We start from the raw sequence: 57,311 nt of genomic DNA on the forward strand, positions 1-57,311 counted from the left end.
CCTGCATCGAGATGCGTCCCCCGTTGACGCCTTCGTCCCAGATCACCGCCATGCGATCCTCGATCCCGGCGGTGCCGTTGGGGATCTTGGTGAAGTCGTCCTTGCCCATCGCCTTCTGCTCGGCGCAGAAGCAGCAATGGTCGGTGGCGGTGGTCTGCAGGTTGCCGGACTGCAGACCGGTCCACAGCGCGTCCTGGTGCTCCTTGCTGCGAAACGGCGGGCTCATCACGTGGCCGGCGGCCCTGGCCCAGTCCTTGTCGCGATACACGCTGTCGTCGATCATCAGGTGCCCGGCGAGCGCTTCGCCGTAGACCGGCTGGCCCTGGCGGCGGGCGTAGGTGATCTCGTCGAGGGCGTCGCGGCACGACACGTGGACCACGTAGATCGGCGTGCCCAGCGTGCCGGCGATACGAATCGCGCGGCTGGCGGCCTCGCCCTCGACCTGGGGCGGGCGCGACAGCGGGTGCGCCTCGGGGCCGGTGAGGCCCTGGGCGAGCAGCTTCTGCTGCATGTGATAGACCAGCTCGCCGTTCTCGGCATGCACGGTGGGCACCGCACCGAGCTCCAGGCAGCGGGTGAAGCTGGCCACCAGAATGTCGTCGGTGGCCATGATGGCGTTCTTGTAGGCCATGAAGTGCTTGAAGCTGTTGACGCCGTGCTCGCGCACCAGCGTTCCCATGTCCTCGTGCACGCTGTCGTCCCACCAGGTCACCGCGACGTGGAAGGCGTAGTCGCCGGCGGCCTTCTCGGCCCAGTCGCGCCAGGTCTCGAAGGCTTCCATCAGCGGCTGGCCGGGGCTGGGGATCACGAAGTCGATGATCGTGGTGGTGCCGCCGGCGAGCCCGGCGGCGGTGCCGGTGTAGAAGTCCTCGCTGGCCACGGTGCCCATGAACGGCAGTTGCATGTGGGTGTGCGGATCGATGCCGCCGGGCATCACGTACTGACCGTCGGCGTCGATCACCTCGGCGTCGGCCGGGGCCTCCAGATCGGGGCCGACGGCGGCGATCTTGCCGTCCACGCAGAGCACGTCGGCGCGGTAGGTGGCGTCATGGGTGACGACGGTGCCGCCACGGATCAGGATGGTCATGATTTCAAACCTCTTGGACTTGTTGTCTTGTCGGGTCGCTGAACCGATGCATCATTTATCCGAGGTCTAGCCAGAAACGCGACGAGCGAAGCCAAGACAAGGCGAACAAAGTCGAAAGGGCGACCGGGCTGGCGCTCCAGTTCACTGGTGTAAATGAGCACCTTGAGACTTTGTTCAACGCCGTATTGGCAAGCGCAGTCCGTTTCCGGCAGACCGATTATTCGCCGTCGGTTAGCCGTGTATACGTCTCGGGCCGGCGATCGCGGAAGAACTGCCAGGTGTTGCGAATCTCGCGGACCATCGCCAGGTCGACTTCGTGAATCAGTAGCTCGTCTTCGCTGGCGCTGGCCTTGGCCTCGATCTGGCCGCGCGGATTGGCGATGTAGGAGTTGCCGTAGAATTCGCCGATATTCCAGGGCGCTTCGGTGCCGACGCGGTTGATGGCGGCTATGTAGCAGCCGTTGGCGGCGGCCGAGGCGGGCTGTTCGAGCTCCCACAGGTATTGCGACAGGCCGGCGACGGTGGCCGAGGGATTGAAGATGATCTCGGCGCCGTTGAGCGCCAGGGCGCGCCAGCCTTCGGGGAAATGGCGGTCGTAGCAGATGTACACGCCGATCTTGCCGTAGGCGGTGTCGAAGACCGGCCAATTCGACTGGCCCGGCTTGAAGAAGTACTTCTCCCAGAAGCCGGCAACCTGGGGAATGTGGGTCTTGTGGTACTTGCCGAGATAGCTGCCGTCGGCATCGAATACCGCCGCGGTGTTGTAGTAGATGCCGGTGACCGTCTCCTCGTAGATCGGCACGATGATCACCATGCGATGCTTGGCGGCGAGCTTCTGCATCATCTGGCAGGTGGGCCCCTCGGGAACCTTCTCGGCGGCGGCGTACCATTTCTTGTCCTGGCTGGGACAGAAGTAGGGCTGATTGAACACTTCCTGAAAGCACAATACCTGAACGCCGGCTTCGGCGGCCTGCTCGATATAGGGCAGGTGGGCCTCGTTCATTGCGTCGCGAATGGCGGCCGGCTCAAGCTCGGTATCGGTCTTCAGGCCCATCTGAATCAAGCCGATCTTCACCTTTTGCATCGCTCAATCCTCATCGTCTGACATGTGTTGTTGTTGGAGCACACGGTGATCGTCGATTCATCACCTTGTCGTTATAAAACCTGACTGTCGAGTCAGGAATAAGAGAAAGCTAGTCGCTTACGTGGAAATCTTGCAAGTGTTTTTTAAACCGAACAAGCGGTTGCGTTGAATCTGTAACTCTCTAATTTGCAAAGATTTCCTCATTATGTGGCGGTGGGCGCACCGTGACGGAGAATGTCTTGTTTTTCTTTTTTTAATTTTAAAAACAGATGGTTATGCAGTTATTAGAGGGCTGTCGACGCGCTTTTAAACGCGGTTATGCACCATTGTGGAAATTGTCTAGAGTGACAGATGGCTGGGATCTCGTGACATGAAAAGCCCTGGGGGCGATGGCTTGCATGACCCTCAATAAACATGACTAGCCGGACAGGTTTTTTGAGTTTATAAAAAACAACGACTTGTCCGCCGTGGCTGAAAGGCCGGGCTCGCTTTCAACGACGCTTAGCCCTCAAACTGATCGTTCGGGCACGTTTCTTGCGAGATGTGAGAGGGACCAGCCAGGCAGCAAGGTCGACAAGTAACGTACAAGTCCCCTCGACGGGGAGAATTGGCAGCCGCATGAGGAGACAACAACAATGACGGCAGAAACATCACGCGCGATAAAGCGTGGCGAACTCGTCGAACTCGAAGTCGGCGACGACGTTCGCGAGAGTTCGCGCTTCAACGAAGACATCGCCCCGACCCGGCTCGAGGAGCGCACCTGGTCGCGCTGGAACGTCGCCGCCCTGTGGGTCGGCCTGTCGATCTGCGTGCCGACCTATACCCTGGGCGGTATTCTGACCGCCTACTTCGGCCTGTCGGTGAGCGAGGCGCTGATCACCATCCTGGTCGCCAATATCGTGATCCTGGTGCCGCTGACCCTGAACGCCTATCCGGGCACCAAGTTCGGCATCCCGTTTCCAGTGGTATTGCGCTCGTCGTTCGGTATTCGCGGCTCCAACGTGCCCTGCCTGATCAGGGCGCTGGTCGGGTGCGGCTGGTTCGGCATTCAGACGATGTTCGGCGGGCTGGCGATTCATCTGTTGCTGGCGGCGGTCTTTCCCCCGTGGCGAGCGCTGGACGGGCTCGGCGAGGTGATCGGGTTCTTCCTGTTCGGCGCCATGAATCTGTATGTGGTGATCCGCGGCGCCGAATCGATCAAGTGGCTGGAGACGCTCTCGGCGCCGCTGTTGCTGGCCGTTGCCGTGGGGCTGATGATCTGGGCCCTGCCGCACGTGTCGATGACCGAACTGTTGAGCCAGCCGCCGTCACGTCCCGAGGGCGAGCCGGTGTACGGCTACTTTTTCGCCGGGCTGACCGCCATGGTGGGTTTCTGGGCCACGCTGTCGCTCAACATTCCCGATTTCAGCCGCTTCGCCAAGAGCCAGAAGGACCAGATCGTCGGTCAGATCATCGGCCTGCCCTTGACCATGTTCTTCTTCGCCTCGCTGGGGGTGGTGATGACCGCGGCATCGGCGTCGCTGGTGGGTGAGACGGTCTCCGACCCGGTCAGCCTGATCGGGCGCATCGACAGCCCCTTCTGGGTGGTCATCGCGATGTTCTTCATCATCGTCGCGACGATCTCCACCAACACCGCCGGCAACATCGTCTCGCCCACCAACGACTTTCAGAACATCGCACCCAAGCTGATCAATCAGACCCGCGGTACGCTGATGACCGGCCTGGTCGGGGTGCTGCTGATGGGTTACGACCTGCTGCAGAAGGCCGGCGTGATCGTCTCCGACGTGACCCTCGAAAGCCTCTATTCAAACTGGCTGCTGGGCTATTCGAGCCTGCTGGGGCCGATCGCCGGGATCATGATCGTCGATTACTTCCTGATCAAGCGCCAGCAACTCGACGTCGCCAGCCTGTACAAGGATGGCGCCGCGTATCCGGCCTACAACCCGGCGGGTTTCATCGCCTTCTTCGTGCCGGTGGCGCTGACCGTCTTCTCGCTGACGACGGGGACCTGGACCTGGTTCTACGACTACGGCTGGTTCACCGGCTCGGCGCTGGGAGCGGTCGTCTACTACGTCGCCAGCCAGATGCTCGTCAAGCCGGTGACGGCTCCAGCTCCGGCGCCCGCCCCGGCGGCCGAGAAAGCCAACGGCTGAGCGTCGAGCGGTCGCCTTGAGTGAAGCCATGAGCCCGGCCCTGTGCCGGGCTCATGCTTTTCTGCATTCATGGACGGTTAGATGTCGACGCTGCGCGGTCCGTCGCGGGGGATGTCGAGCATTGCCAGCATGGCGCGGGCCGCCGCCGAAAGCGGATGGCGGCGGCGCATGATGACGCCCAGCTCGCGGGGGATATCGGGTTCGACGAGTTGACGATGCATGATGCCTTCACCGGCGATCTGCCGAAAGCTCAACGAGGGCAGCACGCTGACCCCGACCCCGGCTGCCACCATACGGCCGACGGTGGCGATCTGGCTGGCTTCACAGATGATGTCCAGGCGTTCGCCGACCCTGGTCATGACGGCATCGATATCCTGACGCGAACTCGAGCGCCGGTTGATGCCGATGAATGGATAGGCGGCCATCTGACGCCAGGTCACGACCCGCTGTTCGAGCAGCGGGTGCCCCAGAGGGCATACAGCCACATAGCGATCGACCAGCAGGGGTTCGTAGATCAGATCGTCGGCGTTGAGCGGCGCAACGGAAAATCCCATGTCCGCACGGCCCTCGCGAACGAGCTGATTGACCTCATCGGCAAGCACGTCGTGCAGGCTCAGGTTGATATGCGGGTACTCGGCGCGAAAGCCGGCAATGACGCCCGGCAACAAGCCTGCCGCCAGGGTCGGTAACGCCGCCAGCGTGACCTTGCCGCGTTCCTTGAGAAAGCGTCCATTGAGATCCTCGAAAGCCTCCGCCCAATCCTCCAGCAAGCGTATCGCCACGGGCAGGAAGGACGCGCCCTCGGGCGTCAGCGTCAACTGCCGGGTGGCGCGGGCGAACAACGGTCCTCCGACCGTTTCCTCCAGCTTGCGGATGGCGATACTCAAGGCGGGTTGCGAGAGATGAATGCGCTCGCTGGCTTCGGCGAGACTGCGCGATTGGGCGACGGCGACGAAAGCCTTGAGTTGCTTGATGCTGGGATTCATTTATTTAATTTAACGAATACGAAAAAATATTCAATGTACAAAACAAAACCGCGAGGCGAACCTGCCAATGAGCGGTGCCCGGCAGAGGCGCCCCTATCAACAACAAGGGCCCATGCGGCCACGGAGCCAACCATGAAAACGCTACTCACCGCCGCAGCGGCCAGCCTGGCCATGCTTGCATTCAGTTCCGTCAGTCACGCCGAGCAACGTCTGCTGATCGGCTCGACGTCAAGTTCATCGAGCCATTACAGCTATTTCGTGGCCGTCAATCAGATCATCAACGATCAGGTCGAGGGAGTCAGTTCCTCGGTGGCCGAAACCGGGGCCACGGTCGACAACTTGCGCCGGCTGAGCCGCGATCAGGTCGATCTGGGTCTGGTGACGACCAATAGCGGCTACCAAGCCTACCAGGGGCTGGGCGAATTCGAGGGACGAGCCGTCGATAGCCGGCTGCTGTGGGTCTATACCGTGGCCCCCCAGAACGTGGTGTTGCGCGAGGACGCCGGGGTCAGCAAGCTCGCCGGTCTAGACGGTGTGCGTCTCAACCCGGGGATCACCGGTTCGGCGACCGAGGCCACCACCGAAGCGGTCATGCAGGCGCTGGGCATCGAGCCCGACTACGTTCGAGGATCGACCAGCGATGTAGTCAGCGCCATCAAGGACGGCCGCATCGCCGGCTACGTCAAGTCCGGCGTCGGCGATCGCCTCGATGGATCGACCATGGACATCGCGACCTTCACGCCGATCACCGTACTCGGGCTGAACGACGCTCAGGCGGCGACGCTACGCGAACGGATGCCCGATGTGGCTGTCGTCGACGTGCCGGCCGGTGCCGCCGAGGGCGTCCCCGCCTACACGACCTGGGCATTCGGCGTGGCGGTGAATGCAACCCCCAAACTCGACGAGGAAACCGCCTACCAGATCGTCAAGGCGGTGATGGAAAACCCCGGACCGCAGGCCAATGCCTTCTCCGCGATCAAGGGCGCCGACATGGCGCAGATGACCCTGAAGGTGGGCAGCGTGCCGCTGCATGCCGGTGCGGCCCGCTACTATCGTGAGCAGGGGCTTGAGATTCCCGATGCCCTGAAGCCGGTCGAGTGAGCAGCGAGATGCAACTCGATGTGCGCCATTGGCTGACCACGGCCCTGGCCCTGGCATTGGGTGGACTGATTCTCTACACCTCGGCGGTGGGGCCCTTTGCCAGCCTGGTCCAGCGCGGGCTTTTTCTCGCCCTGGTGGTGCTGCTGGGATTGACGCTCTATCCGCTGGCGGCAGGCACCCGCTGGCGTCCCCTGGGCGTGGTCATCGATCTGGCGCTGGCCGTCGAGGTCAGCGTGGCATGCGGTTACGTCGTCCTCAATCATCAGCGGATCCTGACCGAGCTGCCCTGGGCCACACCCTGGGACATGGCTATGCTCGGCGTACTGCTGATCGCCATCCTTGATCTGTCGCGTCGCGCGATCGGGGCGATCTTCCCACTGCTGGTGCTGGTCGGGTTGGCGTATGCCTTCTTCGGCTCGCTGATACCCGGCGCGCTGGGGCATCGCGGCTTCGGCCTGGCCTTCGTCACCGAAACGCTCTATCTCGGCGATCTGGGCGTCTGGGGCATGCTGGTCGGCGTGGCGGCGACGACGATCGCTGCCTTCGTGCTGTTCGGCTGTCTGCTGTTGCACACCGGCGGCGGTCAGGCTTTCATGGACCTGGCCCTGCGCATCAGCGGGCGCTCGCCGGGCGGGGCGGCCAAGGTGGCCACGGTCGCCTCGGGACTGTTCGGCATGGTCAGCGGCAGCGCGGTGGCCAACGTCGCGACCACCGGCAATTTCACCATCCCCATGATGAAGCGGCTGTCCTACCCGGCGCCCTTCGCCGCCGGGGTCGAGGCCGTGGCTTCGACGGGCGGCCAGGTGGCGCCGCCGATCCTCGGCGCGGCGGCTTTCATCATGGCCGAGATCCTCGGCGAGAGTTACGTGCGTATTGCGCTGGCCGCGCTGTTGCCGGCGATCCTGTTCTATCTGGGCGTGTTCCTGACCATCCATCTGGTGGCGAGACGCCGTCAATTGCGGGTCGTTCCGGAAGACGAACTGCCGGCCTGGCGGGATGTCCTGCGCCCCGGCCGGCTGGTGCCGGTACTCGCTGCGCTCGGCGGGCTTTTCTACGGGGTGCTCAGTGGCCGCTCGATCCAGACGGCGGCCTTCTTCGGGATCCTGATGACCGTGGTCAGTTATACCGGCTTCGCATTGGCCGGCGGCGCCGGGCTGCGCGACGTCGCGGCCAAGCTGCTCGCGGGCTTGATCGACGCGGGCAAGGGCATGGTGATCATCGGCGCGCTGCTGGCCGGGGCGCAGATACTGGTGGCGATGATCGGCTTGACCGGGATCGGCGTGACCCTGGCCGGATTGATCGTCGACCTGGGCGGTCAATCGCTGTTTCTGGTGGCGCTCATCGTCGGCGGCGTGTGCTTGATTCTCGGCATGGGGATCCCCACCACGGCGGCCTATGTGCTGGTCGCGTCGGTGCTGGCGCCGGCGCTGACCGAGATCGGCGTCGAGCCGCTGATTGCTCACCTGTTCGTCTTCTACTTCGCGACGCTGTCGGTGATCACGCCGCCGGTGTGTGTCGCGGTCTTCGTCGGCGCGGGGATCGCCCAGACCAATTGGCTGCCGGCGGCCGGCGAGGCCATGCGCCTGGCCGCGGCGATCTACGTGATCCCTTTCCTGCTGTTGATCTATCCCTCGCTGGCCGGCTTCGGAGGGTGGCTCGACATCCTGTTGGCGGCGGTTCAGGGCACGGTCTTCGTGATCGCCTTCGCCACCCTGATGGCGCGCACCGCGCTGACCGGAAGCCGGGCGCTTGACGTCCTGGCGTTGCTGGTCGTCGTTGCCCTGGCCTTGACTCCGGGTTGGGCGAGCACGCTGGCATCAGTGCTGGCGCTTGGCGTTCTCTACGCGCGCCAGCGTAGTCGCCGGCCGCTATCGGACGACACGCTGGGTGCGGTGGGTGAGCCGCCCGGGGAGCGGCGGCCATGAGCTTCCTACTGGGTAGCGGAGCCGGGTTTTCCGGCGATCGTACCGATGCGGCGACGCCCGTGGTCGCGGAGCTGATCCGGCGCGGACAGCCTGCCGCGCTGATCTTCGAGACGCTGGGAGAGCGCACGCTGGCGGCCGCCCATCGGGCGATGCGCGAGGATCCACAGGCCGGCTTCGAACCATTGCTCGAGGAGTTGCTGGAGCCGGTCCTGGCCGACTGCCAGCGCCACGGAATCGCCATTCTCGGCAACTTCGGTGCCGCCAATGTCGCTGGCGCCTGCCGTGTGGTCGGGGAGCTGGCCGCGCATCAGGGCTGCGATGGGCTGCGCATCGGCCGGGTTCATGGCGACGACGTACGCGACCGGCTCGAGTCCCTCGACCTCGAACCCTGGGAAGCCGAGACGCGCACGCTGCCGACGGGCGAGTCGCTGATTTCGGCGAATGTCTACCTGGGCGCGGCGGCACTGGTGCAGGCGCTCGAGCAGGGCGCCGATGTGGTGGTGACCGGCCGAGTCGCCGATCCGGCGCTGTTTCTGGCGCCTCTGGTTCGCCACCATGGCTGGGCATGGGACGATTGGGATCGGCTCGCCGCGGGGATGATGGCCGGTCACCTGGGGGAATGCGGGGCGCAGGTGAGCGGCGGCTACTTCGCCGACCCGGGGCTCAAGGAGGTCGCCGAACTGGCGACCCTTGGCTATCCGATCATCGAGGTCGAGGCGGATGGCCGGCTGGTCATCACCAAGCCGGCCGGTACCGGCGGCTGCATCGATGCGCGCACCGTCAAGGAACAACTGCTCTACGAAGTGCACGATCCGGCGCACTACCTGACGCCCGACGTGGTCGTCGATCTGACCCATGTCGTGATCAACGAACTGGGGCGGGACCGGGTCGAGGTCCTCGGCATCCGGGGCAAGCCGGCACCGGCCCGGCTCAAGACCACGGTGTGCTACGACGGCGGATGGCAGGGCGAAGCCGAGATTTCCTACGCGGGGCCCAACGCGCTGGCCCGGGCGCGTCTGGCGGTGTCGGTGTTGCAGGAACGGCTGCGCTTCAGGGCACCCGCCGAGCTGCGCACGCGACTGGACATCATCGGTCACACGAGTGTCTTCGACGACGATTCGGGCCATCTGCGCCGCCAGTGCCGGCCCACCGACCCGGCAGGCGACTATAGAGTGCGGCTGGCCTGCGAACATGCCGAGCGGCGCTGGGTCGAACGCGCCACCCAGGAGCTGTTGGCCTTGTACTGCGCCGGTCCCGCCGGCGGCGGCGGGGTCCGACGGCACTTTCAGCGCCGCGTGCACACCGCGTCGTTCCTGGTCAGGCGCGACGATGTCACGGCCCGCGCCTCGCTCTACGAGGATGCCACCCATGAGTGACACCGCACTCGACGCAGCGCACGACGGGGGCGGTGGCGTCACCGTCACGCTGCACCAGCTCGCCCACTCCCGCGCCGGCGACAAGGGCGATCGTCTCAATCTATCGCTTTTCGCCTACGATCCTCGTCATTATGCGACATTGCTCGAACAGATCACCGAGCCGCGGGTATTGGCGCTATTCGCTTACCGTGGCGCGAGTCGGGTGCGGCGCTATCCGATGCCGGGGTTGGCCGGCATGAACCTGGTGATCGACGACGTACTTCAGGGCGGCGTCAACGGCGCGCTCAATCTCGACGGGCATGGCAAGACGCTGTCTTTCCTGCTGCTGGGGCTGACCGTCACGTTGCCACGACCCTTGTTGCCGGAGCGGTTGCTGGTGAAATGATCCCATGCGCAGGAACGAACGCCGTCCGCAGGGGCGGCGTGCTTCGTCTGAGTTGGCCGGAGTTCAGCGAAGCGACAGGGCCGCAGTGGCGGTCTCGCCGGACGCAGTGCGGTAGGCGTCGTCTTCCTCGGCGAGCACCTGCGGCGAGAAGCGCACCAGGAAGGTGAAGAAGGATGCCAGCATCACCGCCATGCCCAGGTACAGAAGGCCCTGCTGGTAGCTCAGCGATTCGGCGCGAAACAGAAAGCCGGCGGCGACGGCTCCGGCATTGCCGCCGGCGCCGACGATGCCCGCTACCGCGCCCAGGGCGTTGCGGTTGACGAAGGGCACCACGCCGAAGGTGGCACCCTCGGCCATCTGCACGAACAGGCTGAACACCAGCATGATGCCGATGGCCACGGCGAGTACCTGCATCTGGGCGAAGAACATTAGCGCGATGGCCTCGCAGAACATGGCGATGAACAGCCAGCGCACCCGGCCCTTGAGGCCGCCGTGGCGGGCGAAGAGATCCGAGAACACGCCGCCCAGGGTGCGCGCGAACAGGTTCATCAGGCCGAACAGCCCGGCGATCAGGCCGGCGGTGGCCAGGTCGAGTTCGAAATTGTCGAAGAAGTAGATGGCGGCGATGTTATTGATGGTCAGCTCGACGCCGAAGCAGGCGGCGTAGACCACGAACAGCGCCCAGACTCGAACGTCCCGGGCGGCCGCGCCGAAGGTGCTGCGCATGCTGTATTCCTTCTCGGCACGCGGCAGTTCGCCGCGCTCACGCAACTCGTCGAAGTTGCCGTCCGGCGCATCCTGGGTCAGGCAGTAGTACGCGATGCCGGTCAGGAACAGCACGATCCCCGGAACCACCATCGCCAGGCGCCAACCCAGCGTGGCTTCCACGCCCAGCATCAGGATGCCGGCGAATATCAGCGGCATGAGGATCTGTGTGGTGCCGCCGCCCAGGTTGCCCCAGCCGGCGGTGGTGGCGTTGGCGGTACCCACCACGTTGGGACCGAACATCACCGAGGTGTGATATTGGGTGATGACGAACGAGGCGCCGATCGCGCCGATCGCCAGGCGCGCCAGGAAGAAGCTTTCGAAGCTGTCGGCGAAGCCGATCATCATCACCGGCAGCGAGCCCAGGCACAAAAGCCAGGTATAGGCCTTGCGCGGGCCGATCTTGTCGCAGAGCACGCCGATCGCCAGACGCACGATGACGGTGATCGCTACCGAGGCAATGATGGTGTTGCCGATCTGGGTCTTGGTCAGGCCAAGATCGTCGCGCACCACTGCCATCAACGGGGCGATGCCGAACCAGCCGAAGAAGCAGATATGGAAGGCGAACCACGAAAGGTGGAAAGCCCGCATTTGCGGACTCTTGAAGCTGAACAGACGAATCCTGTTGGCTTTGTTGCGAATGTCCATAAGTCGGTCGGTCCTCATCGAGTCGTGTCGAACGCGGGATGGATCTTCGTCATTGAAGGTCCGGGGCCGACGCACTCGTACTCGCGGGGTCAAGCCTGGTCCACGTCGGTCTGCCAGGAATAAAGCATCAGCCGTGCCAATCTCCAGCGATGCTTCTCTTTCAGTCATTTGCGAACCATTTGATGGCTGTCGCGCGGCTTCGCTCGATCCTCGAAGCGCTGCTTTGGCGCATCCGGCGAGGCGGTTGCGCTATGAAAAGACGTCTTGGCAGATAACGTGCAGGTGGCGGGGAAGAGGACTTCGGCGCTTTGAACGCGGGAACTGGATGGTGGTGGAAACGAAGACGCCCCGCGATGCGGGGCGTCTTCATCAACAGTATGGCCTTTCCATCAACTGTCGTCGGGGTTTCTCTTGCTCGGCGTCGAGGCGCGAGCCAGCTGAGCGTCGCCGCTGGTTTCGAGCTTGGCCAGCAGTTGCTGGGACTGTTGCTTGAAGGCCGCCAGAGCCTGCCCGGACAGACTCTGGTTCTCGGGTAACTTGACGCGCATCGCATCCACGGCACGGTTGTTGACCATCACCTCGTAATGCAGGCTCGGCCCGGTGGCGTTTCCGGTGCTGCCGGAAAGGGCAATTTTCTCGCCCATCTTGACGCGGTCCCCTTCCGAGACGTAACGCTTGGAAAGGTGCATGTAACGCGTCTTGTAGCCGTTGTCGTGACGGATGACCATGTAATAGCCGGCGCCATTGGCCTGGTAAGCAGACTTGATGACGCGCCCGGCGCCAGCCGATTCGATGGGCGTGCCGGTAGGCACGGCGAAATCCGTGCCGCGATGCGGCGTGATGCGTCCGGTGACGGGATGTTTGCGGCGCAAGTTGTACGATGAGCTGACCCGGTAGTTGCCGTCGAAAGGATAGCGATTGAACGCCGGGTCCAGGCTTCGCCCGTCGGGGGTGTAGAAGCGATCGTCCTTCGGATTGCGAACGACTGTCAGCTCGGTCCGCGCGCCTTCGTATCTAGCCGCCAGAATGCGCGAGTCCAGTGCCTTGCCCTCAATCATGTCCGCTTCGACCAGCACCTGGAAACGATCGCCGCGGCGTGTATCGCGACGAAAATCAATCTTCTTGGCCAATAGGTTGCTGAGCTCTGCCACCTCGCTGGAGGACAGCCCGGTGGCACTTGCCGAACCGGCAAAGCTGCCACTGACCGTTCCGGCAAACAGCCGCTGGGTAGCTTCGCCGGCCTTATCGATATTGGCGACCTCAAACGTGTGCTGCTCGGCATCGCGCTCGATGAGGTAGCCCGAACGGGCATCCTTCATCACGCGCAGGGCCAGCAGTTGACCTTCTTCATCGAGCTGAAAGTCGATGTTGTCGCCGGCACGCCAGTTGGTCAGCGGCTTGTCGTCCGGTAGCGCATCCAGCAGGCGCAGCACTTCGCTGTACTCCAGGCCGAAGGTACGCTCGGCCATGACTGCGAAGGTGTCGCCCTGTTGAACGGTATAGGTTTCCCACTGCGGGACGAAGTCTTCCTTGGCGACGATCTCGTTCTCGAGTTCGATTTTGCCGTCATCGAGAATCAGCGAGTCCGAAGAGAGAAATTCGTGGGAAGCGCCGCTGTCGAGTTCGCCCTCGATTGCGTCAGCGTCGAACAGTTGTCGCGCAATCTTGAGTGTCTGAATGTCGAGGGCGGCGTCATTTTCCTCGCTACCGGGCTGCGTGGCCGGAGCCGGCTGGGCGGGGGCGTTGGCCACTGCCGCAGGCGTCTGCGGCTGAAGTACCGTGAGATCGGCAGAAGCGTTGGGCTCTCGGGCTTCGGCGGTCTCGATGAAATTCAGGTCGACGATTTCCTGAGTCGTCAGGGCGACCAGGGGAATATCCCGACCGATCAGGCTGGAACTGGATGGTTGGAGATTTTTGGAAACAGCCTGATCGAGCGCCTGGGTATTGACTACCGAGGTCGGGGCGGCGATAGCAAGATTGACTGGCTTATTCATGCCGTTAGTAACATCGGTTTCGTTCAGAGCGGCCAAAATCTTGTACGTGCCCAGCACAGTAACCATGGTGGCGACGGGTAGCAGCAGCAACTTGTGCGTGCGGGGCAGCGAATGGAAAATTCGCAACATCATAAAGGGCCTAGGTGCATGTAAATGGAGGAAAAAACCCATGCACCATAACGCATGACTCATAGCATGCCTAGCCTGTGTGAATGTACAGGCTTTAAACCCTTGGCCAACGGCTACTCTTTACCAACAATTAGTTACCATGGTGCTACATGGCTCGTCCTTCAACTCTTTCCTTGCAAAGGACAGCGCGCCGCTTCGGAGGCGATGCAAACGTTGTCACGAATTGGATAGGGCATTACTGACGAGTCGGCACTCACTGGGCCAGCGTGCCGTCGCGATAGTCGCGTAATGCCTGGTCGAGTTCCTCGCGCTGATTCATCACGAAAGGGCCATAATGCGCGATCGGCTCGCCATGTGGATGGCCAGCCAATAGCAATACCTGCGCGCCTGAATGGCTGGACAATGTCAGCGTTTCGCCCGCATTCAGGCTGGCCAGTCGCTGCGCGGAAACCGTCTGGCCGGCTATCTGCAATTCGCCTTCGAAGACATACGCCAGCAGCGTCGGTGCATCCTGTTCCAAGGTTAGCGTCGCTCCCCCCTCGAGGCGAACATGGGCGATTCCGGCCTGCCCGGCCAGGGCATCCAGGGGCCCGTCGACAGCTTGAGTCGCGCTTGCCCAGTGTCCGCCCAGGGCGATCAGCTCGCTGCCTTCCTCTTCGAGGTGCGGCATCTCCTCGCGCTTGATATCACGATAGGTAGCCGGACTGAGCTTGTCACGCGCAGCCAGGTTGATCCATAGCTGGAAGGCATGGAGCCCGGCATGATCGGTCAGCGGCATTTCCGAGTGGATGATGCCGCGGCCGGTATGCATCCATTGGGCATCGCCGCTGCCAATGGAGCTACTGTGGCCTAGATGGTCTTCGTGCATCAGCCCGCCATGCACGACGTAGGTCAATGTCTGGATGCCGCGGTGCGGATGCGGCGGGAACCCGCCGATGTATTCATCGGGTTGCTCCGAACCCAGTTCGTCTAACATTAGAAAGGGGTCAAGCCCGCCGCCGAAATCGTGGACGCGGGAAATCTTGACACCATCGCCGTCCTGGCTGGGGTGGCTGGCAATAACACGGTTGATTGTGCGCTGCGGCATCGTCTTTACCTCGCGATAACGGAATGATTGTATTGTAGGACGACTTTTTCGAAGAATAAGCGCATAGTTTTGCTTGCTTCGTTCGAGGAAAACGAAATGTCACGAGTGACCCTGGCTCAATGGCAGATGCTTGCAGCGGTCGTCGATCACGGCGGCTTTGCCCGTGCGGCGGAGGCGATTCACAAGAGCCCCTCGACGCTCAATCACGCCGTGCACAAGCTCGAAGCGCAGCTTGGGGTGTCGATTCTCGAGCCGATCGGACGCCAGGTGCGGCTCACCGATGCGGGCGAGATGCTGTTGCGCCGGGCGCGCCAGTTGATCGAGAACGCCGCGGCACTGGAAGAGGTCGCCGAGAGCATGGCGGCGGGGTTGGAAGCGGAAGTGTCGCTGGCGATCGATCAGATATTCCCGCCCGATGCGCTGGCCGAAGCGCTTCAGCAGTTTTCCCGCAACTATCCGCACGTACGCGTCCAGTTGCACGAAACGGTGCTCAACGGCGGGGTCGAAATGCTCTACGACAAGCGTGCCGATCTGGTGATCTCGGGGCTCGCCGCTCAGGGCTTCCTCGGTGAGCCCCTGGTAACCCTGCGCTTTATCGCCGTTGCCCACCCCGCTCATCCGTTACATGCGCTGGCGCGTACCCTCGACCTGCGCGATCTGATTCAGCATCGCCAACTGGTGGTGCGCGATTCGGCCTTGCGCCAGTCGATGGATGCCGGCTGGTTGAAGGCCGAGCAGCGCTGGACGGTCAGCCATCTGGCGACTTCGCTGGACATGCTCGAGCGTGGGCTGGGGTTTGCCTGGCTGCCCGAAACGCGCATACGGGAAGCGCTGACCGCTCGACGCCTGAAGCCGTTGCCATTGGCGGCAGGCGGTACCCGCGAGGTGCCCATGCAATTGATCTTCCAGGATCGCGACCGGGCCGGGCCGGCGACCCACGCCATGGCCCAGGCGCTTCATGCGGCCGTCAACACCTGCTGTCCCATCGATGACGATTCGTTTTATTCGAAAGAAAATGCGGAAAAATTGCAGAGTAGCGTCGAATGAATCGGTCTAAGCTGGCGTGAATCGCTTACTGCATTCAAGGAGACGACGATGGGCTTGTTGATCGAAGGCCAATGGCACGACCAGTGGTATGACACCGAGAAGCACGGCGGCGAGTTCGTGCGTGAATCGGCCCAACTGCGCAAATGGCTGACCGGCGACGGCGCACCGGGACCGCAAGGGCAGGATGCGCTGCCGGCCGAAGCGGATCGCTACCATCTGTATGTCTCGCTGGCCTGTCCCTGGGCGCACCGCACCCTGATCATGCGCAAGCTGAAGGGCCTGGAGCGGCTGATCGGCGTGTCGCATACCAGTCCGCTGATGCTCGACCAGGGCTGGAGTTATCATGTCGGCGAGGGCTCGAGCGGCGATCCGCTCAATGGCGTGGACTACCACCATCAGCTCTACACCATGACGCAACACGACTATACCGGTCGGGTCACGGTGCCGGCGCTGTGGGACAAGCTTGGCAAACGTCTCGTCAATAACGAATCCGCCGATCTGGTGCGTATCTTCAACGACGCCTTCGACGCTATCACCGGCAACCGGCTGGACTTCTATCCGACCGAGCTGCGCGAGACCATCGAAGCGGTCAATGCCGACGTCTACGATCACATCAATAACGGCGTCTACAAGGCCGGGTTCGCCACCGAGCAGAATGTCTACGAGAAGCACGTCACGGCGCTGTTCGAGGCGCTCGATCGCATGGAAGCGCGGCTTGACGAGCAGCGTTACCTGGCCGGTGAATGGCTGACCGAAGCGGATATTCGGCTATTTACCACGCTGGTGCGTTTCGATCCCGTCTATCACGGGCATTTCAAGTGCAATCTGCGGCGCATTACCGACTATCCCAATCTCGCGAACTACCTGCGCGAACTGTACCAGTGGCCGGGTATCAAGGAGACCGTCGACTTCGATCATATCAAGCGCCACTACTATGGCAGCCATGCCACCATCAATCCCACCGGCATCGTGCCCAAGGGTCCGATCCTCGACCTCGAGCGGCCGCACGACCGCGAGCGCCTAACGGGGCAGGGGATCCGCGAGAAAGCATAATCCAGGCTCGGATGTAAGCGGTGAAGACTAGATATAAGTTTGTTGGGGAACGTGTTCCCGACAGCCTGTTGCCGGCTTCAATCGCGAATGAATTCGCTCCCAGTGCGCCCGTGAAGGCGTGCACACAACTCGGTGGAAGTCCGAGTCGGGGTAAGCCATGGCCCCGTAGTCGAAGGTAACTGCGTCGCCGCGAGGCGGGGTGGAGAGCAACCGGAGGCGAACTGGCGGTCCGTAGGATGACGAACTCGATTCGGCCGGGTCAGGTGGCGAGCTTGCTGGGAGACAGCGAAGCCTGAAACGCACCCGTCGCGCTGGGGTGGCGGCTAAAGCGACGGCGGGACCTGCCAGGTGGTTGGAGGCGGAACGTCAGGAAGGGTGCACGAGATAAGCGGGGAGTCCTGGTCACCGAGGTGACGGCGGCCAGGGGTCAGAGCCTTCATAGTACCGGCGTGCGGATCACGCCTTGGCCACGGCTCATCCCGGCGAAAGCAGGGATCTAGAGATGCGGGAGTGCTAACTCTGCCTACCGCCAAGACGCCGTACAGGAGGCGCAGAGAACAGAACCTGTGCCGAGGGAAGGGAGGCAGGAAGATGGATGCGAGAGACGACCAGAGATGAGCGAACGCAACAGCACAGCATCGATAGTGTCCCCCCGTGGGACTAAGCAAGGTGCGTCATCACCCGCCGCTATGGCGGGGGGTGACCGCTCAATCTGGACGGACCGCATGTTGGCGGCGCTGGATAACGGCGTCAAAGGACGTAAATGGTTCAGCCTGATCGACAAGGTACACCGCTCGTCGACCCTAGCGAGTGCCTGGCTACAGGTCTACCGCAACCAGGGTGCAGCGGGGGTCGATCGGCAAAGCGTGTCACGCTTCGCCGCGCAGTCCGGACGCCACCTTGAGGAGCTCCAGGCCGACCTGGCGGCGGGGCGGTACCGCCCACAGGCGGTGCGGCGGATCGAGATCCCCAAGGGCGGCGGCAAGACACGCCCGTTGGGTATCCCTACCGTCAAGGACCGCATCGTTCAGGCGGCGCTCAAGCGTGTCATCGAACCGATTCTCGAGCACGAGTTCCTGCCGATGAGCTATGGCTTCCGACCAGGAAGAGGCTGCAAGGACGCCTTGCGGGCCGTCGATGATGGCCTCAAGGCCGGCATGACCTGGGGGGTCGACGCCGACCTGCAGGGTTACTTCGACAGCATCCCGCATGACCGCCTCATGAGCCGTGTTGAGGAACGGCTCAGCGATGGTCGGTTGTTGTCACTGCTGCGTGCCTGGCTGACGCAGGACATCGTTAGCGAGATGAACTGCTGGAGCCCCACCGCGGGAGCGCCGCAAGGAGCGATCATCAGCCCCTTGCTGGCGAATCTCTACCTGCACCCGCTGGACCAGGAGATGACCCAGCGCGGCTATCGCATGGTGCGGTATGCCGACGACTTTGTCATCCTCTGTTACAGCGAGCAGGAGGCCCGGCAGGCCCTGGCCCACGTGCAGGACTGGGTGATGACGAATGGCCTGACCCTGCACCCCGACAAGCCCCATATCGGTGACTGTCGACAACGCGGCGAGGGCTTCGACTTCCTGGGCTACCGCTTCGAGGCGGGAAAGCGCTGGGTACGTAGGAAGAGTCTCAGAGCCTTCAAGGACAAGGTGAGAAGCAAGACGCGGCGGACGGAAGGTAAGAGTCTGCGGCAGATCATCGCCTCACTCAATCCTCTGCTAAGAGGCTGGTTCGGCTACCTCCGACACGCCTATCGGACAACGTTCCGGCCGTTGGATGGCTTCATCCGCCGACGGCTTCGCGCCATCCTGCGCAAGCAGGAGAAACGCCCTGGGCGTGGCAACACCGGAACAGACACGCGACGTTGGCCCAATAGGTTCTTCGCCGCTGCCGGGCTTTTCACCCTAGCCGAAGCCTGGCAGCAAGCGAGCCAATCACGATGTTGAAACTATCGACTGGAGAGCCGTGTGCGGGAGAACCGCACGCACGGTTCGGAGGGCGGGGAGGCGAAGCCTTCCCGACCCCTATCAAGGACAAACTAACTGGCAGGGGGCTGTGGGAGGGAGCTTGTTCGCGATAGGGGCAGCCGAAACCGATCGGGAACAAGTTCCCTCCCCCAAAACCCTAGGTCTCGGCTTGGGTGGGCCATCATCGAAATGGGGTCCCCTGCCACGGCTGGCGGTTCAGTCGGTTGAGAGAGCGATGGGTTGCTTGCGGCGTTGCCGGTCGAGCGCCCAGCGCACATGTTCGCGCACCAGATCGGAGGGGTAGGCGAGCCGCGCCTGAAGGGCGGCTTCGACGGCCCGGCTCCAGGGGGCGTTGCCCAACCCCACGGCGAGATTGCGCAGCCAGCGTTCGTAGCCGATGCGGCGGATCGCGCTGCCCTGGGTCTTGGCGAGGAACTCCCCTTCGCTCCAGGCGAACAGGGCCAGCAGCTCGGCGCGGTCGAGATCGTGGCGCGGGGCGAAGTCCTCTTCGGCGCTGGCCCGGGTGAAGCGCGTGTACGGACAGACCAGCTGGCAGTCGTCGCAGCCGTAGACCCGGTTGCCCATCGCCTCGCGATACTCCTCGGGTATGCTGCCGTGCAGCTCGATGGTCAGGTAGGAGATGCAGCGCCGCGCATCGATCACCTTGTCGTCGACGATCGCCCCGGTGGGACAGGCGGTCTGGCAAGCCGCGCAGGAACCGCAGTGCTCGCTCTCGAACGGCGCGTCCACCGGCAGCGGCAGGTCGGTGTAGAGTTCGCCGAGGAAGAACAGCGAGCCGGCCTGGGGGTTGAGCAGCATCGAGTTCTTGCCGAACCAGCCGAGCCCGGCCTTCTGGGCCAGGGCGCGCTCCATGACCGGCGCGGAGTCGACGAAGGTGCGATAACCGTAGGCGCCGCCCGCGTCCTCGATGCGTTTGGCGAGGCTCGCCAGGCGCTTGCGAATCAGCTTGTGATAATCGCGGCCCAGCGCATAGCGCGACACATAGGCGCGCCGCGGTTGGCCGAGTACCTTGGTGGTCTCGACCTCCGGCGGCAGGTAATCCATGCGCACGCTGATCACCCGCAGGGTGCCGGGGATCAGCTCCGCGGGTCGGGTGCGCCGAGTGCCATGCCTGGCCATGTAGTCCATCTCGCCGTGGTGGCCGGCTGCCAGCCAGCGCTGGAGATAGCGCTCGTGGTTGCCCAGCTCGGTGTCGGTGATGCCGACCTGCTGGAAGCCCAGTTCGCGGCCCCATTGCTTGATGCGCTCGGCCAGCTCGGGGTAGTCGGGTTGTGCGCGTTCGCCAGAAATCATCGATTCACGTCGGTCGAGGGGCAATGCGAGCTACTGCGAAGAACCATCATGCAAGGTAGGCTGTCGTTTCAACAACGCCCAGCCAATGTCGGGCCAATACTGAGAAGAGAAGGACGTAGCCTACACTATTCACCCGTTCATGGTCATAGCGGAGGGCGCGCATGTCGAGCCATTCCAGTCATTCCAGCCATCCCCGTAAGCCGGGTGACGCGACACCGCATCCGCTTTACCTGGCCGCCCAGGTCCGTGAAATCGATAGCCGCGAAATCGCCGCCGCCCAGCCCGGTGACAAGGAGCGCGGCGACGCGCCGGGCTTCGCGTTGATGCAGCGCGCGGCGATGGCCGCCTATCGGCAGCTGCGCGAATGCTGGCCCGAGGCGCGCCGACTCAGCGTGCTGTGCGGCTCGGGCAACAACGCCGGCGACGGCTACGTGCTTGCCGCACTGGCCGTCAACGACGGACTCGAGGTGCAGCTCCTCGCGCTGCGCGACCCCGCCGCGCTCACGGGCGAGGCGGCACGCGGCGTCGAGATGGCGCGTGGGGCCGGGCTCGTCGTGCAACCATGGGCGGAGGATGCCGCGCTCACCGGCGAGGTGGTCGTCGATGCCTTGTTGGGAACTGGCCTGGGCGGCGAGGTCCGCGAACCCTACGCCATGGCGATCGGCACGATCAATGCAAGCGAGCGGCCGGTACTGGCGCTGGACATCCCCTCGGGGCTGGCCGCCGACAGCGGCGCGGTGCTGGGCGTGGCGGTGCGCGCCACGCTGACCGTGACGTTCATCGCCGACAAGTTCGGCCTGCACACCGGCCAGGCCGCGGATTATGTCGGCGCGCTGGCGTTCTGCCCGCTCGGCGTCGACAGTGGCGAACATGCGGATATCGCGCCGGTCGCCGAGCTGCTCGATGCGAGCCTGATCGCCACGGCATTGCCGCCGCGCGCCCGGGCCAGTCACAAGGGCGATTTCGGTCACGTGCTGGTGATCGGCGGGGCGCCGGGGCTGGGCGGCGCGGCACTGCTCGCCAGTCAGGCGGCGGCGCGGCTGGGGGCCGGCAAGGTCAGCCTGGCCACCGCGCCCGAGCACGTCGGCGCGAGCCTGATTCGCACCCCCGAGGTCATGGCCCGCGGGGTGCGCGGGGTGAGTGACGCCACACCGATGCTCGAGGCGGCGGAGGTGATCGTGATCGGTCCCGGGCTGGGGCGCGATGCCTGGGGGCAAGGCTTGATGCAGGCGGCGCTGGACAGCGGCAAGCCGTTGGTGATCGACGCCGACGGTCTCAACCTGCTGGTCGAGCGCTGGCCCGAGTTGCATCGCGACGACTGGCTGCTGACGCCGCACCCCGGCGAGGCGGCGCACCTTTTAGGCATCAGCGGCAGCGAAGTCCAGGCCGACCGGTTGGCGGCAAGTCGCGCGCTTAAGGCGCGGCGCGGCGGCACGCATGTACTCAAGGGTGCGGGGAGCCTGATCGCCGGCCCGCAGGGCATCGGGGTGTGCCCTTACGGCAATCCGGGCATGGCCAGCGGCGGCATGGGCGACGTGCTTTCCGGCATTCTCGGCGCGCTCGTCGCCCAGGGCCTGACACTCGAGTCCGCGGCGCGGGTGGGTACGCTGCTGCACGCCTGCGCCGCCGATCAGGCGGCGAGCGTGTACGGCGAGCGTGGCCTGCTGGCGGGCGATCTGGCATGCTATGCGCGAATTTTGGCGAATGGCCGACCGACGACGCGACGATGATGATTTGCTTATCCGACGAAGCCGCCCAGGTGGCGTTCGGCGATGCCCTGGGCCGGGCGCTGGCCGGACGCGGCGTCGTGCATCTGACCGGCGAGCTGGGCGCCGGCAAGACCACCCTGGCGCGCGGCATTCTGCGGGCCTACGGCCACCGCGGCGCGGTCAAGAGCCCGACCTACACGCTGGTCGAGCCGTATCGACTGGCCGGCCTGCAGATCAACCATTTCGACCTTTACCGGCTGGGCGATCCCGAAGAGCTGGAGTTCATCGGCGCCCGCGATCTGTTCGGCAGCGATTCGCTCAATCTGATCGAGTGGCCGAGCCGCGGCGCCGGCTGGCTACCCATGCCCGACCTGGTGATTTCCCTGAGCGTTTCGGGGCCGGGTCGTCAGGCCCATCTCAAGGCGGAGACCGCCTATGGCGAGGCCGTCATCGAGCGATTGTCGGTCCCGTCCGTCGATTAAGGATACACGCTAGACCATGACTTTCTGGATTTGGCAGAGCCTCCGGGCTCGTTGCACGGGCCTTCGTCGCGGGCTGGTCGCCGTGCTGTGCGGCGTCGCGATGACCGTCGCCGCGACACCGACACGGGCCAACGAAGTCGACAACGTGCGGTTGTGGGCGGCACCCGATCGTGTGCGGCTGGTCTTCGACATGGCCAGCGCGCCACAGGCCAACATCTTTTCCCTCGACGACCCGCGACGCCTGGTGATCGATCTCGCCGACAGCCAGCTCGAGGCCGACGTTGCCTCGATCGATCTCGAGGGCAGCGCGATCAGCCGGATTCGCAGCGGTACTCGTAACGGTGACGATCTGCGTGTGGTGCTCGATCTCAAGCGCCAGGTAGTGCCGCGACATTTCACCCTGGCGCCCAACGACCAGTACGGAAACCGGCTGGTGGTCGATCTGAAGTACCCCGGCGAGAGCGCCGTGGAGGATCCCATCGACCCCATCGAGGCGAAGATCCGCGAGCAGGAGATCGCCGCCCAGCGCGCTCAGGCCGAGGCGCGTGTCAACGGTCAGCCCGCGGCGACTGTCGAAGCGGTGACGGCCGCCAAGTCGCATCCCAAGCGCGATATCATCATTGCCGTGGATGCCGGCCACGGGGGCGAGGACCCGGGTGCCAGCGGCCCACGCGGCACCCAGGAGAAGGCGGTAGTGCTGGCGATCGCCCGCAAGCTCAAGTCGCAGATCGATGCCACGCCCGGTTACAAGGCGGTGCTGACCCGCGATGGCGACTACTATGTGGGGCTGCGTCAGCGCACCCTGCTGGCACGCGACCAGAAGGCCGACTTCTTCGTCTCGATCCACGCCGATGCCTTCAAGAGTCCACGGCCGACCGGCAGCTCGGTATACGCACTGTCGCAGAGCGGCGCGACCTCGGAGACCGCCAAGTGGCTGGCGGCCTCCGAGAACCGTTCGGACCTGATCGGCGGCGTCGACGGCAGCCTGAACCTGGCCAACAAGGACGAGACGCTGCGCGGTGTGCTGCTCGACCTGACCATGACCGCCACACTCAACGATTCGTTGGCGGCGGGCGGCCAGGTGCTCGACCAGCTCGACAAGATCAACAGCCTGCACAAGTCGCGGGTCGAACAGGCCGGTTTCGTGGTGCTCAAGTCGCCGGACATACCGTCGCTGCTGATCGAGACGGGGTTCATCTCGAATCCCGGGGAGGAGCGCCGCTTGCGCGACCCAAGCTATCAGGGCCAGCTTGCCCGGGCGATCTTCAAGGGGATCGACGCGCACTTTCAACAGAGTCCGCCACCCAGCAGCCTGATCGCCTGGCAGCGCGACCAGGGGCGGGGTGGGCAGGCCAATCAGTACCGCATTCAGCCGGGCGACACCCTGTCGGAGATTGCCTCCCGGAATCAGGTGTCGCTGAGCACACTGCGCGAGGTCAATGAGCTCGAGAGCGACTCGATTCGCGTCGGCCAGGTCTTGCGCATTCCGCGCGGTTAATCTTCGGTAGTCGCCATGAACCAGACACGACGCATCCAGATTCTCGACCCGCGACTGGCCAACCAGATCGCCGCCGGCGAAGTGGTCGAGCGCCCCTCGTCGGTGCTCAAGGAACTGGTCGAGAACGCCATCGACGCCGGCAGCCGGCGCATCGAGATCGACCTGGAGAACGGCGGCACGCGATTGATCAAGGTGCGCGACGACGGCCACGGAATCGACGAGGCCGATCTGCCGCTGGCGCTGTCGCGCCATGCCACCAGCAAGATCGTCTCGCTGGAGGAGCTCGAAGGCGTGACCAGCCTGGGTTTTCGTGGCGAGGCGCTGGCCTCGATCAGCTCGGTGTCGCGGCTCGAACTGGCCTCCAATACCGCCGACGACCCGGCGGGTGGCTGGCGGGTGGTCGCCGAGGGCCGGCAGATGGAGCCGCGGGTCGCGCCGGTTCCCCATCCGCGCGGTACCTCGGTGACGGTGCGCGATCTGTTCTTCAATACCCCGGCGCGGCGCAAGTTCCTGCGCACCGAAAAGACCGAATTCGCTCATGCCGAAGAAGCCTTCCGGCGTCTGGCCCTGTCGCGCTACAACATCGGTTGGGTGCTGCGCCACAACCAGAAGACCGTGCACCAGTTGCGTCCGGCAGACGACAACGCGGCCAGCGAACGGCGTATCGCCGCGTTGCTGGGCGCCAAGTTCCTCGACAACGCGCTGCATATCGATCTCGAGGTCACCGGCATGCGTCTGTGGGGCTGGGTGGGCTTGCCGACTCACGCCCGCGCCCAGGCCGACCAGCAGTATTTCTTCGTCAACGGCCGGGTGGTGCGCGATCGGCTGATCGCCCATGCCGTTCGCCAGGCCTATCGCGACGTGCTGTTCCACGGTCGTCATCCGGTGTTCGTGCTGTACCTGGATGTCGACCCGCTGGTGGTCGACGTCAATGTGCATCCCACCAAGCACGAGGTGCGCTTTCGCGACGGCCGGCTGGTGCATGATTTCCTGTTTTCCAGCCTGCATCGGGCGCTCGGCGAGGTCCGCCCCCGGGATGGCTCGGCGGCGCCGGCGGGCGGGCCCTCGACACAGCCGCGCGACAGCCAGCCCGCCGGGGCGAACGACACCGTCGCCGAACCGCGTTGGCAACAGCAGCCCATGGCGCTGCGCTCGGCTTCCGGCGGCGAACACGCAGGACGCCCCGGCGCTTCGCGGGTGCGCGAATTCATGGCCGGTTATCAGGCGCTGCATCCCGAACACGAGGCCAGTCTGCTGACGCCCCAGCTCGAGACCGCCCCGGGCGGAACGGCGGCGGAAACCGCCTTCGCCGAGCGCCGCCGCCGCTCGCCCGAGCGGGTCGCATTGGCCGACGACGACCCGACCCAGGCACCGCCGCTGGGCTATGCGGTGGCCCAGTTGCACGGCGTGTACATTCTTTCCCAGACGGCGCGGGGGTTGGTGCTGGTCGACATGCATGCCGCCCACGAGCGAATCGTCTACGAACGCATGAAGACCCAGGTGCATGGCGGGGCGCTCGACGCCCAGCCGCTGCTGGTGCCGGTGTCGCTGGCGGTCAGCGCCAACGCCGTGGAGGCCGCCGAGGCCTGCCGCGAGGCGTTTGCCCGGCTCGGCGTCGAGCTCGACGTCGCGGGGCCGGAAACCTTGCTGGTGCGCCAGGTGCCGACGCTGCTGGCCGAGGCCGACGTCGAGCCGCTGATCCGCGACATGCTCGGCGATCTCGAGCGCTACGGGCGCTCGGACAGGCTCGAGGCGCACATCAACGAGCTGCTGGCGACCATGTCCTGTCATGGCAGCGTGCGCGCCAATCGTCGCTTGACGGTGCCCGAGATGAATGCGCTGCTGCGCGACATGGAACGTACCGAACGCAGCGGTCAGTGCAACCACGGTCGGCCGACCTGGACCGAGATGTCGATGGCCGAGCTCGACAAGCTGTTTCTGCGCGGCCAATGAACGGCGCGAGCGATAAGCGGCCGCTGGCGATCCTGCTGATGGGGCCCACGGCGTCCGGCAAGACCGAGTTGGCGATGGCGCTGCACGAGCGCCTGGGCGCGGAGCTGATCAGCGTCGATTCGGCGATGGTCTATCGCGGCATGGACATTGGCACCGCCAAGCCTTCCGCCGCCGAGCTGGCCCGCGCGCCGCACCGCCTGATCGATATCCGCGACCCCGGCGAACCCTATTCGGCCGCCGAGTTTCGCGACGACGCGCACCGCGAGATGAGTAATATCAGTGCCGCCGGCAAGCTCCCGCTGCTGGTCGGCGGCACCATGCTCTATTATCGTAGCCTGCTGGGCGGCGTCGCCCGACTGCCTGCCGCGGATCCGGCGCTGCGCGCCGAGCTCGAGGCCTGGGCGGCCGAGCGCGGCCTGGGCGTCCTGCACGAGGAGCTGGCGCGGGTCGATCCCGAGTCGGCGGCGCGCATTCACCCCAACGATCCGCAGCGGTTGATGCGCGCCCTGGAGGTACAGTGTCTGAGCGGCCGATCGATGAGTGCGCTGTGGCGTGAACAGCCAGCCGAAACCTTTCCCTGGCGGACGTTGTCCATAGGGCTCGCGCCTGCCGATCGGGCGGTGCTGCATGAACGTATCGCCCGGCGCTTCGACACCATGCTCGAGCAGGGCTTTCTCGACGAGGTAGTCGCGCTGCGCGAGCGGGATCTGAGCCCCGACCTGCCGGCACTGAAAAGCGTCGGCTATCGACAGGCGTGGGCGTATCTCGACGGTCAGTACGATCGAGCTACGCTACGCGACAAGGGAGTGATCGCGACTCGCCAGCTGGCCAAGCGCCAACTGACCTGGCTACGCGCCTGGCCGGCGTTGAGATGGATTGACTCGTGTGCGCCTTCGCCGCTCGGCGAGGCCTTGAAAATCGTGCGCCAATGCAGCACTTAGCGTAAGATGAGGCTTTCGTCGTGGTGTCGTTAGCCGGCGGCGTGGCCCAGGCCTCATAAAGCCCCGTGGGGCGAACATTAAAATGACATCAACTAGAGACAGTTAGGGAGAGCAAAATGTCCAAAGGGCAGTCCCTTCAAGACCCGTACCTGAACATCCTGCGCAAGGAACGCATTCCGGTGTCGATTTTCCTGGTCAACGGAATCAAGCTGCAGGGTCAGATCGAGTCCTTCGACCAATTCGTGATTCTGCTGCGTAACACCGTCAGCCAGATGGTCTACAAGCATGCCATCTCTACGGTGGTGCCGTCACGCAATGTGCGTCTTCCGGCCCAGGATCCCAATATGGCCGGGCAGGAAGATTGATCGCGAGGTACTGATTGTTTTTCGAACGTCCCGACGCCGGTGAAACGGCGGTTCTCGTCCATGTCGATTTCCATGACGAGCAAGAGCGTGAAGACCCGGGTGAATTCCTGGAACTGGTGCGTTCCGCGGGCGCCGAGCCGGCGACCCTCATGCAGGGAAGCCGGCGTCGGCCCGATCCGCGTGCTTTCATCGGCAGCGGCAAGGTGGAGGAGTTACGCGAGTTGCTTGCCGTTCACCACGCCGAGCTGGTGATTTTCAACCATACCTTGAGTCCCTCCCAGGAACGCAACCTCGAGCGTTCCTTGAAATGTCGCGTGCTCGACCGCACCGGGCTGATCCTCGACATCTTCGCCCAGCGCGCCCGGACCCATGAAGGCAAGCTGCAGGTGGAGCTGGCTCAGCTCGAATACATGTCCACGCGGCTGGTGCGGGGCTGGACTCACCTGGAGCGCCAGAAGGGCGGCATCGGCCTGCGCGGGCCGGGTGAAACCCAGCTCGAGACCGACCGCCGGTTGCTGCGTGCGCGGATCAAGGCGATTCACAAGCGGCTCGACAAGGTGCGCAGCCAGCGCGAGCAGAACCGCCGGGCGCGCTCGCGGGCCGAAATTCCCAGTGTCTCGCTGGTCGGCTACACCAACGCCGGCAAGTCGACGCTGTTCAACGCCTTGACCGCCTCGACGGTGTATACCGCCGATCAGTTGTTCGCGACACTCGATCCGACCCTGCGCCGGCTCGACGTGGCCGATGTGGGACCGGTGGTGATCGCCGATACCGTGGGGTTCATTCGCCACTTGCCCCACAAGCTGGTGGAGGCCTTCCAGGCCACGCTGCAAGAGGCCAACGAAGCCTCGTTGCTGATCCATGTGATCGATTGCGCCGACCCCGAACGCGAGCAGAACATCGCCGAAGTCAATTCGGTGCTCGAGGAGATCGGCGCCGATGCAGTGCCCTGCCTGCGGGTGATGAACAAGATCGATCTGCTCGACAGCGCGCCGCGTATCGAGCGTGACGGCCACGGCGTACCCGAGGAAGTATGGGTTTCGGCACAACAGGGCAGCGGTTTCGATCTGCTGCATCAGGCATTGTCCGAGCGTCTGGCCGAGGACTTGCTCGATCTGGAGCTGACGTTGACGCCTGATCAGGGTAGGCTACGGGCGGGGTTGCACGAGCTGGACGCGGTCCGCAGCGAGCGTTTCGACGACCAGGGCCGCAGCCTGCTGACGATTCGCCTGCCACGGCGCGAATTCATGCAACTGCTCGCCCGGCTGGGCGAGAAAGCCGAGGACTACCTGCCACCGGAGGATCTGGCGCCGCCGATCTGGGCCGATGGTGTCCGAGAATAACAGCGAGGCCGCCGTCTCCATCGTAGACGGCGGCCTCGTCGCACATCGCAATCTTGCTTAGTGGAGAGACGACGTATGGCTTGGAATGAGCCGGGTGGGGGTGGCAAGCAGCACGACCCCTGGAGTGGCGGTGGCCGACGTGGCGGCGGCGGTAACGGCAATGGTGGTGGCGGTAACAACAACCAGGGCCCGCCGGATCTGGACGAGGCGCTGAAGAAATTCCAGGACAAGCTCAATCGCATGCTCGGCGGTCGCGGCAAGCGTGGCGGCGGCGGCAATGGTGGCGGCGGTGGCGGTAAGCGCAGTGTCTTCGCGCTGCCGGGGCTGCTTGCGATAATTGTCCTGGCAATCTGGGCGGCGTCCGGCTTCTATCTGGTCGATCAGTCGGAGCGTGGGGTGGTGCTGCGCTTCGGCAAGTTCGAGCAAATCGTCAATCCCGGCTTGCAATGGAACCCGCCGATCATCGACGACGTGCGCATGGTCAACGTCACCGGAGTACGTTCGGTATCCCAGACCAAGTCGATGCTGACCCGCGACGAGAACATCGTTAAGGTCGATATTTCCGCCCAGTATCAGGTGGCCGATCCGCGCGACTATGCACTCAATGTGCGTACGCCCGATCTTTCCATCGAGAATGCCCTTGATTCGGCGCTGCGCCAGGTAGTCGGCGGCACCGATATGGACGAAATTCTGACCTCGGGACGCGCATTGCTGGCGGATACCGTTTCCACGCGTCTGCAGACCTATCTCGATAGCTATGGCCTCGGAGTGCGCATTCTGGCGATCAACATCGAGTCGACCTCGGCTCCGGACGCGGTTCAGGACGCCTTCGATGACGTGATCAAGGCGCGCGAGGATCGCCAGCGGCTGATCAACGATGCGATCGGCTACGCCAATGCAATCATTCCCGAAGCCCAGGGTCAGGCTCAACGCCTGATCGAGCAGGCGCAGGGCTATCGTGAATCGGTGGTTGCCAAGGCTCAGGGTGAATCCAATCGCTTCAATTCATTGCTGACCGAATATCGCCAGGCACCCCAGGTGATGCGCGACCGCATGTATCTGGATACCATGACCGAGGTGTTGTCGAATACCAGCAAGGTGTTGATCGATATCAACAAAAGCAGTCCGCTCATGGTGCTGCCGCTCGACAAGCTGAACCGTGGCAACGCCAGCGGCGCCGATTCGCAGCAGGACGTCAATGTCACGCCGTCGCTGATCGAGCAGTTGCGCAACAACTCGGCAGGCAGCAGCAACTCGTCGCAGACGAGCGGTATCCGCAGGGAGGGTCGTCAATGATCAATAATCGTTCCCTGCTCATCGTCGCCGGCCTGGCCGCGGTCGCTTGGGTAGGCAGCAACACTCTGTATATCGTCGACGAGACCGAGCGCGCCATCAAGCTGCAGTTCGGCGAGATCGTCGAAGCCGATATCCAGCCGGGACTGCACTTCAAGGTGCCGATCACCAACACGGTGCGCACCTTCGATGCCCGCGTGCTGACTCTTGAGCTCGATACCAGTCGTTACCTGACGCTGGAGAAGAAGGCGGTGATCGTCGATTCCTATGTCAAGTGGAAGATCGTCGACTCGGCGCGCTACTACCAGGCGACTTCGGGCCAGGAGCAGGTGGCCCAACGGCTGATCATCCCGCGTGTCGACGAGGCGCTGCGCAACCAGTTCGGTCGGCTCGAGTTGCAGGAAATCATCGCCGAACGTCGCGATGAGCTGATGGAGGAGCCGACTCAGCAGCTCAATGAGGTGCTGCGCGAGGAGTTGGGCGTGGCGATTCTGGACATTCGCATCAAGCGGATCGACCTGCCCGACGAGGTGACCCAGGCGGTCTATGAACGCATGCGCACCGAGCGTAATCGCGAGGCCCGCCAGTATCGCGCCCAGGGCCAGGAGGAGGCCGCCAAGTTGCGTGCCAATGCCGAGCGCCGTCGCCAGGTACTGCTTGCCGAGGCTCAGTCCAAGTCCGAGACGCTGCGCGGTCAGGGCGATGCCGAAGCGGCCTCGATCTATGCCCAAGCCTATCAGCAGGATGCCGAGTTTTTCCGTTTCTACCGCAGTCTCGACGCCTACCGAGCCAGCTTTGACGGCAAGTCCGACCTGTTGGTGCTCGAGCCGGATAGCGACTTCTTCCGCTACCTGAACGGTGCCAGCCCGCAGCCTCAGCAGAGCAGCAACGCGGACGGCTCCTGAGGCGATCGTCTTGCCCTCCGGGGTACACCCGGGGGGCAAACATGCTAGAATCCGTAAACCGGGCGTGGCCCGGTTTTTTTGTGGCCATTCATCTCTGGCCATTCATCTCTGGCCATTCATCTCTGGTAGACAGGCAAAGGCTAATGACCATCGCTGATCGCTGGCTGCTTCCTGACGGCATGGACGAAGTGCTTCCGCCGCAGGCGACCCGCATGGAGACGCTGCGTCGCGCGCTACTCGATCTCTATTACCGCTGGGGCTACGATCTGGTGATGCCGCCGCCGGTGGAATTCCTCGATTCGCTGCTGACCGGCACCGGTACTGATCTGGATCTGCAAACCTTCAAGCTCACCGACCAACTGACCGGGCGCATGATGGGGGCCAGCGCCGATGTCACTCCCCAGGTGGCGCGCATGGATGCCCATTCGCTCAAGCATCGCGGTCCGGCGCGGCTGTGCTATTGCAGCCACGTGCTGCGTGCCAAGGCCGACCAGCATCAGGGCGGGCGTAGTCCCGTGCAGGTGGGCGTCGAGCTGTTCGGCCATGCCGGCCTGGAAGCCGATCTGGAAATACTCAGGCTGGCCTTGGCCAGCCTGGTGACCGCCGGTTCGCAGGAGATTCACCTGGCGCTGGGTCACATCGGCATCTATCGCGCCCTGGTAGAGGCTTGCGCGCTTTCCCGGGAAGCCGAGCTTGCGCTGTTCGAAGCCATCGAACGCAAGTCGCCGGCGGAAACCGAGGCCTTGGTCGATGCGCAGATCGACGATCCGGCCGTCGCACGCATGATCAAGGCGCTGCCCGGTCTGCATGGGGGACGCGACATGCTGGACGAAGCGCGTGCGGTGTTCGCCGACGGGCCGGCACCGCTCGGCGCTGCGCTCGATCAGTTGCAGGCGCTCTGCGAAGGGGTCGCTCACGGCCCCGACGATGTCACGCTGTACGTCGACCTGGCCGATCTGCGCGGCTATCAATACCATACCGGCATGATGTTTGCCGCCTACGTGCCGGGTTATGGCCAGGCGCTGGTCAAGGGCGGCCGCTATGACGATACCGGGCGGGCCTTCGGCCGGGCGCGTCCCGCCACCGGCTTCTCGATGGATCTCAAGCTGTTGGCTACGTTGACCGAGCAGCAGCCACCTTGCGACGGGATCTGGGCGCCAGCCGACGAGACTGCGGGAGCAAGCGAGCTCGATGCGGTCGTCGCACGACTGCGCGAGGCAGGAGAGCGGGTCGTGAGGGCGCTTCCGGGCCAGCATGCCGATCCTGTCGAGCATCGTTGCAATCGCCGCCTGGTACGCCTGGGCGACGATTGGCAGGTATCGCCCCTGGCATAATAGCGAGAGCCTGGCGGATGCGTCGGTCAGGCAGATTCTTCGATCAAGAGACGAGAGTAATGGGCAAGAACGTAGTCGTACTGGGCACCCAGTGGGGTGACGAGGGCAAAGGCAAGGTCGTCGATCTGCTGACCGAATCGGCCTCCGCGGTGGTGCGCTTCCAGGGCGGCCACAACGCCGGCCACACCTTGGTCATCGACGGCGAGAAGACCGTGTTGCACCTGATCCCCTCGGGGATCTTGCGCGACGACAAGACCTGCGTGATCGGCAATGGCGTGGTGCTGTCGCCGGAAGCGCTGATCAGCGAGATTCGCGAACTGGAGGCCAAGGGCGTGCCGGTCCGCAAGCGGCTGAGGCTGTCGCCGGCCTGCCCGCTGATCCTGCCGTACCACGTGCGGCTCGATCAGGCCCGCGAGAAGGCCCGCGGCATCGCCAAGATCGGCACCACCGGGCGTGGCATCGGCCCCGCCTACGAGGACAAGGTTGCGCGTCGCGGCCTGCGCCTGGGCGATCTGCTGCACCGTGAACGCTTCGCCTCCAAGCTCGGCGAAGTGCTGGATTATCATAACTTCGTGCTCCAGCACTATCACGGCGAGCCCGCGGTGGATTTCCAGCAGATCCTCGACGAGGCGATGACCATGGCCGAGGAACTGCGGCCGATGGTCTGCGACACGGTCAGTCTGGTCCACGATTTCCGCAAGGCCGGCGACAATATCCTCTTCGAGGGTGCCCAGGGCTCGCTGCTGGACATCGACCACGGTACCTATCCCTTCGTCACCAGTTCCAACACCACTGCCGGCGGCACCGCGACCGGTTCGGGCGTCGGGCCGCTGTACCTTGACTACGTGCTGGGCATCACCAAGGCCTATACCACGCGTGTCGGGTCGGGACCGTTTCCCACCGAACTGTTCGACGAATTCGGCCGCCATCTCGCCGAGCGCGGTCATGAGTTCGGCGCCACCACCGGGCGTCCGCGTCGTTGCGGCTGGTTCGATGCGGTGGCGCTGCGCCACGCCGTGCAGGTCAACTCGGTTTCGGGGATCTGCCTGACCAAGCTCGACGTGCTCGACGGTCTGGAAAACATCCGCGTATGCATCGGCTATCGCAGCAAGGATGGCGAGACCCTGGACGCGCCGGTGGACTCCGAGGGCTACGAAGCGGTCGAACCGCTCTATCAGGACCTGCCGGGCTGGAGCGAATCGACACTGGGCATCAAGCGTGTCGAGGACCTGCCGGCCAATGCCCGCGCTTATATCAGTTTCCTCGAGGAACAGACCGGCACGCCGATCGACATCATCTCCACCGGCCCCGACCGCAACGAGACGATCGTGCTGCGCAATCCGTTTCTCGATTGAGAACCAGTCCGGTCGCCGGGCCGGATCAAAAATGCCCGGGACGAACCCGGGCAAACGACATGCGATTACAAGCGATCAACTTCCAGTGGTGGGAACCTCACTGGCGATTTCGGCGGCCTGATCGTTCTCGAGCAGGTCGCGCATCGTTTCCAAGGCGACCTGACTATTGCCGTCGATGGTCTGGTCGAGCCACAGCAGCGCCTGTGACTGGTTGGCGTTTTCCAGCCCCTGAGTCCACAGGTAGGCCTTGGCGAGTGCCAGGCGAGCGGTGGGGTGGCCCTGACGGGCGGCTCGGAACAGGTATTCGGCGCCCTTGGCATTATCTTGCTCTAGCACGTCGCCACGCAGGTAGGCCCGCCCGAGAGTCGCCTGAGCGCCGGCATGGCCCTGCTCGGCCGCATCCTTTAGCAGTTCCAGACCGCGCTCCACGTTCTGGGTGATGCCGTCGCGCCCGTAGAGCAGTGAACGGCCCAGATTGGCTTGCGAAGAGAGACTGCCCGCTTCGGCCGCGCGAGTCAGCCACTGTTTGGCCTTGGCCGGGTCCTTGGCAACTCCCTCACCCGACAGATAGGCCTCGCCCAGTACCTGCGCGGCGTAGGCGTTGCCGCGCTCGGCGCTGCGTGTCAGCAGACCTATGCCCTTGTCGGTATCGCGCGCGACCCCGTTGCCCTTGAGGTACGCTTGGCCCAGGGTCTGCATGGCGCCCAGGTTGCCACCGCGAATGGCGCGCTGTAGCAAGCTGACCCCACGTTGCGGGTTGGCCGCCACCTGATTGCCGTTGAGCAGCCGCGCTCCCAGATCGGCGCTCGCACCGATATGGCCGCGCGAGACGGCGGTCTCCAGGTAATTAAGGCCCTTGGAGATGTTTTGCGGAAAGCGGTCCCCCTGCAGGTAGGCCCGTCCCAGTGTCGCCGCGGCGCCGGCGTGGCCAGCGTTGTTGGCCTTGGTCAGCCATTGGTAGGCCTTCTCGGTATTCTGTTCCAGGCCCAGGCGGCCCTTGAGATAGGCGCGCCCAAGATCGGCCATGGCGCCAGGTTCGCCGAGCCTGGCCGCGCGAATGATCGCATCGATGTTGTTGCCATCGCCACGGTCGCGATAGAGCCTGGCCAGCGCAAGCTCGGCGGAATCGCGACCGGCCGCTTGGGCCCGCTTCAGCCAACGCTCGCCCTTGGCGTAATTCTGCGGCAAGCTCTCGCCGTCGCGATAAGCGCGGCCCAGCACGATCATTGCGTAGTCGTCACCCTGCTCGGCGGCCCGGGTGAGCAGCGATTGCGCTTCGCCGATACTGTCGCTGTTGCCGCTGAGCGGGCCGTCGAGATAGGCCTTGCCGAGCACCGTCATCGCGGTGGTATCACCGCTCTTGATGGCTTGCCTGAGCAGCGTTTCGCCGGCTTGGGGGTCGGGGGGAATTACCTCCCCGCTCAGGTAGGCTTCGCCAAGCAGGCGCGCGGCAAACGACTGGTTCTGATTGGCGGCTTCACGCAGCAGTTTTTCGGCACGCGAGGGCGAGCGTGCCACCCCCGTGCCGGTCAGATAGGCTTCACCCAATTGAGCGGTAGCGTAACTGCTTCCGGCCTGGTGGCCGCGCTTGAGATAATCGATGGCCTTCCGCGGTTGGGCCAGGGTCCCTTCGCCATCCAGATAAATATCGCCAAGCACCGCCAATGCCAGCGGATCGTCTTTATCCGCGGCCTTTTCAAGCAGTCGTATGCCCTGTTGACGCTGCCCCGGTAATTGCGTTCCGTCGATATAGGCCCGACCCAGGGCGATGGTGGCATTCAGCGACCCTTGCTCGGACGCGCGGGCCAACCACTGCTCGGCTCGCTGTGGCCGGGGTGTGATGCCTTGCTCACCCAGCAAGGCCTTGCCCAGATCGGTCATGGCTTCGACATCGCCCGCTTGCGCGGCCTGTTCGAGCATGGTAAGCGCGCGTTCGCTTTCGCCGCTGGCAAGTAGCGCCTCACCGACTTCGCCGAGCGCATCGGGGTCGCCGGAGTCGGCGGCACGCATCAACCAGCGCCGCTGCTTTTCGGGCTGGTAACCGAGCATGCCATCGCGCGCGTAGAGTGCCGCGAGATTGGTCATTGCATCGACGTCGCCCTGTCTGGCACGCGTCTCGATCGTTTCGGCATAACGCTGCGCGTAGTTCTTGGATTGCTGTGGATCGGCCTGATACCAACCGCCTTGTCGATACGCCTCGGCCAGCGCGAGCAGGGCGCTCGTGTTGCCGTTCTCGGCGGCCTTGCGGTAGAGCTGGATGGCGCGCTCGGGCTGGCGTTCGACGCCCTGGCCGCGGGCCAGCATGTCGGCTAGCAGCGGAGTGGCGTCGACTTCCCCTTCGTTGATCGCTTGCTTGAGTAGATAGAAGGCCAGGGTGTCGTTGCGTTCGACACCATCGCCATCCCGATACAGGCGCGCCAGATTGAGCGAGGCGTTGCCAAGGATTGGCGAAGGGCGTTGCAGGGCTTGGCCATAGAACTTGGCGGCGCGCTGTGGGTCGCGGGGTACGGCCTCGCCCTTGTCGTAAATCTTGGCCAACTCGTAATACGGCAGCATGAAACCTTCATTGGCCAGGGCCTGGAAGCGCGCGATGGCCGTTTGCGTGTTGCCTGCCGCTGCGGCCTGGCGTGCGAAATCGACTCGGCTCCAATCCAGGGCATCCATATCGGTCGGCCGACCGCCATCGAACCAGTCCTGATACTGCTGGGGTACGGCCGGAGCGGCGCTATCTCGAGTCACTTCATTCGTAGCGGCGCAACCCGCCAGAGCGAGCAGCAATGGCATGGTATATAGAATCGCAAGCCACTCGCGGCGTGGTATGCCACGGTAAGTCGTCTGATCGGTCATGTGAATCCTCCTTGATTGACACCGGCACCTGGGCATCCAAGGACGCTATCTATTCCAGGTCCTCGAAGAGCCGGTTCTGCTGTTTTTTCTGCTCGGTAGAGACCTGTTCCTGAGCCTTGGGATCCATGAAATAAAGCGTCACGTAGCCCCCCGCGCCTCGATTGAAAATAGGCCGCATGGTCTCGAGAAATTGGGTCAGGCGAGGATTGTTGAAACGTGCCAGGTAAATTTCCATCCAAGCTAGATATTGATCATCCTTGAGGAATCCCATGTATTGCTCCTGGGGCGCCAGATCACCTAGCTTCGAGGGATCCACGATGACATCGATGGCAAAGTTGACGGCATCGCGGATGGTATTCCCATCAATCTCAAGATTGAAAATATCATACCCTTGGCGAGCGATTATCTGCATATTGGGGATAAGCCAGAGCAGGGCGTAGTTCTGATAGTGAACGGCACGCCGGCCACGCTTCATTTCCAGCGGAAAGGCACCTTCCTCGGTCATGTCGTTCAGCGCCGAATACACGGCACTGACGCCGAAGCGAAATAACTCATCGTCATCGGTAAGCACACCTACCATCGTGGCGTATAGCGCGCGACGATAGAAATGGTTGTTGCAACAGCTGTTGTTAGGCTGACCGGGGATAGCCTTGTGTTGATAGGCTAATCGCTTGAGCCAGTCGTTGATCCGTTGTTTCTGTTCTGCCATGCCATCCACAGCCCCTCTTACCACTGAATAAGCCTCGGCGGCGGAGAAAATCATTGACTCGGTGGCAAACCAGGCCTGCGGCTTCGCTGAATCGTAATAGAACTTCATGAGCGCATCGCTGCGGGCCCACTTGTCGAGAAACCGGATCAGACATTCGCCATAGTAGATATCGCCGCTGGCCACATAGGAGCCGGCAAGCTTGGCGACGGTTTTCTCGAATTCAAATAGTGGGCTGGATATTTCACGCCATGCCTTGGGGCTGGGATAAAAGCCTGGGATTCGAATCTTTGTATCCAGCGGTGGAATCTCCAGCAATTGCCGGCAACTGGGCCCCGTTGAAAGCCTTTCGATCTGCGTCAGCAGCAACGGATTGTCGGTCCTCTGAAGAAGCTCCATGCGTTCTTGAACGTCGAAGTAAGAGGCATTCGGGCGGGTCACCGTGTACTCTGATAAATCGAGTTTCTGGCGCTCCTTGATCGACATCGCCTGGGTGGAGGCGGCCCATACCATTAGCAGGATCGTAACCATCATCAGTAATGGGCCAAGGGGCTGACGAGGTCTTGTGTGTTGGCGAACTTCATTCATGGCGGACATGGCGACTCATTGTCGAAATGGCGAAACGGCTGAACGATCGTTCAGCCCCGGTCAGCGTAAACACGGAAATCGGCAAAATCGGCATGCTGGTCCCTGGGCGTACGCCACCCCTTGCCGTTACCGCCGAAGAAGGTAGAAAACATCAGCCCGTCAGCATACACATCGCTCTGCCGGCGATAGACGATGCCTCGTTGCTCGAGGATCGGTTCTCCGTCGACCCATACCCGAGCGATCCCGTTGTCGCTATCGGGATCGTTGAGGATGACTTCCTGTTCGAGAGTGACCCACTCGCCGGTTGGAAAACGCCAGAGTCCACGCCCGACCGACTTGCCGTAATCGTTGTCCTCGTCCTTGTTGACGACGTACTCGTAGAGCTCGCCCTGGCCGTTCTTGCGCCACATGAAGCGCATCGAAAAGCCGTCACCGGTCACTTCGTCGCCACCGCTGGGCGCTTGACCGCCATAGAGTCCCGGTAGTTTGCCACCCTTGACGAAATCGAAGTCCTCGGGAAAGCGAACCTTGTACTGCAGGCATGCCCGCTCTGCATTGCTGAGTGCTGGCAGGGTTGCATAGAAGCCGGCGCCACCGGTTTCGGTGTCGCTGGGCGCCGATGTGCCCTTGGGATAGCTGACCCGAAACCCGCGTTCTCCGATGCCGGTCTGGCTGGCATCGAGCACTTCGATGTTCTTCTCCGTGCCCCAGTCGTCGTTGGTGCCAAAGGCCTGGCGAACCGCACGCTTGCCGTCTTCGACCTGGGGAGGCTCGACGTCGGCCGCCAGCGAGTAACGTTGCGAGCAGGGAGCCACCTGGGGCACCGGTAGCGGGGCCTTGTCTTGTTCATCGTCACCGGCCAGTACGCCCGGAGTGGCGAATAGCAAGGCCAACGGCAGAGCGAGGCCCGCGGAAAGCGGGTGAATCCGGTGAACTGACCGATGGCTGTGAGTCACGCGGGTAAACATGCTTGTCTCCTTGACGGCCAGGCCGACATTGCTGCGGGCATGGCGTCGGTTAGGCGACATCCGACTGCGAGGATGCCGTTAACTGGCGGCGGCGGTCTCGGCCTGATCGTCGCTATCATCGAAGACCTGGTTGAAGACCTTATTGAAGAGCTGCTCGGCCTGTTGATACACGGCGCGACCACCCTGCCAGACCCACTCCACGGTGGCATCGACAATAGGTGCTTCGCTGAAGCGTACGTCCACCGGGACGCCGACGGCGCTCGCCGGCAACGGCTCTTCGGGCACGAGCAGGACGCTGGCGACGTTCTGCTGCTGACGTACCCAATTGGGGAAGCCGGCGCGAGGCTGGCGTTCAACATCCAGCGACACGGTGCGCACCTGGGCCTGGATCGGCTCGGAGGCGTTGGGTAGCGCGATGTACGCCGTCTGGCGAGGCTCGATACGGCCGATATCATTCATATGCACCAGCGCCTCGACCATGACATCGTTCTGCCCGGTCTTGATCAGCGTCATGATGCGTTCGCTCTTGTTGATATAGGTGCCGCCGGAACTGCTGCGGGCCCAGGCCACCAGGCAGTCGCAGGGACTGTAGGTGACATTGGCAGACATCCGCGATTGCAATGCATCGATACGCGAACGCTGATAATCGCGGGACATTTCGAACTGGTTGATACGGATGCGAGCAACTTCAGCCGGCACGCTTTCGAAGTTGGCTGCTGAGCTCGAAGGGCCCGAACTGCCGCTGGGCATGTATACCTGGTTGGCGCCGGGGGAATCGATACGCGCCTGCAGATTCTTGATCAGCTGGTTGTTGTAGTTGAGAGAAGCCTTGGCCAAGATGAGGTCGGTCTTGAGTTGGCTATTCTTGACCCGTACCAGCTTCTGGTCGCGTTGGACCTTGTCGCCGGCTTGAAAGTCGTGCGGGGCGAGTATTCCCGAGCCCGGTGCGCGAATATCGATGCGCGGCGCGGTTACCGCAGCGAAATCGGGCTCGATGAGAAAGAAGTTGCGATAGGCGGTCGCCGTGATTACCGCCAGTAACAGCACTGCAGCCAGTGCCAGCGCCATGTAGCGTCCCCAATACTTGCGCTCGCGAGGCTTTCTTTGCGCCACGCTGGTAGTTTGACGCTTGCGTGGGGTCTGGGGGTCTTCCGTGGCGACCAGGCTTTCCACGGAGGCATGATTGCCGCTCAGGTGAGCGCGGATGACTCGCCGGAGCAGTTCGCGGTGACGCCGTGCGATACGGGTGATCTCGAAGGCGATCTCGTACTGCTTGTCGCGCCGCCGGCCTGCGTCGCGCAGCACCTTGGCATCGACGGGCACGATGAGCTCCGCTGCGCCGGCAACCAGCAATAGCGAAGCCGATACGACCTTGCCTTCCTCGATGGGCTTGTCGCTATACACAGAGAAGCCCCCGAGTGACAGGTCATGCCCGGGCAGGGTGGTGTCGTCAGCGAAACGTACCTGAAAAGGCGCATCGACACGCACATGGCGGCGTTCGTCGCGCCGCTCGTGGCCCAGCTGGCTATCTCGGGCGATCTGCTCGTCATGCTCGTCGTGCATTTTGGTCGAATGCCACTCGCCATCCCGGTCAGGCCGGGATGGCGTGTCCTGTCCGTCGAGGGTCGGCTCTCTTCTGGAATCACGCGTATTGTCATCGCTCATGTATTGCTCCTTGTCCGGTATTCGTATCCGTACGCTTCAGTCCTGGCGGGACGCGAGCCTGACGTTCATGTCGCTCAGGGTGACTGTGCCAAGAATGGTTTGCAGTTCGCAGGGTGCTTCGGTCCTACAGTCGAACTGCCTGGCATCGGCCAGGATCTGGCCATCATTGGCTTGCAGGTTTGCAGCGAGAGCCGGGCTCAAGTGGAGCACCGTCGGCCGCTCGCCGCCATGACCCTTGATTAGTGAAGAGCGTATTTCACCCAGTTCGAAAAGTTTCTCGGTCAGCTGAGAGCCGACGTACAGATTGCCTGCGGACAACTGCACTTGGCCGCCTTCTGGGGCATCGGCCAGCGCCAGCGCTAGCCAACCACCATCGTCGCCGGCGTCGCCGCGTTCGGGGTCGCTGAACTGCTGTTCGCTTTCGTCCCCCATGACTTCCAGCGTCACCCGGTCGGGCGGTGCGACCACCCCAACGAAAATGGCTAGCGCCAGGAGCATGCTGCCGAGATACACGCTGTGCATGAAATGGCTCATGCGTCGTTGACGTCTGGCGGCCTTGGGGTCGTCGGGCTCGCCGGCGGAAATCCCTTGACGCGACCAGGATTGACGATTGAAGCGAAAGCTGACGTAGGTCTTGAGCAGCGCGCCGCCGATCTGGTTGTAATAAAGCAGAGGAATCCAGAGCAGGCTGATACGACCCCGCTGCAAGGCCAGTACGCACGTCGCCACACTGCGTGTGAAGAAGATCCACAGCAGGTAGGCGAAGATGAACGATGGCCGCACGAACAGGGTCAGCATGATCGCCACCGTGGGCCCGATCAGCGTCGTCCACATCGACAGGCGCTGATCGACCAGACTCCACCAGGTGAACAACCCCATGCGCTTGGGGCCCAAGGCGATGGCTCGGCCACTGGTGCGCAGCATATTGCCGTACCACCGACGCATCAGGTCGATAGTGGACTTGAAGAAGCGGTCCTTGTCGGGAAGCTCCTCGAAGCCGGCCACGTACACGTCCGGAATATAGAGCATCTTCCAGCCGTTCTTGAGCAGCCAGTACCAGGTCGACTTGTCATCGCCGGAGAGAAACTTGAAGTTGCCAAAGCGCCAGTGCTCGACATGGTCGTTTTCGACCAGATCGATGAAATCGGGATTGGTGGCAAGTTCGGCGCGAAAGGCGCTGTAACGGCCGGTCAGTACCAGCAGCCGCTCGGAAACTGCCATCGAGCTCATGACCAGATGGCGCTGCGCGTAACGCAGGTCGTACCACTCCTTGGTAACGTCGCCGCCGTTGACTATCGAACGATTGTTGGTGGTCAATGCCCCCAGGTCGTCCTGCGCCAGGAAAAAGGAGAGTGAGCGTGGAAGCGTGCCCGGCTCGATCTCGATATCGCCGTCCATAGTTATCAATAACGAGCGGTGGCTGGGCATGCGGCGCGAGATCGCGCGCAGCACCTCGGCCATTGCCGAGCGCTTGCCGTCACCCTTCTGAAACATGTAACTGACTTCGACGTTTTGCGGCCAGCCGTTTTCCGCCATTACATGATCGATGACATCGACGTCGCTGCGGTCCGAGATCGCCGCGAAGATCGTCGTCGGCACGCCATAATCCCGCGCTTCACGTATCAGCGCATCGTAGACCGAGAACGAAACCTCCGGTTCGATGCGAAAGGACGTGCAAAGCACATAAAGCGCATCGGGACGTTGAGTCGCTCCGGCCGCATCGGCCTTTTGCCGCAATTGCGGGAACACATGGCGGTTGAACCAGACCGAGCGCACGGCTTGGGTAAACCACCATGAATAGCGCCAAGCGCCGACTACGCCGATCGCGAGGATGAAGCTCTTGGAGTTGGGCGAGAAGACTTCCGGTGGCAGCTCGAAGACGAGCACCACCAGAACAGAGAGCATGAACAGCAGTGTCGTTACCTCGGTAACACGACTGGCCGTCGAACCCTTGCTGTGCTTGTTCAGCGACATGGCAAACCTTCCATGACTGGCGATGGCGGGCTGCTGGCGTTGGCACGATGCGAGAAGCATTGCCCGTTCCGCTAGCAGTACAGGGAAGCGATGGCCATCAAGTTGTCTGGCGTGGCTGCAACGAGTCGCCACGACCCATAGCGAAATACAGCAGTCCGGCTGATTTCACACTTTGCGGATCGAAGAGGTTACGGCCATCGATGATGACCGGGGTGCGCAGGGTGGCGGCGATATGCCCGAAATCCACGGCGCGGAAGGCTTTCCATTCGGTACAGATAACCAGGGCATCGGCGCCTTCGAGTGTGTCGTCGCGGCGTTCGCAGTAGCTCAGGTCGTTGCGTTCGCCATAGATGCGCCGGCATTCGTCCGTTGCCTCTGGGTCGAAGGCTTGCACCCGTGCGCCGGCCGCCCACAAGGCTTCCATCAGGGTACGACTCGGCGCCTCGCGCATATCGTCGGTATTGGGCTTGAACGCCAGCCCCCACAAGGCGATGGTCTTGCCGGCAAGGTCGCCATCGAAAGCCTGTTCGAGCTTCTGGAACAGCTTGCTCTTCTGGCGCTTGTTGACGGCTTCGACAGCACTCAGCAGCTCGGCCTTGTAGCCGATGTCCGCGGCGGTGCGGCCGAGCGCCTGAACGTCCTTGGGGAAGCACGAACCGCCGTAGCCGCAGCCGGGATAGATGAAGTGATAGCCGATACGCGGATCGCTGCCGATGCCGTGGCGAACGTCCTCGATGTCGGCGCCCAGGCTTTCCGCCAGGTTGGAAATCTCGTTCATGAAGCTGATCTTGGTGGCCAGCATGGCGTTGGCCGCGTACTTGGTCAGCTCGGCGCTGCGCACGTCCATGAACATCAGCTTTTCATGGTTGCGATTGTACGGCGCGTAGCATTCGCGCATCGCCTTGACGACCCGCTCGGAATCGGTGCCGACGATGATGCGTGCGCCCTGGGAGAAGTCCTGGACGGCAGCGCCTTCCTTGAGGAACTCGGGGTTGGAGCACACATCGAAGGCCAAATCCAGGCCCCGCTCGTCGAGCACCCGCCGGACGGTTGCGGTGACCTTGTCGGCGGTACCCACCGGAACGGTGGACTTGTCGACGATGACCTTGGGCTCGCACATGTGCTGGGCGATGGTTTCGGCGACCTTGAGCACGTACTTGAGGTCGGCGCTGCCGTCTTCGTCGGCGGGGGTGCCGACGGCGATGAACTGCAGCTTGCCGAACGCAACGGCCTCGGTGGCATCGGTGGTGAAGCGCAGCCGGCCGGCACGCATGTTGGTGGCGATCATCGGCTCGAGGCCGGGCTCGTAGATGGGCACCTCGCCGCGATTGAGGCGGGCGATCTTGTCGGCGTCGACGTCGACGCAGACGACTTCATGGCCGACATCGGCCAGGCAGGTTCCGGTCACAAGACCGACATAACCGGATCCAAAGATGGTTATCTTCATAAGTCACCTCTCCATGGTGTTTGATTTTTGCCGCTACCGAGCGGATGGCATGCACGCCTTGTCCGTTACGTGAGCGAGCGCGTCAGGCTGACTGTCTATCCCTTGTGCGAATGCGAGCATTCGGCAGTGCCGACGTATAATTTCTTGCTGGCTCTCGGCTATCGAGGTTGGCTATCGATCCAGGCCGGCATGCCAGTCTTCTATTCTTAGTCTCCTAAATTAGCCTTTCAATTCAGCGGGTAATGTTTTGTAACCTGTAAGTTACGGCCTCTAGCCTAGGAAAAGCTGGCTCCAACGTCAAAACCTGACGTTGGTTTTTTTCGAATACACTGTTCGAAAATGTCCGATAGTCTCCCTGTCTTCACAGTCAGCGCATATAGGACTAAAATGGTACGCAATCGCTGAGCGAGCTGGAGAGCAGCAATGCTGAAGCTGTCAAAGCTGACCGACTATGCCGCTGTGGTGATGGCACAGATAGCGCGCCACCCCGATCGGGCATATGCCGCTGCGGAGCTTGCTGAAGCAGTGAAGTTGCCGCATCCGACTGTCAGCAAGACGTTGAAGATGCTGGTGCGTGCCGGTCTGCTGGTTTCACGGCGAGGGGTCCAGGGCGGTTATCGCCTGGCGCGCTCGCCGTCGCAGATATCGGCTCGCGACATCATCGCCGCCATCGAAGGGCCGGTGGCAATGACCGAATGCAGCCAGATCGACGGCGATTGCGAGTTGCTGGGCAACTGCAGCGTCGCCGACAACTGGCAGCGCGTGACGCTGGGTGTCCAAACATTGCTCGATAGTGTCAGTTTGGCACACCTGGCACAGACCACGCCAATCAAGTTACCCGTGCAGCTACCCATACAGAGCGTGACGCTAGCGGCTTCGGCCGAGGGCTGACACGCCGATCATCGCTTGAACAGGGCGCAAGCAGACCGCCCGGAGGGGAAGACCATGGCTACAGAGGAAATGGAGCAGCTCGTACGTCGCGAGTATACCCAGGGTTTCGTGACCGACATCGAGAGCGACACGGTTCCGCCCGGCCTGGATGAAAGCGTCATCGCTTTCATCTCGCAGAAGAAGGGCGAACCCCAGTGGATGCTCGACTGGCGTCTCGAGGCTTACCATCAATGGCTGAAGATGACCGCTCCCTCCTGGGCGCATCTCAGTTACCCGGCGATCGACTATCAGGCGATTTCCTACTACAGCGCGCCCAAGAAACCCGAGGACCGACCGCAGAGCCTCGACGAAGTCGACCCCAAGTTGCTCGAGACCTACGAGAAACTGGGCATTCCCCTGCACGAACGTGCGGCGTTGGCCGGCGTGGCGGTGGATGCGGTGTTCGACTCGGTGTCGGTGACCACCACCTTCAAGGACAAGCTCGCCGAAGCGGGGGTGATCTTCTGTTCGATCTCCGAGGCGATCCGTGACTACCCCGAACTGGTCAAGCACTACCTGGGTAGCGTGGTGCCGCAGGGCGACAACTACTTCGCGGCGCTCAATTCGGCGGTATTCACCGACGGCTCGTTCGTCTACGTGCCGGAAGGCGTGACCTGCCCGATGGAGTTGTCGACCTACTTCCGCATCAACGCCGCCAATACCGGCCAGTTCGAGCGCACGCTGATCGTCTGCGACAAGCAGGCGCAGGTCTCCTATCTCGAGGGTTGCACGGCGCCGCAGCGCGACGAGAACCAGCTGCACGCCGCGGTGGTCGAGCTGGTGGCCCTGGAAGACGCCTACATCAAGTACTCGACGGTACAGAACTGGTATCCCGGCGACGAGGACGGCAAGGGCGGCATCTACAACTTCGTCACCAAGCGTGCCGATTGCCGCGGCGATCGTTCCAAGGTGTCGTGGACGCAGGTCGAGACCGGCTCGGCGATCACCTGGAAATACCCGTCGTGCATGCTGCGCGGCAAGGACAGTGTCGGCGAGTTCTACTCGGTGGCCGTCACCAATGGCCGTCAGCAGGCCGATACCGGCACCAAGATGATCCATATCGGCGAGAACACCAAATCGACGATCGTCTCCAAGGGGATCGCCGCCGGGCGCAGCGATCAGGCCTATCGCGGGCTGGTCAAGATCGGTCCGCGAGCGCGGGGCGCGCGCAATTTCACGCAGTGCGATTCGCTGCTGATCGGCGATCGCTGCGGTGCGCATACTTTCCCCTATCAGGAGATCGGCAACAGCACGGCCACCGTCGAGCACGAAGCGACGACCTCGAAGATCGGCGAAGACCAGCTGTTCTACTGCCGCCAGCGCGGCATCTCCGAGGAGGACGCGGTCAACATGATCGTCAACGGCTTCTGCAAGGACGTCTTCCAGGAGTTGCCGATGGAGTTCGCGGTCGAGGCCGAGGCGCTGTTGAACGTGACCCTCGAGGGCGCCGTCGGTTAAGGCGCTATTGCGCTCGGTCATGACGCGCCAAGTGGCGTACTAGTTTATCGGGGTCGTCGAGGCGGCTCGAATCCAGATTCAAGGTGGCAACACATGCTCGAAGTCAAAGATCTGCACGTCTGCGTGGAAGGCTCGAAAATCCTCAAGGGGCTCTCGCTGACGATTCTTCCCGGCGAGGTCCACGCGATCATGGGCCCTAACGGCGCCGGCAAGTCGACGCTGTCGGCGGTGATCGCCGGCAAGCAAGGCTACGAAGTCACCGCGGGCACGATCACCTTCGAAGGTCGCGACGTGCTCGACATGGAGATCGAAGAGCGGGCCCAGGCCGGCCTGCTGATGGGCTTCCAGTACCCGGTCGAGATTCCGGGGGTCAAGAACATCTACCTGCTCAAGGCGGCGCTCAATGCAAGCCGCGAGGCGCGCGGGGAGAGCGAGATCCCGGCGCCGGAATTCATGAAACTGGTCAAGGAGAAGCTGGCGTTCATGAAGATGGACTCGAGCTTCCTGCAGCGCGCCGTCAACGAAGGTTTTTCGGGCGGCGAGAAAAAGCGTAACGAGATCCTGCAGATGCTGATCCTCGAGCCCAAGCTGGCGATGCTCGACGAGATCGACTCGGGGCTCGACATCGACGCCATGAAGATCGTCGCCGATGGCGTCAACTCGTTACGCAATGCCGATCGGGCGATTCTGATGGTCACCCACTATCAGCGCCTGCTCGATTACATCATCCCCGACAAGGTGCATGTGCTGGTCGGCGGTCGCATCGTCAAGTCCGGCGACAAGAACCTGGCCCTGGAACTCGAATCGCGCGGCTACGAATGGGTCGTGGAGGAGTCCGCAGCATGAGCGAGCGCAGTTTGAGTGAAGAGCAAGGCTTTCTCGAGCGGCTACGGGCGCGGGACGAGACGCGTGACGCCGAGCCGACCTGGATCGCCGCGCGACGTCAGGCCGGCGCCGCGCGTTTCAAGGCGTTGGGGTTCCCCACCAAGCGCGACGAGCGGTGGAAGTACACCGATGTGCGGCGCATCAGTCAGGGCCGTTTCGCCCTGGCCGACAACGCCGACTTCTCGCCGGGCCAGGCGGCGGCATTGACCCTGCCGCTGGCCTCGGCGATCCGGCTGACCTTCGTCGACGGGCTGTTTTCCGCCCAACTTTCGGATCTCGCCGCGTTGCCCGCCGGCGTCACGGTGGAGCCGTTGTCCCAGGCGCTGAGCGACAACCACGAGGCCGTGGGGGGCGTGCTGGGGCGTCTGACCGGCGTCGACTTCTCGCCGTTTGCCGCCTTGAACACGGCGTTTTCCGAGGAGGGCGCGGTGATCCGCCTGGCGCCGGGCGTGGCGGTCGAGACGCCGATCGTCGTGCAGTTCCTGTCGCGCGCCAATGCAGCGCCGGTGATGAGCCACCCGCGGGTGCTGATCCAGGCCGGCGCACGCAGCGAGGCCACGGTGATCGAGCATTTCGCCGGTGAAGCGGATGCCGCCAACTTCACCAACGTGGTGGCCGAGGCGCTGCTCGAGCGGGGCGCGATCCTCACTCATTACACGCTGCAGGAAGCGCCGCTGGGCGATTCGCTGATTACCAGCCTGCAGGTGGACCAGGGGCGCGACAGCCGTTTCACCTCGTTCAACGTCAACCTGGGCGGGGCGCTGGTGCGCAACGATCTGGTCAGCGAACTGAACGCCGAAGGCGCCGAGGCCCATTTCTACGGCCTGTTCTACGCCCAGGGGCGCCAGCACATCGATAACCACACGCTGGTCAATCACAATGCGCCGCACACGGTCTCCAACGAGAACTACAAGGGAATTCTCGACGATCGTGCGCGGGGCGTGTTCAACGGCAAGGTCATCGTCAAGCGCGACAGTCAGAAGATCGAGGCGGATCAGAGCAATGCCAATCTGCTGCTTTCCGATCGCGCCGAAATCGACACCAAGCCCGAGCTCGAGATCTACGCCGACGACGTCAAGTGCTCCCACGGCGCGACCACTGGCCAGCTCGACGAGGAGGCGGTGTTCGCGTTGCGCACCCGCGGGCTCGACGAGCAGACCGCACGCGGCTTGCTGACCCTGGCGTTCGCCGGCGAAGTGATGGATCGGGTGACCCTCGATGCCGTCGCCGAGCGGGTCGAACGGGCGGTGGCCGGCAAGCTTCCCGAGCGCTTCAACCTCACCGGCCTGGTCGAACTTGCGGCACTCGAGCAGGGCAGCCATGCGCAGGAGGACGACGAGCATGACCGTGATGGCTGAGTTGACCCTGGATGTAGCGAAGGTGCGTCGCGACTTTCCGATTCTCGATCGGCAGGTCCACGGCAAGCCGCTGGTCTATCTCGACAACGCCGCGACCAGCCAGACGCCGATCCCGGTGATCGAGACGCTCGATCACTATTACCGGCACTATAACGCCAACATCCATCGCGGCCTGCATACACTGGCCGACGAGGCGACCGCCGCGTTCGAAGCGACGCGGGCCACGGTGCGCGATTTCCTGGGTGCCCGCGAGTCGCGCGAGATCGTCTTCACCCGCGGCACCACCGAGGCGATCAACCTGGTCGCCAATAGCTGGGGGCGGCGCAATCTCAGGCCGGGCGACGAAGTGTTGGTCTCGCGTCTCGAGCATCACTCCAATATCGTGCCGTGGCAGCTGCTGGCCGCCGAGCTGGGATTTACCATCAAGGTGATTCCCATCGACGAGCGCGGCGTGCTCGACATGGACGCCTACCGCGAGCTGTTCAGCGCGCGCACTCGGCTGGTGGCGGTCAACCACGTTTCCAACGCCATCGGCACGATCAATCCAGTTACCGAGATGGCACGCATCGCCCACGCGCATGATGCGCTGATTCTGGTCGACGGCGCCCAGGCGGCACCCCACGAGCCGATTGACGTGGTCGCGCTCGATGCCGACTTCTATGCCTTTTCCGGCCACAAGGTCTACGGTCCGACCGGGGTCGGCGCGCTCTATGGCAAGGCCGAGCTGCTCGAAGCCATGCCGCCCTGGCAGGGCGGCGGCGAGATGATCGACACGGTGAGCTTCGAGGCCGGCAGCACATACGCCGCGATACCCCACAAGTTCGAGGCGGGCACCCCGGCGATCGCCGATGTGATCGCGCTGGGCCGAGCGCTCGAGTGGGTCGAGCAGATCGGCGTGTCGCTGATCGGCGCCTGGGAGCAGCGTCTGCTGGCGCATGCCAATGAGCAGCTCGCCGCCATTCCCGGTCTGCGCCTGCTGGGCACCGCACCGCACAAGGCCGGCGTGGTATCGTTTGTCGTCGACGGTGCGCACGCTCAGGACATCGCGCTGCTGATCGATCAGTTGGGGGTGGCCATTCGCACCGGCAATCACTGCGCTCAACCGCTGTTGCAGCACTTCGGCGTGACGGCGACCTGCCGGGCGTCATTCGCCGCCTACAACACGTCCGAGGAGATCGATATCTTCGTCGCGGCGCTCGCGCGTGCCGTCGAGATGGTGCGATAGATTCGGCAACGGAGCCGTAATGCAGCCACTGGAAAGTCTTCTCTACAAGGGGCAGCAGATGCCTCTGCAACGCGATGTCGAGGCGATCTCGATTCCCTTCGGCAAGAGCGTCACGCTGAGCGAGGATGCGGTCGTCTCGATCATGCAGGCCAAGGGCAGCACGGTCAGCATCGGCTTTGAAGGCCGGATGTTCCTGATCGAGGGCAGCGATCTCGATGCGCTCGGCCTGGAGGCCCTGCCCCGGCCGACGCTGCCCGAGGATGCCGACGACGAGACGCTCGAGCGTTTCGTCTGGGAGCAGTTGCGGACCTGCTACGACCCCGAGATCCCGGTCAATATCGTCGATCTGGGATTGGTCTACGGGTGCCGCATCGAACACCTGCTGAGCGGCGAGCGGGTGGTGACCGTGCGCATGACGCTCACCGCCCCCGGTTGCGGCATGGGTGATGTGATCGCCGAGGATGCCCGGCGCAAGATCCTCGGTGCGCAACCGATTTCCCGGGTGCATATCGATATCGTCTTCGATCCACCCTGGAGTCGGGAGATGATGACCGAGGAAGCCCGCCTCGAACTGGGTCTGTTCTGATGCCTGCGCGGGTTGGCCTCTCGGCGTACCGCCAGCGCTATGGCGCGACCCGGCAATGCCAGGAGAGTTGCTAGGCGATGGCGGCAAGGCGCAGAACATGGTTGAAGCGGGCGGCAGCGGCGACTGCCGCCCTCTTCGTGTTGGCCGTCGGGGTCGTTCTGGCGGCCAACTGGTGGTTGCTGTCGCGCACCCAGGGGCGCATCGAGGACGATCTGCTGCTGTGCCGAGCGGCACCGGTCGGCATCGTCTTCGGCACGTCCTATTGGACCCGTGGCGGAGGGCGCAATCCGCATTACGCGGCGCGGCTCGATGCCGCTGCGCGCCTGCTGCGCATGCAGCGTGTCCAGCATCTGCTGCTGTCCGGCGACAATCGCACCCGCTATTACAACGAACCGGTCACCATGTGGCGCGACTTGCGCAAGGTCAATGTGCGCGATAGCGACATGACGCTCGATTATGCCGGCTTCAGCACCTTCGACACCCTGGTTCGTGCGCGCGAGATCTTCGCCGTCGACCAGGCGCTGTTGATCACCCAGGACTGGCATCTGCCGCGGGCGCTGTTCATTGCCGACGCCCTGGGCATCGAGGCGACCGGTTGCGCGGCACCGACACGGCGGGCAGCGGGGGAGTGGCGGTTGCGCGTGCGTGAATGGCTGGCGCGGGTGGCAACGCTGGGCGATCTCTACATCTGGCAGCGCGAACCCTATTTCCTGGGACCGCGCGAACCGCTGCAGATAGCGCCGGCGGGGTGATCGCATTACTGTGGAGGTGACGCCCGACGGCGCTTAACGGCGCTGTTTGGGCTTGTGCAGCTTGTAAAGTTCACGGATCAGCGCGCGGCAGCCCTTCCAGCAGCGTTCGATGACCGGCTCGATGGGGTCGGGCAGAGGGTGCGTGTAGAGGGTCGACAACGACTGCATGACCACCCGTTCCTGCTCGAGCAGCTCGCCGACCAGTACCTGACTGTCGTCGCCGACGAAGCTCTTCAGCCGGCTCCACAGCCATAGATAGTCGTCGCGCTCGACATCGGCGTCGCGGGGCAGAATGTCGAGGTGCTGCTTGGCGAGCGCCTGAAGGTCGCGCATCGCTTCGCCGCGTTCCTCGAAATGCGGCTTGAGCGCATCGCGCAGCGATGGGCGCAAGCGTTCGAGATTGTCCTGGAAATAGTCGAGGCTGTCGGCCAGCGCTTCCAGTACGTTGTCCATCGCCACTTGGCGATTATCGAGAAACATGAGCGGTCACCTCCTCCGGTGACGCAGATTGTGCGGCTGGAAACAGTGTTTTGCTACCCCTGCCGGCAAGAAATACTGTGTTTCCATCGAAATGGCGTCGTCCAGGGTTATCGGCGGCGAGGCGCGATACTTAACCCTTGGGCTTGGGCGGCGCCTTGCGTGGCGTGACGGCATGCTTTTCCAGATGCTCGATGATCAATCCGGCGATGTCGCGTCCGGTGGCGCTCTCGATGCCCTGCAGCCCCGGCGAGGAGTTGACCTCCATGATCACCGGGCCATGATTGGAACGTAGCAGGTCGACGCCGGCGACGCGCAGGCCCATCGCCTTGGCGGCGCGGATCGCCGTCGAGCGCTCTTCAGGCGTGATGCGGATCACGCTGGCGCTGCCGCCACGATGCAGGTTGGAGCGGAATTCGCCTTCCGCGGCCTGGCGCTTCATCGACGCGACGACCTTGTCACCGATCACCAAGCAGCGGATGTCGGCTCCTCGCGCCTCCTTGATGTATTCCTGGACCATGATGTTGGCCTTCATGCCCATGAAGGCCTGGATCACGCTTTCGGCGGCCTGGTTGGTTTCGGCCAGCACCACGCCGATCCCCTGGGTGCCTTCCAGCAACTTGATGACCAGCGGCGCGCCCTTGACCATGGTGATCAAATCAGGAATGTCGTCGGGCGAATGGGCGAAGCCGGTGATCGGTAGTCCCAGGCCCTTGCGCGAAAGCAGCTGCAACGAGCGCAGCTTGTCGCGTGAACGAGTGATGGAAACGTTGTCGTTGAGCACATAGGTGCTCATCATCTCGAACTGACGCAATACGGCGCAGCCATAGAAGGTCACCGACGCGCCGATGCGCGGAATCACCGCGTCGAAGGGCTCGAGCTCGGCCCCTTTGTAATGGATCGAGGGGCGATGCGAGGCGATGTTCATGTAACAACGCAGCGTGTCGACCACGCGCACGCTGTGGCCGCGGTTCTGGCCCGCTTCGACCAGTCGGCGAGTGGAGTACAGATTGCGGTTACGCGACAACAGGGCGATGTGCATGGTGTTCTCCGGACGAGACGTAAGCGGGTAAATGGCGTGACGCAGTCGCTCAGGGTTCGCCATGCAGGAAAGCCGTACCCGGCGCGACCAGCAGACGGCGCATGGCACGACGCCCCAGCAGCATGGGGTGGCGCATGTTACGACGATCGCTCAGCGAAAGCTCGACAGGATAGTCGAGTTCGCCAAGCTGCATCGGGGTACGGATGATGTAGCGCCATTCGGCCTGACCGTTGGAACTGGTCACCTTGCGCCGGTCGTGAAGATGCATCCGGACCGAGTGTGCCGGGCTCTCTACGCCGCTGCCGCGGGTCACGAAGCTGACCCATAGATGGCCATGCTCCTCGAAAGTCTCGATGTCTTCGGCATGCAGGGACGAAGTGCGTGCTCCGGTATCGGCCTTGCAGCACAGGGTCAGGCCGATTTCCGGCAGGGTCACCATTTCGCGACGGCCGATCACCGCCTTCGCTTGGTAGGGCAATGCTTTCATCGGCGCTCCTGTTGTTCGATACGGACGGGTCGGTACAGGCGGATCGGCACTCGGCTCAATGCGTGAGTGGCTGCAGGCATCGGCCGACCGGCGATTGCGGAGAAGTCTGACGCAGGTACATCAGCAACGGTAACCGCAGACGGGGCAGCAACGCCAGATCGCGGACCACGCTGGTAAAGCCTCCCGGGCTATGGCGGGCCAGGGCGTCGAGAAACAGCGGCAATCGCTGGGCGTGTTCGAGATGCGTCCAGCCGCGCGCGGCGATCGCCGCGAGCAGATCCGCCCCGCAGGCGGCGCTGTCGGCGAGCAAGGCATCGTACCAAGGACCGACGAGGTCGGTCGCGCCTTGACCGACACTGCGCACGCAGGCACTGAACGTTTCGATATCGCCTTCGTGCGCCGCAGCCTCGCCGCGGGCGATCAGTGCCTGGAGCAAATCCGCGCTGGGCTCGACGTGTTCCAGGCAGTGGCTCAGCGGGCGTAGCACGTCGACTGGCAGGGCATGCAACCGGGCTGCCAGTCTACCGGCCTGGACGTGGTCATGGCGTACACTGAAATCCGCCAGTCCCTGCAGGCCCAGCGCCGGCCACTGCTCGGGCTCGGCAGCAGCGAGCAGGTAGTCCTCGACGAGCTCGAAATGCTCGCTGGCGGGGCGTCCCAGGTCGGCACTGGCGCGGGCATGCAGCATTGCGCGCTGAGTGATGTCCGGGGTAAAGGCCAGCGGGTTGTCCTGCATCAGGTTGTCGATGTGCCGATCGTCATCCTGCAGCCGGTTGGCCGAGCGACCCAGCGTTTCCAGCAGGCGTTGCAGGAAAGCGTCGCGCGGTGCCGGGTCGAGCAGGCCCTGTTCGTCCAGCGGCAGCGACAAAAACCAGATCAGCGGATCGTCGGCATCGCCCAGGCGAAACACACAGGCCAATTGGGCGCGGCCCAGCCACGGCAGCGGCCAAGGCTGATCGCCCGCTTCGAAAGCGGCGAGCGTAGCCTCGGGGCAGCCGACGACCTGGCGGCCCAGGGTATAGAAGCGGGCCTGTGCACCGCTACGGGCGAAGAAGTCGCAAAGCGTGTGTATCGGTGACATGACGTCCTCACGGTTGAGCCGCGAACTGTAGCGCGTCGCCGTCGGCCTTTCTACCTCGATGATTCGTTGAGCGGTCAGTTTTTGATCAGTTCGTGGCGTGTCAGACGCCACGACCGCAGGGCCGGCTTTTCCAATGATTATCCACAGGCTATTTCAGGAAAACTGTGTATCGACTCGCCGCCCATGGCATCTGCAAATAGTGAGTGCCTATTGGTCAAAGGCGGTTCAAGTCACTAAGCTATGTAACCAAATCGAATAAACGAGGTGCTCGTTTATTCTTATCCAGCAATGAAGCAGCGAACAACCACGGAGAGTCATCATGCGGCGATTGATAGCGACCCTGGCAATGGGCACTCTTTTGACGGCTTCCTTGGGAGCCACGGCGCAGGACATGGCGCAGGAGAAAGGTGGCGGTAGTTTCAAGGTGGGGATGTCGGGCGGCTATTTTCCGTTCACCTTCGTCGAGCAGGACCAGCTCAAGGGCTTCGAGGTCGACGTCATGAATGCGTTGGGCGAGCAGATGGAGGCGGATATCGAGTTCGTCACCGCCAACTTCTCGGGGCTGTTCGGCATGCTCGAGTCGGGGCGCATCGACACCATCGCCAACCAGATCACCATCACCGACGAGCGCCAGGCCAAGTACGCCTTCACCGAGCCCTACGTCTATGATGGCGCCCAGGTCGTGACCCGCAAGGGCAACGATACCATCGAAGGCGTCGAAGACCTGCGCGGCAAGACGGTGGCGGTCAACCTGGGCTCGAACTATGAGCAGTTGTTGCGCGAACTGCCCTACGCCGACGAAATCGACATTCGCACCTACGAGAGCAACATCGAACAGGACACCGCGCTGGGTCGAGTCGACGCCTTTGTCATGGATCGCGTAAGCGCCTCGCAGGTGATCAAGGAAAAACCGCTGCCGCTGGAGCTTGCCGGCAAGCCGTTCTCGGAAATCCGCAACGCGCTGCCGTTCCGCGATACCGAGCAGGGACGCGCGCTGCGCGATCGCTTCGACAAGGCGCTGGAGACACTGCGCGACAACGGCACTCTGGAGGAAATCTCCCAGCGCTGGTTCGGCACCGACATCACTCAGCGTTAAGCGTCGGGCTTACTGAATGGGCGTCCTGGATTTCGACTACATGCTGGGGCTGGTGCCGATTCTGCTCGGCTACCTGCCGCTGACCCTGGAGATGGCGACCGCCGGCATGGTGCTGGGGCTCGCCCTGGCCGCCGTGCTGGCGGTGATACGGGTGTTGCGCGTGCCCGGGCTCAATGCCGTGACGCTGTTGTTCATCTCGTTCTTTCGCGGTACGCCACTGCTGGTGCAGCTGTTCCTGTTCTATTACGGCCTGCCGCAGCTGTTCAGCGCGCTGACCCAGATCAACGGCGTCACGGCGACGATCCTCGGCCTGACGCTGCATTTTTCGGCGTACATGGCGGAATCGATTCGTGCCGCCATCGTCGGCGTCGATCGCAGTCAGACCGAAGCGGCATTGTCGATTGGCATGACCAGCCTGCAGTTGATGCGGCGGATCGTGCTGCCCCAGGCCACGCGGGTCGCGGTCCCGACGCTGATGAACTACTTCATCGACATGATCAAGGCGACGTCGCTGGCCTTCACGCTCGGCGTCACCGAGCTGATGGGCGCTACCCAGAAGGAAGCGGCCGGCAGCTTTCTCTACTTCGAGGCGTTCATCACCGTGGCGATATTCTACTGGGCGATCGTCGAATTGCTGGCCTGGCTGCAGCGGCGACTTGAAACCCGACTCAACAAGGCCTACCGGCGATGATCGAACTCAAGGGACTGACCAAGCGCTTCGGCGACAGCACGGTGCTCGATGGCATCGACCTGATCATCGAGCGGGGCGAGATCATCGTCGTGATCGGCCCCTCGGGTACCGGCAAGTCGACGTTGCTGCGCTGCGTGAACTTCCTCGAACGGCCCGAGGCCGGGCAGGTTACGGTCGGCGATCTGACGGTCGAGGCCACGCAGGCGCGCAAGCAGGAGATTCTCGAGCTGCGCCGGCGCACGGCCTTCGTCTTCCAGAACTATGCCCTGTTCGCCAACAAGACGGCCTTGGAGAACATCGCCGAAGGGCTGATCGTGATCAACAGCTGGCCGAAGCCGCGCGCTCACCGTCGCGCTCGCGAAATCCTCGCGCGCATCGGTCTGGCCGACAAGGCGGATGCCTATCCCGCGTCGCTGTCGGGCGGCCAGCAGCAGCGCGTGGGTATTGGCCGGGCGATGGCCGCGCAGGCGGAGGTCATCCTGTTCGACGAGCCGACTTCCTCGCTGGACCCGGAGTGGGTCGAAGAGGTCCTGGGGTTGATGAAGCAGCTTGCCGACGAGCGCCAGACCATGCTGGTGGTGACGCATGAAATGGGCTTCGCCCGCGACGTCGCCGATCGGGTGATCTTCATGGACGGCGGACGGATCGTCGAGCAGGGTCCGCCTGCCGAGGTGTTCTCCGCGCCGCGTGACGAACGTACCCGCAACTTCCTGCGCAAGGTGCTGGCCGGCCAGGCGCTGGGCGAGCCTTGAGACTGCCTGGCGGCTCGCGCGATAATGACGTTTTGCAATGACGGAGCCGCAATGACCGCTCATCAGCAACTCGACCAGGCGCTCAGCGGACTCGAATCGGCGCTGCGCAGTGTCGATCTGTGGAATACCGCGTGTCCCGATCCTCGGGCTTTCGATAGCGTCCAGCCATTCTGCGTCGATACCATGGACTTGGCGCAATGGCTGCGCTACGTCTTCATTGCGCGCCTCCAGGCCCTGGTGGATGCGCAAGGGCCACTACCGGCCAGCTGCGAGGTGGCCCCGGCCGCCGAGGCCTATCTGCAGAACAGCAAGCCCAGCGACCGCGCGGTGGTGGTGGCGGCGATCGCCGAAGTGGACCGGATCGTTACAAAGGCCTGAGCATGGCCTGTGACTTCGCTTACGGAAGGGACATGAACGTCGCTCACGTAGCGGCACGTATCGGTGAGATGGCGCTGGGGTCATCGCGGCTGTCACCGCGTTGATGCGACTCGATCGGCGGGGCGAGCATTGAAACAGGGCGCTGCAGCAGCGGGATAAAAGGATTGGCCATAAGAACGCCGGGCATAAAGCCCGGCGTCGTCGTTACCAGGTGGTTGGCAGGCGTGGCTTAGAAGTTCAGGGTTACGCCACCGCCGACGATGACCGGATCGCTATCCAGCTCGCCGCTGGCACCGCCTGCAGCGTTGTAGTCCGCATCGACGTCGGCATAGGACGCGAAGCCATTGAACGACAGATAGTCGGTAACCACCAGGTCGACGCCCACTTCGCCCTTGGGTGACCAGGTGTTGTCGACGCTGAGGCCGGCGCTCTCGCCCGAGAAGCGCGTGTAGTTGGCGCCCACGCCCGCGTAGGGCTGGATGCGCGAATCGAGGCCGCCGAGCGGGTAGTACTCGACCATCAGATCGATCAGCTGGCTGTCGACTTCGCCATTGACACCCTGACCGGACAGGCTGCGCTCGAACTTGTCGCTGCCGCCCAGGGTCACGCCGACCTTGTCCTGGATCATGTAGCCGA

At 63.4% G+C, this 57,311-nt stretch carries 48 protein-coding genes (2 of these 48 only partly in view); 30 read left to right on the top strand and 18 right to left on the bottom strand.

Going from position 1 to position 57,311, the window contains the following annotated elements; translation table 11 throughout:
- On the bottom strand, nt 1-1,087 hold the 5' portion of the coding sequence (hydA, locus tag HALZIN_RS0102955; protein WP_031382759.1) for a dihydropyrimidinase. 356 nt of this gene lie to the left of the window's left edge; the window shows 1,087 of its 1,443 coding nt (coding positions 1-1,087); its start codon is at nt 1,085-1,087; the stop codon falls past the left edge of the window.
- A 217-nt stretch (nt 1,088-1,304) separates the two neighbouring features.
- Nucleotides 1,305-2,171 carry a nitrilase-related carbon-nitrogen hydrolase gene (locus HALZIN_RS0102960; protein ID WP_031382760.1) on the bottom strand — a complete coding sequence of 289 codons (867 nt, stop codon included), beginning with the start codon at nt 2,169-2,171 and terminating at the stop codon, nt 1,305-1,307.
- Between the two features lie 635 nt (nt 2,172-2,806).
- Between HALZIN_RS0102960 and HALZIN_RS0102965 the strand changes: the two genes are divergently transcribed.
- Entirely contained in the window at nt 2,807-4,324 is a 1,518-nt protein-coding gene (locus HALZIN_RS0102965; protein WP_031382761.1) for an NCS1 family nucleobase:cation symporter-1, read from the top strand.
- 77 nt (nt 4,325-4,401) lie between these two features.
- On the opposite strand, the gene HALZIN_RS0102970 is transcribed toward HALZIN_RS0102965, so the two are convergent.
- Entirely contained in the window at nt 4,402-5,310 is a 909-nt protein-coding gene (locus tag HALZIN_RS0102970) for a LysR family transcriptional regulator (RefSeq protein ID WP_031382762.1), read from the bottom strand.
- 132 nt (nt 5,311-5,442) lie between these two features.
- On the opposite strand from HALZIN_RS0102970, the gene HALZIN_RS0102975 reads away from it, so the two are divergent.
- The 4 genes from HALZIN_RS0102975 to HALZIN_RS0102990 are packed head-to-tail and all read left to right on the top strand — an operon-like array spanning nt 5,443 to nt 10,097.
- Nucleotides 5,443-6,411, top strand: a complete 969-nt coding sequence (locus HALZIN_RS0102975) for a TAXI family TRAP transporter solute-binding subunit (protein ID WP_031382763.1) — start codon at nt 5,443-5,445, stop codon at nt 6,409-6,411.
- Nucleotides 6,412-6,419: 8 nt separating this feature from the next.
- Entirely contained in the window at nt 6,420-8,336 is a 1,917-nt protein-coding gene (locus HALZIN_RS0102980) for a TRAP transporter permease (protein ID WP_051907344.1), read from the top strand.
- A complete protein-coding gene (locus HALZIN_RS0102985) occupies nt 8,333-9,712 on the top strand; it encodes an acyclic terpene utilization AtuA family protein (RefSeq protein ID WP_031382765.1) in 1,380 nt (459 codons plus the stop codon). Before HALZIN_RS0102980 ends, HALZIN_RS0102985 begins: the two co-directional genes overlap by 4 nt.
- The gene (locus HALZIN_RS0102990; RefSeq protein ID WP_051907345.1) at nt 9,705-10,097 is read left to right on the top strand and encodes an AtuA-related protein; all 393 of its coding nucleotides are present in this window, start codon (nt 9,705-9,707) and stop codon (nt 10,095-10,097) included. The genes HALZIN_RS0102985 and HALZIN_RS0102990 overlap by 8 nt, the downstream gene beginning before the upstream one ends.
- Nucleotides 10,098-10,160: 63 nt before the next feature.
- On the opposite strand, the gene HALZIN_RS0102995 is transcribed toward HALZIN_RS0102990, so the two are convergent.
- The 3 genes from HALZIN_RS0102995 to HALZIN_RS0103005 all read right to left on the bottom strand — a co-directional run bounded on the left by HALZIN_RS0102995 (nt 10,161) and on the right by HALZIN_RS0103005 (nt 14,720).
- Nucleotides 10,161-11,510: an MFS transporter gene (locus HALZIN_RS0102995; RefSeq protein WP_031382767.1), complete on the bottom strand. Its 1,350-nt coding sequence runs from the start codon at nt 11,508-11,510 to the stop codon at nt 10,161-10,163.
- A gap of 389 nt (nt 11,511-11,899) precedes the next feature.
- Nucleotides 11,900-13,675, bottom strand: a complete 1,776-nt coding sequence (locus tag HALZIN_RS0103000) for a peptidoglycan DD-metalloendopeptidase family protein (protein ID WP_236254951.1) — start codon at nt 13,673-13,675, stop codon at nt 11,900-11,902.
- Between the two features lie 211 nt (nt 13,676-13,886).
- Entirely contained in the window at nt 13,887-14,720 is an 834-nt protein-coding gene (locus tag HALZIN_RS0103005; protein ID WP_031382769.1) for a pirin family protein, read from the bottom strand.
- Nucleotides 14,721-14,816: 96 nt separating this feature from the next.
- Between HALZIN_RS0103005 and HALZIN_RS0103010 the strand changes: the two genes are divergently transcribed.
- The 3 genes from HALZIN_RS0103010 to ltrA all read left to right on the top strand — a co-directional run bounded on the left by HALZIN_RS0103010 (nt 14,817) and on the right by ltrA (nt 18,769).
- Nucleotides 14,817-15,767: a LysR family transcriptional regulator gene (locus HALZIN_RS0103010; RefSeq protein WP_031382770.1), complete on the top strand. Its 951-nt coding sequence runs from the start codon at nt 14,817-14,819 to the stop codon at nt 15,765-15,767.
- 48 nt (nt 15,768-15,815) lie between these two features.
- Nucleotides 15,816-16,820, top strand: coding sequence for a glutathione S-transferase family protein (locus tag HALZIN_RS0103015; RefSeq protein ID WP_031382771.1), 1,005 nt, complete (start codon nt 15,816-15,818; stop codon nt 16,818-16,820).
- Between the two features lie 725 nt (nt 16,821-17,545).
- Nucleotides 17,546-18,769 carry a group II intron reverse transcriptase/maturase gene (gene ltrA / locus HALZIN_RS0103020; protein WP_035575120.1) on the top strand — a complete coding sequence of 408 codons (1,224 nt, stop codon included), beginning with the start codon at nt 17,546-17,548 and terminating at the stop codon, nt 18,767-18,769.
- A gap of 237 nt (nt 18,770-19,006) precedes the next feature.
- Here the strand turns inward: ltrA and queG are convergent, their stop codons facing one another.
- Entirely contained in the window at nt 19,007-20,104 is a 1,098-nt protein-coding gene (gene queG, locus HALZIN_RS0103025) for a tRNA epoxyqueuosine(34) reductase QueG (protein WP_031382773.1), read from the bottom strand.
- A 161-nt stretch (nt 20,105-20,265) separates the two neighbouring features.
- Between queG and HALZIN_RS0103030 the strand changes: the two genes are divergently transcribed.
- The 11 genes from HALZIN_RS0103030 to HALZIN_RS0103080 all read left to right on the top strand — a co-directional run bounded on the left by HALZIN_RS0103030 (nt 20,266) and on the right by HALZIN_RS0103080 (nt 33,282).
- Entirely contained in the window at nt 20,266-21,834 is a 1,569-nt protein-coding gene (locus HALZIN_RS0103030; RefSeq protein ID WP_051907347.1) for a bifunctional ADP-dependent NAD(P)H-hydrate dehydratase/NAD(P)H-hydrate epimerase, read from the top strand.
- A complete protein-coding gene (tsaE, locus tag HALZIN_RS0103035; RefSeq protein ID WP_031382775.1) occupies nt 21,831-22,295 on the top strand; it encodes a tRNA (adenosine(37)-N6)-threonylcarbamoyltransferase complex ATPase subunit type 1 TsaE in 465 nt (154 codons plus the stop codon). Before HALZIN_RS0103030 ends, tsaE begins: the two co-directional genes overlap by 4 nt.
- A gap of 16 nt (nt 22,296-22,311) precedes the next feature.
- On the top strand, nt 22,312-23,793 hold the full coding sequence (locus tag HALZIN_RS0103040) for an N-acetylmuramoyl-L-alanine amidase (protein ID WP_201448168.1): 1,482 nt from the start codon (nt 22,312-22,314) through the stop codon (nt 23,791-23,793).
- Between the two features lie 15 nt (nt 23,794-23,808).
- Nucleotides 23,809-25,746, top strand: a complete 1,938-nt coding sequence (gene mutL, locus HALZIN_RS0103045) for a DNA mismatch repair endonuclease MutL (protein ID WP_031382777.1) — start codon at nt 23,809-23,811, stop codon at nt 25,744-25,746.
- A complete protein-coding gene (gene miaA / locus HALZIN_RS0103050) occupies nt 25,743-26,687 on the top strand; it encodes a tRNA (adenosine(37)-N6)-dimethylallyltransferase MiaA (protein WP_031382778.1) in 945 nt (314 codons plus the stop codon). Before mutL ends, miaA begins: the two co-directional genes overlap by 4 nt.
- Before the next feature lie 116 nt (nt 26,688-26,803).
- Entirely contained in the window at nt 26,804-27,052 is a 249-nt protein-coding gene (gene hfq, locus HALZIN_RS0103055; RefSeq protein WP_031382779.1) for an RNA chaperone Hfq, read from the top strand.
- 14 nt (nt 27,053-27,066) lie between these two features.
- Nucleotides 27,067-28,395, top strand: coding sequence for a ribosome rescue GTPase HflX (hflX, locus tag HALZIN_RS0103060; protein ID WP_031382780.1), 1,329 nt, complete (start codon nt 27,067-27,069; stop codon nt 28,393-28,395).
- A 75-nt stretch (nt 28,396-28,470) separates the two neighbouring features.
- A complete protein-coding gene (gene hflK, locus HALZIN_RS0103065; protein ID WP_031382781.1) occupies nt 28,471-29,691 on the top strand; it encodes an FtsH protease activity modulator HflK in 1,221 nt (406 codons plus the stop codon).
- Nucleotides 29,688-30,593, top strand: coding sequence for a protease modulator HflC (gene hflC, locus HALZIN_RS0103070; RefSeq protein WP_031382782.1), 906 nt, complete (start codon nt 29,688-29,690; stop codon nt 30,591-30,593). Before hflK ends, hflC begins: the two co-directional genes overlap by 4 nt.
- A 143-nt stretch (nt 30,594-30,736) precedes the next feature.
- Nucleotides 30,737-31,927 (top strand): ATP phosphoribosyltransferase regulatory subunit, encoded by a 1,191-nt coding sequence (locus tag HALZIN_RS0103075; protein ID WP_031382783.1) that lies wholly within the window; start codon nt 30,737-30,739, stop codon nt 31,925-31,927.
- Nucleotides 31,928-31,986: 59 nt separating this feature from the next.
- Complete coding sequence (locus HALZIN_RS0103080) at nt 31,987-33,282, top strand: adenylosuccinate synthase (RefSeq protein WP_031382784.1); 1,296 nt, start codon at nt 31,987-31,989, stop codon at nt 33,280-33,282.
- Nucleotides 33,283-33,357: 75 nt separating this feature from the next.
- Here HALZIN_RS0103080 and HALZIN_RS0103085 read toward each other — a convergent pair whose 3' ends face one another.
- From HALZIN_RS0103085 to HALZIN_RS0103110, 6 genes are all read right to left on the bottom strand, one after another.
- Nucleotides 33,358-36,129 carry a tetratricopeptide repeat protein gene (locus HALZIN_RS0103085; RefSeq protein WP_035575121.1) on the bottom strand — a complete coding sequence of 924 codons (2,772 nt, stop codon included), beginning with the start codon at nt 36,127-36,129 and terminating at the stop codon, nt 33,358-33,360.
- 49 nt (nt 36,130-36,178) lie between these two features.
- A complete protein-coding gene (locus tag HALZIN_RS0103090) occupies nt 36,179-37,432 on the bottom strand; it encodes an alginate lyase family protein (protein ID WP_236254952.1) in 1,254 nt (417 codons plus the stop codon).
- Between the two features lie 41 nt (nt 37,433-37,473).
- Nucleotides 37,474-38,391: a polysaccharide lyase gene (locus HALZIN_RS16695; protein WP_236254953.1), complete on the bottom strand. Its 918-nt coding sequence runs from the start codon at nt 38,389-38,391 to the stop codon at nt 37,474-37,476.
- 78 nt (nt 38,392-38,469) lie between these two features.
- The gene (locus tag HALZIN_RS0103100) at nt 38,470-40,056 is read right to left on the bottom strand and encodes a PilZ domain-containing protein (protein ID WP_031382788.1); all 1,587 of its coding nucleotides are present in this window, start codon (nt 40,054-40,056) and stop codon (nt 38,470-38,472) included.
- A gap of 36 nt (nt 40,057-40,092) precedes the next feature.
- Nucleotides 40,093-42,030: a glycosyltransferase gene (locus tag HALZIN_RS0103105; RefSeq protein WP_031382789.1), complete on the bottom strand. Its 1,938-nt coding sequence runs from the start codon at nt 42,028-42,030 to the stop codon at nt 40,093-40,095.
- Nucleotides 42,031-42,127: 97 nt separating this feature from the next.
- Entirely contained in the window at nt 42,128-43,477 is a 1,350-nt protein-coding gene (locus tag HALZIN_RS0103110; RefSeq protein ID WP_031382790.1) for a UDP-glucose dehydrogenase family protein, read from the bottom strand.
- Nucleotides 43,478-43,900: 423 nt separating this feature from the next.
- Between HALZIN_RS0103110 and HALZIN_RS0103115 the strand changes: the two genes are divergently transcribed.
- The 7 genes from HALZIN_RS0103115 (at nt 43,901) to HALZIN_RS0103145 (ending at nt 50,671) form a co-directional block, all read left to right on the top strand.
- Nucleotides 43,901-44,368: an SUF system Fe-S cluster assembly regulator gene (locus tag HALZIN_RS0103115; RefSeq protein WP_031382791.1), complete on the top strand. Its 468-nt coding sequence runs from the start codon at nt 43,901-43,903 to the stop codon at nt 44,366-44,368.
- Nucleotides 44,369-44,422: 54 nt separating this feature from the next.
- On the top strand, nt 44,423-45,865 hold the full coding sequence (sufB, locus tag HALZIN_RS0103120; protein WP_031382792.1) for a Fe-S cluster assembly protein SufB: 1,443 nt from the start codon (nt 44,423-44,425) through the stop codon (nt 45,863-45,865).
- Between the two features lie 93 nt (nt 45,866-45,958).
- Entirely contained in the window at nt 45,959-46,711 is a 753-nt protein-coding gene (gene sufC / locus HALZIN_RS0103125) for a Fe-S cluster assembly ATPase SufC (protein WP_031382793.1), read from the top strand.
- Between the two features lie 11 nt (nt 46,712-46,722).
- On the top strand, nt 46,723-48,108 hold the full coding sequence (gene sufD, locus HALZIN_RS0103130; protein WP_051907589.1) for a Fe-S cluster assembly protein SufD: 1,386 nt from the start codon (nt 46,723-46,725) through the stop codon (nt 48,106-48,108).
- Entirely contained in the window at nt 48,092-49,333 is a 1,242-nt protein-coding gene (locus tag HALZIN_RS0103135; protein WP_031382795.1) for a cysteine desulfurase, read from the top strand. Before sufD ends, HALZIN_RS0103135 begins: the two co-directional genes overlap by 17 nt.
- A gap of 19 nt (nt 49,334-49,352) precedes the next feature.
- Nucleotides 49,353-49,919: a putative Fe-S cluster assembly protein SufT gene (sufT, locus tag HALZIN_RS0103140; RefSeq protein ID WP_031382796.1), complete on the top strand. Its 567-nt coding sequence runs from the start codon at nt 49,353-49,355 to the stop codon at nt 49,917-49,919.
- A 137-nt stretch (nt 49,920-50,056) separates the two neighbouring features.
- The gene (locus HALZIN_RS0103145; protein WP_236254954.1) at nt 50,057-50,671 is read left to right on the top strand and encodes a SanA/YdcF family protein; all 615 of its coding nucleotides are present in this window, start codon (nt 50,057-50,059) and stop codon (nt 50,669-50,671) included.
- A gap of 33 nt (nt 50,672-50,704) precedes the next feature.
- Here HALZIN_RS0103145 and HALZIN_RS0103150 read toward each other — a convergent pair whose 3' ends face one another.
- From HALZIN_RS0103150 to HALZIN_RS0103165, 4 genes are all read right to left on the bottom strand, one after another.
- Nucleotides 50,705-51,151: a hypothetical protein gene (locus HALZIN_RS0103150; RefSeq protein WP_031382798.1), complete on the bottom strand. Its 447-nt coding sequence runs from the start codon at nt 51,149-51,151 to the stop codon at nt 50,705-50,707.
- Between the two features lie 130 nt (nt 51,152-51,281).
- Nucleotides 51,282-52,190, bottom strand: coding sequence for a 30S ribosomal protein S6--L-glutamate ligase (rimK, locus tag HALZIN_RS0103155; RefSeq protein ID WP_031382799.1), 909 nt, complete (start codon nt 52,188-52,190; stop codon nt 51,282-51,284).
- Nucleotides 52,191-52,239: 49 nt separating this feature from the next.
- The gene (locus HALZIN_RS0103160) at nt 52,240-52,677 is read right to left on the bottom strand and encodes an ATP-dependent zinc protease family protein (RefSeq protein WP_031382800.1); all 438 of its coding nucleotides are present in this window, start codon (nt 52,675-52,677) and stop codon (nt 52,240-52,242) included.
- A gap of 55 nt (nt 52,678-52,732) precedes the next feature.
- Nucleotides 52,733-53,758 (bottom strand): DUF3549 family protein, encoded by a 1,026-nt coding sequence (locus HALZIN_RS0103165; RefSeq protein WP_031382801.1) that lies wholly within the window; start codon nt 53,756-53,758, stop codon nt 52,733-52,735.
- 319 nt (nt 53,759-54,077) lie between these two features.
- On the opposite strand from HALZIN_RS0103165, the gene HALZIN_RS0103170 reads away from it, so the two are divergent.
- Genes HALZIN_RS0103170 through HALZIN_RS0103185 form a run of 4 tightly spaced genes read left to right on the top strand, consistent with a single transcriptional unit; the run spans nt 54,078 to nt 56,675 of the window.
- Nucleotides 54,078-54,854: an amino acid ABC transporter substrate-binding protein gene (locus HALZIN_RS0103170; protein WP_031382802.1), complete on the top strand. Its 777-nt coding sequence runs from the start codon at nt 54,078-54,080 to the stop codon at nt 54,852-54,854.
- 16 nt (nt 54,855-54,870) lie between these two features.
- Nucleotides 54,871-55,545, top strand: a complete 675-nt coding sequence (locus HALZIN_RS0103175; protein WP_031382803.1) for an amino acid ABC transporter permease — start codon at nt 54,871-54,873, stop codon at nt 55,543-55,545.
- Nucleotides 55,542-56,297 carry an amino acid ABC transporter ATP-binding protein gene (locus HALZIN_RS0103180; RefSeq protein WP_031382804.1) on the top strand — a complete coding sequence of 252 codons (756 nt, stop codon included), beginning with the start codon at nt 55,542-55,544 and terminating at the stop codon, nt 56,295-56,297. Before HALZIN_RS0103175 ends, HALZIN_RS0103180 begins: the two co-directional genes overlap by 4 nt.
- Before the next feature lie 51 nt (nt 56,298-56,348).
- Entirely contained in the window at nt 56,349-56,675 is a 327-nt protein-coding gene (locus HALZIN_RS0103185) for a YqcC family protein (RefSeq protein ID WP_031382805.1), read from the top strand.
- 229 nt (nt 56,676-56,904) lie between these two features.
- On the opposite strand, the gene HALZIN_RS0103190 is transcribed toward HALZIN_RS0103185, so the two are convergent.
- A protein-coding gene (locus HALZIN_RS0103190; protein ID WP_031382806.1) for an OmpW/AlkL family protein crosses the window boundary here: on the bottom strand, nt 56,905-57,311 show its 3' portion. The gene runs 175 nt beyond the window's last position; only the last 407 of its 582 coding nucleotides appear in the window; the start codon falls outside the window, past its right edge; its stop codon occupies nt 56,905-56,907.

It is taken from the genome of Halomonas zincidurans B6 (assembly GCF_000731955.1).
Lineage (GTDB): Bacteria > Pseudomonadota > Gammaproteobacteria > Pseudomonadales > Halomonadaceae > Modicisalibacter > Modicisalibacter zincidurans.

What these genes read in the sequence shown, in the direction of transcription:
- HALZIN_RS0102960 (WP_031382760.1), bottom strand. Translation starts at nt 2,171, where the DNA reads ATGCAAAAGGTGAAGATCGGCTTGATTCAGATGGGCCTGAAGACCGAT.
- HALZIN_RS0102965 (WP_031382761.1), top strand. Translation starts at nt 2,807, where the DNA reads ATGACGGCAGAAACATCACGCGCGATAAAGCGTGGCGAACTCGTCGAA.
- HALZIN_RS0102970 (WP_031382762.1), bottom strand. Translation starts at nt 5,310, where the DNA reads ATGAATCCCAGCATCAAGCAACTCAAGGCTTTCGTCGCCGTCGCCCAA.
- HALZIN_RS0102975 (WP_031382763.1), top strand. Translation starts at nt 5,443, where the DNA reads ATGAAAACGCTACTCACCGCCGCAGCGGCCAGCCTGGCCATGCTTGCA.
- HALZIN_RS0102980 (WP_051907344.1), top strand. Translation starts at nt 6,420, where the DNA reads ATGCAACTCGATGTGCGCCATTGGCTGACCACGGCCCTGGCCCTGGCA.
- HALZIN_RS0102985 (WP_031382765.1), top strand. Translation starts at nt 8,333, where the DNA reads ATGAGCTTCCTACTGGGTAGCGGAGCCGGGTTTTCCGGCGATCGTACC.
- HALZIN_RS0102990 (WP_051907345.1), top strand. Translation starts at nt 9,705, where the DNA reads ATGAGTGACACCGCACTCGACGCAGCGCACGACGGGGGCGGTGGCGTC.
- HALZIN_RS0102995 (WP_031382767.1), bottom strand. Translation starts at nt 11,510, where the DNA reads ATGGACATTCGCAACAAAGCCAACAGGATTCGTCTGTTCAGCTTCAAG.
- HALZIN_RS0103000 (WP_236254951.1), bottom strand. Translation starts at nt 13,675, where the DNA reads ATGGGTTTTTTCCTCCATTTACATGCACCTAGGCCCTTTATGATGTTG.
- HALZIN_RS0103005 (WP_031382769.1), bottom strand. Translation starts at nt 14,720, where the DNA reads ATGCCGCAGCGCACAATCAACCGTGTTATTGCCAGCCACCCCAGCCAG.
- HALZIN_RS0103010 (WP_031382770.1), top strand. Translation starts at nt 14,817, where the DNA reads ATGTCACGAGTGACCCTGGCTCAATGGCAGATGCTTGCAGCGGTCGTC.
- HALZIN_RS0103015 (WP_031382771.1), top strand. Translation starts at nt 15,816, where the DNA reads ATGGGCTTGTTGATCGAAGGCCAATGGCACGACCAGTGGTATGACACC.
- ltrA (WP_035575120.1), top strand. Translation starts at nt 17,546, where the DNA reads ATGTTGGCGGCGCTGGATAACGGCGTCAAAGGACGTAAATGGTTCAGC.
- queG (WP_031382773.1), bottom strand. Translation starts at nt 20,104, where the DNA reads ATGATTTCTGGCGAACGCGCACAACCCGACTACCCCGAGCTGGCCGAG.
- HALZIN_RS0103030 (WP_051907347.1), top strand. Translation starts at nt 20,266, where the DNA reads ATGTCGAGCCATTCCAGTCATTCCAGCCATCCCCGTAAGCCGGGTGAC.
- tsaE (WP_031382775.1), top strand. Translation starts at nt 21,831, where the DNA reads ATGATGATTTGCTTATCCGACGAAGCCGCCCAGGTGGCGTTCGGCGAT.
- HALZIN_RS0103040 (WP_201448168.1), top strand. Translation starts at nt 22,312, where the DNA reads ATGACTTTCTGGATTTGGCAGAGCCTCCGGGCTCGTTGCACGGGCCTT.
- mutL (WP_031382777.1), top strand. Translation starts at nt 23,809, where the DNA reads ATGAACCAGACACGACGCATCCAGATTCTCGACCCGCGACTGGCCAAC.
- miaA (WP_031382778.1), top strand. Translation starts at nt 25,743, where the DNA reads ATGAACGGCGCGAGCGATAAGCGGCCGCTGGCGATCCTGCTGATGGGG.
- hfq (WP_031382779.1), top strand. Translation starts at nt 26,804, where the DNA reads ATGTCCAAAGGGCAGTCCCTTCAAGACCCGTACCTGAACATCCTGCGC.
- hflK (WP_031382781.1), top strand. Translation starts at nt 28,471, where the DNA reads ATGGCTTGGAATGAGCCGGGTGGGGGTGGCAAGCAGCACGACCCCTGG.
- hflC (WP_031382782.1), top strand. Translation starts at nt 29,688, where the DNA reads ATGATCAATAATCGTTCCCTGCTCATCGTCGCCGGCCTGGCCGCGGTC.
- HALZIN_RS0103075 (WP_031382783.1), top strand. Translation starts at nt 30,737, where the DNA reads ATGACCATCGCTGATCGCTGGCTGCTTCCTGACGGCATGGACGAAGTG.
- HALZIN_RS0103080 (WP_031382784.1), top strand. Translation starts at nt 31,987, where the DNA reads ATGGGCAAGAACGTAGTCGTACTGGGCACCCAGTGGGGTGACGAGGGC.
- HALZIN_RS0103085 (WP_035575121.1), bottom strand. Translation starts at nt 36,129, where the DNA reads ATGACCGATCAGACGACTTACCGTGGCATACCACGCCGCGAGTGGCTT.
- HALZIN_RS0103090 (WP_236254952.1), bottom strand. Translation starts at nt 37,432, where the DNA reads ATGTCCGCCATGAATGAAGTTCGCCAACACACAAGACCTCGTCAGCCC.
- HALZIN_RS16695 (WP_236254953.1), bottom strand. Translation starts at nt 38,391, where the DNA reads ATGTTTACCCGCGTGACTCACAGCCATCGGTCAGTTCACCGGATTCAC.
- HALZIN_RS0103100 (WP_031382788.1), bottom strand. Translation starts at nt 40,056, where the DNA reads ATGAGCGATGACAATACGCGTGATTCCAGAAGAGAGCCGACCCTCGAC.
- HALZIN_RS0103105 (WP_031382789.1), bottom strand. Translation starts at nt 42,030, where the DNA reads ATGTCGCTGAACAAGCACAGCAAGGGTTCGACGGCCAGTCGTGTTACC.
- HALZIN_RS0103110 (WP_031382790.1), bottom strand. Translation starts at nt 43,477, where the DNA reads ATGAAGATAACCATCTTTGGATCCGGTTATGTCGGTCTTGTGACCGGA.
- HALZIN_RS0103115 (WP_031382791.1), top strand. Translation starts at nt 43,901, where the DNA reads ATGCTGAAGCTGTCAAAGCTGACCGACTATGCCGCTGTGGTGATGGCA.
- sufB (WP_031382792.1), top strand. Translation starts at nt 44,423, where the DNA reads ATGGCTACAGAGGAAATGGAGCAGCTCGTACGTCGCGAGTATACCCAG.
- sufC (WP_031382793.1), top strand. Translation starts at nt 45,959, where the DNA reads ATGCTCGAAGTCAAAGATCTGCACGTCTGCGTGGAAGGCTCGAAAATC.
- HALZIN_RS0103135 (WP_031382795.1), top strand. Translation starts at nt 48,092, where the DNA reads ATGACCGTGATGGCTGAGTTGACCCTGGATGTAGCGAAGGTGCGTCGC.
- sufT (WP_031382796.1), top strand. Translation starts at nt 49,353, where the DNA reads ATGCAGCCACTGGAAAGTCTTCTCTACAAGGGGCAGCAGATGCCTCTG.
- HALZIN_RS0103150 (WP_031382798.1), bottom strand. Translation starts at nt 51,151, where the DNA reads ATGTTTCTCGATAATCGCCAAGTGGCGATGGACAACGTACTGGAAGCG.
- rimK (WP_031382799.1), bottom strand. Translation starts at nt 52,190, where the DNA reads ATGCACATCGCCCTGTTGTCGCGTAACCGCAATCTGTACTCCACTCGC.
- HALZIN_RS0103160 (WP_031382800.1), bottom strand. Translation starts at nt 52,677, where the DNA reads ATGAAAGCATTGCCCTACCAAGCGAAGGCGGTGATCGGCCGTCGCGAA.
- HALZIN_RS0103165 (WP_031382801.1), bottom strand. Translation starts at nt 53,758, where the DNA reads ATGTCACCGATACACACGCTTTGCGACTTCTTCGCCCGTAGCGGTGCA.
- HALZIN_RS0103170 (WP_031382802.1), top strand. Translation starts at nt 54,078, where the DNA reads ATGCGGCGATTGATAGCGACCCTGGCAATGGGCACTCTTTTGACGGCT.
- HALZIN_RS0103175 (WP_031382803.1), top strand. Translation starts at nt 54,871, where the DNA reads ATGGGCGTCCTGGATTTCGACTACATGCTGGGGCTGGTGCCGATTCTG.
- HALZIN_RS0103180 (WP_031382804.1), top strand. Translation starts at nt 55,542, where the DNA reads ATGATCGAACTCAAGGGACTGACCAAGCGCTTCGGCGACAGCACGGTG.
- HALZIN_RS0103185 (WP_031382805.1), top strand. Translation starts at nt 56,349, where the DNA reads ATGACCGCTCATCAGCAACTCGACCAGGCGCTCAGCGGACTCGAATCG.